This is a genomic window from Jatrophihabitans sp., from assembly GCA_036399055.1.
Classification (GTDB): Bacteria; Actinomycetota; Actinomycetes; order Mycobacteriales; family Jatrophihabitantaceae; genus Jatrophihabitans_A.
The window spans coordinates 230687-285055 of sequence record DASWNX010000040.1 but is presented as its reverse complement, the minus strand read 5'-3'; the positions used below and the strand labels follow the sequence as shown (position 1 = coordinate 285055).

Genomic DNA, 54369 nt, shown 5'->3' with positions numbered 1-54369 from the left:
CTCGTGGTCGACGGCCGGCACCGGGTCCTGCCACAGCTGCGGCTCGGCGACCCACGGGCCCAGGAAGCGGCTGACCGGGCCCATGTCGCGGTGCAGCAGCTTGTACCAGGCCTTGGCGAAGGCCAGCGCGAACTCGTCCGGGTTCTCCAGGAAACGCCGCGAGATCTTCTCGTACGTCGGGTCGAAACGCAGCGACAGGTCGGTGGTGAGCATCGTCGGCTTGTGCTTGCGGGACGGGTCGTGGGCGTCCGGGATGATCGCCTCGGCGTCCTAGGCGACCCACAGCTTGGCGCCGCCGGGGCTGGTGGTGAGCTCCCACTCGTAGGAGAAGAGGATCTCGAAGAAGCGGTTGCTCCACTCGGTCGGCCGATCGGTCCAGGTCACCTCGAGGCCGCTGGTGATCGTGTCCGGGCCCTTGCCGGTGCCGTAGGTGCTCAGCCAGCCCAGACCCTGCGTCTCCAGCGGGGCGCCCTCGGGCTCCGGGCCGACGTGGTTGTCGGCGGGTCCGGCGCCGTGGGTCTTGCCGAAGGTGTGGCCGCCGGCGATCAGGGCGACGGTCTCCTCGTCGTTCATCGCCATCCGGCCGAAGGTCTCCCGGATGAAGTGGGCCGCCGCCCGGAAGTCGCCGCTGCCGCGGGGACCCTCGGGGTTGACGTAGATCAGGCCCATCTCGGTCGCGCCGACGTCCTCGGCCATCTCGTTGTCCGAGACGTAGCGCTCGTCACCGAGCCAGGTGTCCTCCGGGCCCCAGATGATCTCCTCGGGCTCCCAGACGTCCACGCGGCCGAAACCGAAGCCGAAGGTCTTGAAGCCCATCGACTCCAGGGCGACGTTGCCGGCGAGCACGAGCAGGTCGGCCCACGAGACCTGCTGGCCGTACTTCTGCTTGACCGGCCACAGCAGCCGGCGCGCCTTGTCGAGGTTGGCGTTGTCGGGCCAGCTGTTGAGCGGGGCGAAGCGCTGCGCGCCCTGGCCGCCGCCGCCGCGGCCGTCGGCGATCCGGTAGGTGCCCGCCGCGTGCCAGGAGAGCCGGATGAACAGCGGCCCGTAGTGGCCGTAGTCGGCCGGCCACCAGTCCTGCGAGGTCGTCATGACCTCGTAGACGTCGCGCTTGAGTGCCTCGACGTCGAGGGAGGCGAACTTCTCGGCGTACTTGTAGTCCTCGCCCATCGGGTTCGACCGGGGCGAGTGCTGGTGCAGAACCTGCAGGCTCAGCTGGTTCGGCCACCAGTCCTGGTTCGTCCTCGGCCGATTCGATGCGGGCTGGGGGGACGGGATTACCGGGTTTTCACTCTCGGACACGTCGGTCGCACTCCTGTTCGCTGTCTGTTTGGCGGACTTGGTCTTGCTGTTGGGTGATTGGTCTTGCTGTTGGGTGATTGGTCTTGCTGTTGCGGGCTGGGTCTTGCTGTTGGTGATTGGTCTTGCTGTTGGTGATTGGTCTTGCTGTTGCGGGCTGGGTCTTGCTGTTGGGTGATTGGTCTTGCTGTGTTGGCGGGCTGGGTCTTGCTGGTTCTTTGGCAGGTGGTCTGACGCGGTCAGCTACCGCCGAGCGCCGCTGTCTCAGACGCCGCTGTCTCAGACGTCGCTGTCTCCGACGTCGCTGCACCCGACCCCGCGGCGACGCACTCGGGGCACAGGCCCCAGTAGACGACCTCGGCCTCGTCGATCACGAAGCCGCGGTCGTCGGAGGCAGTCAGGCAGGGAGTCTGGCCGGCGGCGCAGTCGACGTCGGCGATGACTCCGCAGGACCGGCAGACGGCGTGGTGGTGGTTGTCACCGACGCGCGCCTCGTAGCGGGCCACCGAGCCTGCCGGCTCGATGCGCCGGACCAGGCCTGCGGTGGTCAGCGCCCGGAGCACGTCGTAGACGGCCTGGTGGGAGACCTCGCCGTAGTCCTTGCGCACGTGCCCGATGATCGAGTCGGTGTCGGCGTGGGGGTGCTGGTGCACTGCGGTCAGCACCGCCACCCGAGGACGGGTGACCCGCAGATCGGCAGCGCGCAGTATGCGCTCAAGGTCCGAAACGGTAGGCATGCGCCGCAGTCTGACCCATTTTCTGGAACTGATCAAGTGCTGTCAGCCGACGGTGTGGCGATCTGCCGCTGATGCTGACCAGCAGCGTCGGCCGCTGCGAGGGTGGGACCGTCGAGCGGGTCCTTCCCGTCGGCCCGCGGCTCGTCGACCAGGCCTTCTTGGCGTTGCGAGGGCAGCCGCCAGCAGGTGAGCGCGCTGAGCGCGACCAGGGTGCCGACGGTGATGAAGGCGGTGTTCCGGGGAATCAGCGGGATCAGCAGGTTGCCCAGCAGCCCTCCGACCGCCATCGCCAGCGACATCGCCGAGACCGCCGTCGCCCGGTGAGCCGCGGTGACCCGCCCGTGCAGCACCGCCGACAGCAGCGGCCAGTTCGCGCCGTGAGCGACGTAGTAGCCGACGAAGGCGACGGCGGCGACCGGCAGCAGGTCCGGCCCGGCCAGCGCTACGAGAGAGAGGCCACCCAGGACCGCCAGCGCGGCACAGGCCGCCCGGGTCGAGCCGCGCAACAGCCGTCGCAGCGGCGTGGCAGCCAGGGCGGCCAGGGACGCGGCGGCGAAGGCCGAGGCCAGCACCGTGCCATAGACCGCCGCGCCGTCGTCGCGCCCACCGGCCAACTCGGCGAAGCGCACCGGTCCCAGCAGCTCGCAGGCCACCAACCCCGCGCCGCCGGCGGCGGTCAGCAGCAGCACCAGGCGCAGCGGGCCGTCGGTGACCGAGAGCCGGACCGCCGCCCCGACGGTCGCGGGCGTCTCGCGCGCCCCGGTGAGCAGCGCCGCACGCGCCGTGCCCTGGCGGGGTGGCCGCTGCTCGTGCAGCAGGGGCAGGACGGCGGCGATGAAGACCAGGTTGAGCGCGGCGGCGAGCAGGAACGGCACGGCGAGGTCGCCGTCGAAGACCGCCGGCAACAACCCGCCGGCGACGGCGCCCACCGCGAGCCCGCCGCCGTCGGCCGCGGAGTGCTTGGCCAGACCGGGCGCCACGTCGGCCGAGGAGTCGAGTCGGTGGACGGTGTCGACGTACCAGGCCTCGACCGGGCCCGAGTCGAGCGCGCGGCCGACGGCCAGCAGCAGCACTCCGGCGAGAAAGCCGCCGAACGAGTGGGCGCCGGCGTAGACCAGGCAGGACGCCAGGTGCAGGAGCGCGCCGGTGACGACGACCGGGCCGGCGTCCGAGGACGTCGGCCAGGCCGCCAGTGGGGAGTTCGAGGGCCAGGACCACCAGCCCGTGGACGGTGAACAGCAGGCCGACCTCGCGCAGGGACAGCCCTCGGGACAGGGCCAGCAGCACGGTGACCGGGGTCGTCAGGCCGACCGGCAGCCAGCGCAGGGCCGTCAGCCCCACCAGCCGCCGGGTGGCGGCGGCGACGGTGGCCGGCGCGCTCACGCCTGCTCTGACCGGGGAAAGGCCGCGGCGAAGAGGTTGACCTGGCGGGTGTCCGGGCCGGGCTCGCGGTGGGTCTGGGCCCAGCGGTCGAGCACGGCGTAGACCTCGTCCAGCACCTGCCGGGTCTCGGCCGGGGTGAGGCGCAGCACGTAGTCCGACAGCCCGGCGACGCCCGCCCACTCCCGGCCGTGCTCGCGCCCGCGCTCGACCCAGGACCGCAGCTCGCGGCCGAGAACCTCGATCTGCAGGCGCTGCATCTGCTCGTTGGCCTCCAGGCCTCCCGGCTGCTCGATCAGCTGATCGGGCTCCCAGTTGGTCATCAGGTGCTCGGCCTGCCACCAGCGCTCGCGACCGGTGCCGCGATCCGGCACCTCGGCGACGAAGCCGTGCTGGGCGAGCTGGCGCAGGTGGTAGCTGGTGGACCCGCTGGACTCCCCCACCTTCTCGGCGAGCCGGCTCGCGGTGGAGGGACCGTCCAGGCGCAGCAACCCGAGCAAGCGGACCCGCAGTGGGTGGGCCAGAGCACGCAGGACCTGGGGATCGCGAACGGTCACCATCTCGGGGCGGGGTGCGGGCATGGTCGGAACCTACTAATGCAAAGACTTCTTTGCAAGGAGTTCTTTGCATTGCTTCATCGCGGTGCGCCAGGGTGATCGGCTCTGGCGGTAGGAGTCTCCTAAGCTCCTGCCCGCATCCGCCGCCGACGGCATGGGTGGCCTCCAACGGCGAATAGCCTGGAACCGTGCGGACAATGTCGCAGGACCGTGGCGAACGAGATCAGTCGAAGGGTTGGCACGCATGATCGGATGCACCCGGTGGCGGGCCTCTGTCGCGCTGATCGCCCTGATCGCGTTGGCCGGCTGCGGGAGCAGCGCCGAGCCCGACGACGCTCCCGCCACCACCGCTTCGGCCACCGCCAGCAGTCCGGGCGCGGCCAGCAGTCCGGGCGCGGCCAGCAGTCCGGGCGCCGCCTCGAGCGCGACGCCCAGCACGGGCCCGTCGAGCACGACCCCGGCCAGAAGCACCCCATCCAACGCGGCGCCGTCCAGCGCGTTCCCCTCCAGGGCGCCCAATCTCGGTGCGCCGCAGGTGGTGGCACAGGACATCGAGGTGCCCTGGGGCCTGGCCTTCCTGCCCGGCGGTGACGCGCTGGTCGGCGAGCGCGACACCGGCCGGATCCTCAGGCTTGCTGCCGGCGGCGGCGCGCCCCGGCAGGTCTATGACGTGCCCGGTGTGGCGGCCTCGGGCGAGGGCGGGTTGCTCGGCCTGGCCGTCTCCCCCAGCTTTGCCAAGGACAATCTCGTCTACGCCTACTACACCGGCGAGCAGGACAACCGCGTCGTGCGCTTCCGGCTCGGCGGCGGCCAGCCCGAGGTGATCTTCGACGGCATCGCCAAGGCCGGCTTTCACAACGGCGGGCGCATCGCCTTCGGCCCGGACGGGATGCTCTACGTCGGCACCGGCGACGCCGGTGACACCCAGCGCTCCCAGGACCCGTCGAGCCCCAACGGAAAGATCCTGCGCCTGGCGCCGGACGGGACGCCGGCGCCCGGCAATCCGACCGCGGGGTCGCCGGTGTACAGCCTCGGCCACCGCAACGTCCAAGGCCTGGCCTGGGACTCGCGACGGCAGCTGTTCGCCACCGAGTTCGGGCAGAACGAGCTGGACGAGGTCAACCGCATCGAGGCCGGCCGCAACTACGGATGGCCGATCGTGGAGGGAACCGGCGACACCGACGGGGGGCGGTTCACCAACCCCCTGGTCACCTGGTCGACCGATGAGGCCTCCCCCTCAGGCATGGCCATCGCCGGCGACACCGCCTATGTCGCCGCCCTTCGCGGCGAGCGCCTGTGGAGCGTCTCGCTCACCGGAGCGGCTGCCGGGCAGTCCAAGCCCGAGCTGCAAGGACGTTACGGCCGGCTGCGGACGGTGGCGACCGCGCCGGACGGCTCGCTGTGGCTCACCACGTCCAACACCGACGGCCGGGGCGCCGTGCGCGACGGCGATGACCGCGTCCTGCGGTTCCCGCCACGCTGAGTGACCCACTTCGCGATGGCGAGCTGACTGCCTCCCCGCCGCGCTCAACGGGCTTGCGCGCTGAGCACGTCGGCAGAATCGATCAGATCACCGGTGAGTAGCTCCGCACCCGAGCACGTCGATACCCGCTCGGTCGCGCCGGGGCCGCCGAGCATCACCCGAACGCGCGAGCCAAGCTCTCGTAACTCATCGGCGACCGCATCCAGCCGCGCGGGGTCCATGGCCGAGAGCACCACCAGGTCAGTGCGCTGGGCCGCGACCGCCGAGCCGATCGCCGCGATCGGAGTGTCGGCTCCCAGGAAGCTGATCGACCAGCCCCGGCGCGCGAGCAGGAGTCCGAACATGAGCAAGCCGAGATCGTGCCGCTCGCCGGGCGGGCAGGCCAGCAGGGCGCGCGGTCCGGACTGCTGACCCCATCCGCGCGCCAACCCGGCGAGCCGACCGCGAATGATCGCCGTGGCGAAGTGCTCCTGCGCCACGCTGACCTGACCGGCGTGCCAGCCCACACCCAGCTCGCGCAACACCGGCAGCAGCACCCGTCTGATCGCGGTCTCGAGCGGCGCCGCCGCCAGCACCTCGTCCAGCACCGCTTGCGCTCGCGGCTCGACCATCGCCAACAGGGCGCTGCGCAACCGCTGACGGCTCATGCTGAGAAGACGAGACACCGCCGGGTCAAGTGGGCCACGAGCATCAGCCGGCGGGCCGGCCAGCACCGTGCGGGCCGCTTCAGCCGGTGGCGCCCCTCGCTGCACCAGCCGGAGCATCTGCCTGAGTCGTTGCTCGTCAGCTTCGGAGTAGAGCCGGTAGCCGCTCGGCGTCCGGGTCGGCTGCACCACCTGGTAACGCCGCTCCCACGCACGCAGTACGTGCTCGCTCAGGCCCACCCGCCGCGCGAGTTCGCCGATCCGGTACAGACCGACATCAGCGGGAGGAATGGGTTGCATCAAGCCAATCTAAACCTTAGACAGACCCTTGACAAGCTTAGCTTCTGAGGATTCAAATGGAGGTATCCCTAAAAGGAAACTGTGACTCAAGGAGGAACCGTGAACCGTATTGCCAGCGCGGCCGCCGTGACCGCAGCCGCTGCAGTTCTGCTCGTCGTGCCGGCCGGCCCGGCCAATGCCGCTCAGGACACCCGGTGCATGCAGGCCGGAATAGCGGCATTGAAGGACGCCGGAGCATTCAGCCAGGTCGCACGTTCGGGCCTGCCCATCGCCACCGCCGTGGCGCTGGGCGTGACCCCGCGCGCGGGCACCGACGTGTCCGCGCTGCCTGACACCCTGTCGCTGTCAGTGATACTGGCCGACCACCGAGCGGGTGACCAGAGCCTGTTCATCTACCCGTGGTGCTGATGCCCTAGCCGTCAGGCGGCGCCTACGCCGTCGGTCGCCGAGGTCCGTCACTTGAGCGGCCTCAATTCCTAGGACGTGCTCGGCGGGCTGACGTGCGACGCCCCTTGCTCACGTCGGCTGGACTTGGTCTGTGCCCGTTTGGCGTACAGCGCATGGGCATCAGCGACATACGACATCCACCGCCAGCCCGGCTGGCTGTCCACCATGTCGCGAATGATGGCCAGCCTCAGTCCCCTGCTTCGATGGGCGCGAGCACGTAGACATCAGCCAGATACCCCTAGGGGTCGCACGCTGAGGCGAAGGTATCCGCGCTGTCGACTGATTGGTCGCAGGGGCCGACAGCATCGAGGAGGTCCAGCCGCAATTCGGTTCGGTGGGTCACGGCTTAGGCATCGATCAGGACCGCCGAGGCGCGCTGACTCCCGATGTGGTTCAGGATGCGCCGCGCCCAGTCCCCACCGCGTATGAGCACGCCCGCCTCGACGTTGTCCCCGGACGCCTTCAGGCTCAAATTTGCACTAGTGAGGAAAACGGTGTGGTCATCTGCCACGGCGATCTTGGCATGGAGTGACGTCCAGCCGGTAGGGCGCTGATCACTGGGCCAGCGAAGCCGGGTGACCGCCAGGCCTGCCAGGGCGAAGGCGGGATCCTTGTTGAACTTGCCGTTGTCCTTGGGGTCCTCGGCCAGAACCGTGACCTGTACGTCTCTGGCAATGGCGCCCTTCAGCGCAGCTTTGAGCTCTGGATACATGTGGAGTGAGTAGGTCACCAGGAGCAGGGACGTCTGCGCGCTGGCGATGAGCTCCAGCAGGACGTCGTCGGTGCGACGGGCATGGACGTGGGCCGATGTCGGACCACTGAGTACGAGTTCGAGCTCCGGCTCGGTGCGTGCCAGCTCGTGGGCGTAGGCGGCTGCGGCGATCGCCGGGCCGAGTTCGCTCCCTGCAACGGCGGGGTATGCATCCCATGCCTTGAGCAGACGGCGAACGACAGCCCCGAAGTGGGCGGTGGGTACGACGGATGCTGCAGGTTCGGCGCCCGCCCGCGACGCATAAGGGGCGAGGGCCTCCGCGAGATCTCGGGCGTGCGAGGGCGTGAGCTCGCGCCCGAGCGCGGCGCAGGCCTTCAGAAGGGGGACCGGGACCGCCATGTCAGGCCGAGCCGGGGAGGCCGCCGAGGTGATGCAGCAGGTCGAGCTTCGGTTCCACGGCGTCGATCGGGACGACGAGTCGTCGGTCGAGGAAGCGGTTGCCCCGCTGGCAGCTGGTTTCCGACGCGAACAGGCACGCGTGACAGGCCGCGCCGTGCAGGGTGTCTTCGCTGTCGATCGGGGCGTGGTCGCCGCAGAGCGGATCGCTCGAGCAGCGGCGCGCGTTGCTGAAAGCCGCGTGCAGGATGCGTCCGAGTTCGTCCGGCTGCGCGAGCCGGACGAGGCCGCCGAGGGTGCCTTCGCTGTCACTCGCCGCGGTGTACAGCAAGATCCCGGCCTCGGCGCGTCCATCGCGGGTAGCGCCGTAGATCCGCTCGGTGATGCTGGCGCTGGCGTAGCCGCACTCGAGGGCGATCTCGCGGATCAGCAGGTGGCTGAGGGTGTGCAGCAGCAGGTAGCGGTCGCCGGGCCAGTAGTCGTGATGAGGCCCGTTCATCGCCCGGTTCTCCCGCCACTGCCGGTGGGCGCGGCGCAGGTTGTCCAAGTGCGGGCTCGCCTCGGCGACCGCTTCCCACCCGGCGAGGGTGTCAGGGTTGAGGTGCAGGAAGATGCCTTCGCCGCGGGTGATGGCTGCCGGAACCCAGGTGGGCTTGCCGCTCCTGACGAGCGGAGCGCGCTGGACGGAGTCTGGGTCGACCTCGCCGTACTCGGGGGCATCGATACGGGTGAAGCCGAGCAACGCCTTGGTCTCGCGGAGCCGGGTGACGGCCACGACGCGGCGCAGCAGCGGCTGCCAGCCGGCCGGGACCGCCGTGACGATGCGGGCTTCGTAGTCAGGGTCGCCCTTGGCTGCTTGGGTGGGGTCGGAGAGGGCGTGGTACTCCCGCTCGGTTAGGTCTTCGGCCTCGCCGGGCACGTCGTCGTGTCGGCGCTGGATCTCGGCCCAGACCTTGTCGAGGTCGAAGTCCTTTAGGGGCTTGAGCTCGTCGGCATATTTCACCGCGCCGTCGAGGTCAGCGCGGCTCTCAACAGACGCCAACTTGGGCCAGTGCCTGGTGACCGCCTCGTTGAGGGCGCTGCTCTGATCGGGGATGTAGAGGGCCCGGGCGACGATGCTGAACCACTGGTTGCTCGCGCCGAGCACCATCGCGCGGACCGTCTTGCCGCAGCCTGCGGCCTCGAAGGCTCCGAGGTGCGGGTTGCGGCCCCGGCAGACCGGCAGGATCTCCCTGTCCGGGTCCCTGTGGTGCTTGAGGGCGTCGGCCATCGACCGTCTCGCGTTGCAACTGCAATAGATCATGATTGCTGAACCGGCATTAAGCCCCGGATCATGGAACTGCAACTTCCCGTCGACTCCCGCAGGGCAAGGCTTTCGGCGGTGGACGTAGTCGACGTAGGGAAACTCGTCGAGATGACCGTCCTTGCAGGCTAGGACAAAACGGGCCGGCAGGGCGCTGGGCTTCACCTTGGCTTGCCGCGCCTGCGGGCAGTTCTCGTGGACGAACCGCGCCTCGTCGGGCTTGTAGGGGTTGCTGTTGCGGAACAGGAACGCCCCGGACATCCCGTCGGTCTGGACCGCGGTGAGCATGCTGCAGCGACTGCAGCGCATCCACCGCGGGAATGGCGTGACGGGCACTCCTACTCGGGCGTGGTCCCCGGTGGGCTTTTCGCCGGGAGCGCGCTCGAGGTACGGCGCCGGTCGCAACGCAGCGACCTGGCGACCGAGGACAGCGCGAACGTTGCGCAGCAGCCGGGGCTCGGTGAGGTCGGTGAGCTGGCTCTTCTCGTGGTCCCAGGCGTCGAGGCCGCGGACGATGACGCTCATGTTGGGCAGGTCGATGAGCGCGCCGACGCCGCCGGTGAACAGCAGCGCGTTGGGGCGCTCGGTGCCGACCCGGATCATCTGCCTGTCCTTGCTCACAGCGCCGCCTCTCCTTCCGGCAGCGAACCGGCGGGCACCGCGACGAGCCCGAGCTCGTCCAGCCCGTCCTTGCCAGCAAGCGACGCCTCGTCCTCCGCCTCGTCCTCATCGTCGTCGGGCTCGGCTTCTGCCGGTTCAGCAACGTTGTCCTTCGGTGGGCCGTACGCCCATGCCGGGCTTTCGGCGATCTCAGGTGCGGGGACGTTGACGATGAGGTTAATCTCCGGTTCGACTTCACGCAGGGACCAGCCGACGCTGAACAGGTCGTTGGTCCTGGTGGGGCTGGACACCAGCAGCGGTACGGCGGTGTCGCTCTGCTTGCGGTAGGTCAGGCCGGCGTTCTCGAGCTGCTTTCGCCTGGTCGCCCATGCATCGAGCAGGGACGCGGCCTGCTGTCTGGCTCGCTGGGCCACCGCCGGGTCACCGGTCACGAACCCGGCGCGGTCGGCGAGCACCTCGATGAGGGCGAGGACGTCCTTCTCAGCCTTGTGGTCGGGCACCTTGTGCGCGCCGGTCTCGGGCTCGAACTCGGGGCGGGCGTGCCGGACGAGCGCGACGAGTGCGGCGGCGAGTCCGCGGTCCATCGCCCGGTCGGCGAACGGCGTTACCGACAGCGCTTCGACCTTGGCGTAGGCGGTCTCGTGGTAGTGCGCGAAGGTCTCGAAGTGCGCGAGATCGCGTGGCCGGGCCCAGTTGTAGATCACGGTGACAAGGCCGGGGCGGTTGCTGTCACGTCCGACGCGCGAGGACGCCTGGATGTACTCGGCACTGTTCTTCGGTTGTCCCGTGACCACCATGAGCCCGAGGCGTGCGACGTCGACACCGACCTGCAGCATGCTGGTGGCCAGCAGCACGTCGATCGGCCGCCCGTCGAAGGCCCGCTTGCCGATCGCGGCCGCGTAGGCGGCCTCGGCAGCCTTCTTGTCCTTCGGGGACGTCGCGTCACGACGAGCCTTCGCGAGCGTTTGGATGTGCTGGTGCGCCGCGGTGCTGTCCAGCGCGGTGTCGAACTCGTTGCCGGCCGACGCGAGGGCCTTGCCGATGTCGGCGGAGTTGATGCGGCTGGTGAGCTCGGTGAGCATTAGCGGGGTCGGCCGGTTCGACAGGCCCCGGCGGCTCAGGCGACGGACCCGGCGGGTGATGTCGTCCTCCACCATGCGGCGCATCCCGGCGAGCTCGACTGTGGAGGAGAAGTAGTCGACGAGCGTCATGTACGGGTCGGCCGGGTTGCGCCCGATGCCGTCGTGCTTGTCGAACTCAGTCTGCGCCGCCCCGAGCAGGATCTGCGCGACCCGGATCTGCACCTGCTTGACCCGTACTCCGTGGGCGCAGATCCCGAGGTAGCGGCGGCCAGGCTTGTCCTCGGTGACGGGGATCTGCTCGGAGAAGAACGTGTCGCCGGCGTCGAACAGCGGCGGTGGGAACACCGCCGTCTTGCGGGCGAACAGCGCGTGCACCTGGCTGTCCGCGCGACGCACGGTGGCGGTGGACGCTACGACCTTGGACCGGACCTGCTTGCCGTTCACGGTCCAGCTCGCCAGCTGGTCGACGACCGTCTCGTACAGGCCGACCATCGTGCCGAGCGCACCGGAGATCAGGTGCAGCTCGTCCTGGATGATCAGGTCCGGCGGCCGAAGGGCGGTGATGTCCTTCGGGTGCGAGGTGGGCAGGCCCTTTTTGGCCGGGTGGACGCTCTTGCAGCCGACCTTGTCGGCCAGGTCCGGGTGCCGGAACCCGTGCCGCTCGCAGACGCTGCGGACCCGGCCGAACAGCAGCGCGGTCTGCCCGTTGAGCGGAAGCTGCGCGAACTTGTCGACCGTCCCGATGACCAGCGAGGGGGCGAGCCGGTAGACCTCCTCGTCGACGGTGACGACCGGCAGGCCCTCACCGAAGCCATCGCTCTGTTTCTTGCCGAACGCGCACAGCCCGTCCGGGTCGGCGCAGTAGAGCAGAATGCGGCGGCGGTCGTCGTCGCAGTCGGCGTTCTTCGCCGAGATCGGCAGCGCGCACCACGGGCAGGTGACGAGCTGCACCGGGTTGCCCTGCTGGCTGGCGCCCTGCCTGTCCTTCGCCGCCTCGACGCCTTCCTTCGCTCCCTCGTACCAGTTCGGGGACACACTCGACCCGACCCATAGGCCGATCCGGAACGGCTCGTCGCCCCACGGGTTGTTCGCGGTCTTCGAGGCGTCGCGACGCAGCTTCTCCGCCGCGCACACCAGCGCCGCCGCGCGCTGGAACTGCTGCGCGGTCAGCAGCCGCAGCGTGTACCGCATGAGCACCGCCACCCCCGCGCCGCCGTTCCGCGCGTCCTCGCCGGAACCGACGACCCCTTGCAGGCGGCGGATCGCGAACGTGAACGCGGTCAGGCCCAGGTACGCCTCGGTCTTGCCACCGCCGGTGGGGAAGAACAGCAGGTCCAGCAGCCCGGAGCCGTCATCGGACTCCGGCAGGCTGCGCTCCGGATGCGCCGGGTCGACCAGCGACGGCAGGTTCAGCAGCACGAACGCGAGCTGGAACGGCCGCCACGACCGCAGCTTCGGGTCGTCCGTCGCCGCCAGCAGCTCCCCGATCGGCTGCTCCGGGCTGGTCCGCCGGGCCGCAACCTCAGTGCGCTGCCGCTGATCGGCCATCACGAGGTTCGCGAACTGCCATGCCTGCCACGCCTGCCGGCCCCGTTCGGAGTCCTCCCCGAGCAGCGTGAGCCCCGCCTGCATCCGGCTGGCGATCGTGCGCGCCTTCGCGAGGTTCGCCTGCGCCGGCTGCTGATGCTTGGCCAGCGTCGGATCATTGGTGATCCGCGGGGCTTGCTGGTCGAGCCAGCTGCCGTAGCCGGTTGCGAGCGGCGTCAATGCAGCGAGCACGTCAGCCTGCTCTGCGGTGCCGAGCCAGCGCATATCCAGCTTCAGCCCGGCGAGCAGCGGCTGGTTGACCGGGTCGGGTGCGACAGTCTGCGCGATGTCGTACGTCGGCAGCGCCGTGCTCGACAGCCGCCACGCCCGGTCCTCACCGTCGCGCCGCTCCGCGACCGGGGCACAGTTCCGTCCGACCGCAAACTGCAACGACCCGCGATACAGCATCGTAAGGGCCGCCACCTCGGGGTCACCGATCGGACCCGCATTGCCCTCGGCGCCGATCTCGGCCGTGTCGCCGGCGACCGCGTGCGTGTCATCTGAATGCGGCAGGAACACCGCCGCCGCCCCGTCGAGCGCGCGGATGCTCAGCCGGCATTGGAACAGCTTCGCCGTGTCCCGGCGTTCGTTCGGCTCGGCTTGCCCGTTCACCAGCGACACATCCACGAACCGGCACTGCCCTACGATCCGCATCCGCGAGCGGATCACCACGCCCGCCGGAGCGCCTCGCAGCTCCGCGGGGGACTCGGCTTTCGTCAGGTCCAGCTCGACCTCGAACTGCTCCGGACGCCGTGTCCACGCCAGGTAGGTCTTGTCCTCATCGTCGGCGGTCTGCGCTCGCTCCTGCACGTACCTCCCCCACGCGCCCTCGACCAGGATTCGCTCGGTGTGGAGCGGGACCCGAAACGACAGGCCCAGCGAGGCGGGGGACATCGACCCCGCGGCCGCGGCGGCGCCGACCTCGTCGGCCCCGTTGCCGGTGCCGTCGTCCTTCGCCGTGTCGTCCGTCAGATCTGCCTGCAACGCAGACCCCCGCGGCGACAGCACCCCGAGGACGTAGCGCTCCCCCGGCGTCGCACCCTGCGGCAGCACCTCACGTTTATCGTCGGCCCACGGGCCGAGCAGGTCCTTCGCCAGCAGCCGCTCGATCTCGCCACGCACTGCCAGCGACGACTGCGGGCTGGATTTTCCTGCTGGGACTGCAGATCCACGGTTGTCAGCAGCGTCCGCCGGTGTCACGGCCACTCCGGTCACGCGTCATCCCCAAACAGCGTCGGCTCGGCACCCTTGGACTGCGACGTTTTCATCGGCTTCTTGCCGCCCTTCTTGTCGTGCAGCCCGGCAGCGACCTCGGCCGCATACCGCTCATGGTTGAGCTCGAGCAGCCGGTCCAAGAGCTCGGCCTGCACCTCAGGATGCACCGTCCACCGGACACCCTGCCGCGTCTCATAATGCGCGTGCCGCAGATCCAGGTCCGACCAGCCGTACGCCTCACACACGGCCTCGTCGATCTCGACATGGAGGTCGCGCAGATGCGCCACCGCGGAATCCTTTACCGCCGGGTCATGAACAAGGTTGTACGTCTTCGTCACCCCCAGTTGACGCCCGAGCATGAAGGACAACCGGTCATTGTGCAGCGACTCCCCGGCGGCACACATGCCAGCCGTGGGTAACGGCTGTGGGAACGTCTGGAAGACGTCAGAGGGGGTATAGCGGGGGTCATTCTTCAGTCCGACACCGCGCGTCACAACCCACCAGTAGTGGGGCGCGCTAGATATCAGCGAGAAATGGGCCAAACTACTAGAGGCGAAGACAATCGTAGAGTGCGAAAACACCTGATTTGACGGCACCAACACCGGCAACGTGGCCTTGCTCGTCTGCGGAATGGCGATAATCCGGTCGCTTTGCTCGATCTTGCTATACAGTTCCAGCGCCGGGCGCGTAAATCTCCACCAAATTTCACGCCTCGAGCGGTCTCGGTTAAAGTCTCGTTCTGGCTTCACGAGTGCGAGCACCTGTGCCATCGGCTCTAAATAGGTCTGGGCTCGCTCAAGCATCCAGTCCTGGAAGTTGATGATCCAGCGGCTGCCGCTGCTGTCGGGCCTGTTGCTGAGATCTTCGCCGTTGACGTAAGGGAAAAGCACCTCGGCATTACGAGGGTCCGCGGCGATCATCTCCCTCGCGCGCTGCTCGGTGAGCGTGAAGCCCATGCCGAGAACGTTGCTTCCCTGAAAGGCGATGCCCTGGTTCGCGACGAGGCGGTATGGGTTTCCGGTGACACGTCCGGCCGGGTCAAGGCCGGGTGTGATCGAGGCAACGGGGGTGCCGTCTACGAACGCACGCACACCGTCGCAGCGCGGTTGGTTGCTGCCCCAGACGACGCAGAACTCGAGATTCGCTCCGTCCGTCGGCCACTTCTCGCTCTTGATGGCGGCGCGGATGTCGAGGCCGGATGCGACAACCTGGTCGAGGCCGACCTGTCGGGTGTCTCCTTGGGCGAGCGTGTTGGTGCCGATGAGACCGCACTGCCCGTGGTCAGGATTGAGGACGCTGACGGCTCGGAGCAGCATGTAGGCGATGAGGTCGGCGCTCCCCCTGACTCCATGCCCAAGTGCCCGCAGGAGGTGCTCCCGGTAGGGGACGCCAAGCGCTCCGGTGAGCTTTTGTCCGCCGAGGAAAGGCGGGTTACCGACGACCGCATCGAAGCCGGTGCGTCCTTCGCTGAAGACCTCTGGGAACGCGAGTGGAAAGTGGGCTGGACGGTGCTGGCCATCGCCGACTTCGCGCTGCAGGCGCGCCGTGGTCCGCGCGCGAAGCGCTTCATCGTCGGGGTCGTCACCGGTGCTAACAGCGCTGACCAGGGACGCCAGCGTCAAGTAGTCGCTGTCCTTGCCGCCGGCGAGGCTTGCGGCAGTCAACCCGTCCGCGACCAGGGCAAGCCGCGCGGTGACCTCACGCGCGCGCCGGAGGAGCCGCTGCTTAGTCTCGGCGTCGCGGCTGTCCCGATCACCGGTCTGAGTGATTTGGGCGCGCAATTCCGCCGCGACTTTGAGGTCGCGTTCGACGCCGGAGGTGAACAGGTCGAGCGTGTCCTTATGGAGCTTGCGGCCCTGCTTCGGGTCGAAGTGCAGATCGATGAGTTGCTGGGCACTGGTGATGCCGAGCAGACTATCGCCGACGACGAGGTGGTCGTCGAGAAAGCTGAACGGGCGGTTGCGGTCGAGGCTGGTGAGCCAGAGAGAAAGCTTCGCCATCTCGATGGCCATCGGGTTGATATCGACGCCATAGATGCAGTGAGCGATGACATTGCGCCGCGCGTTGAGCTCGTCCTGCTCGGCCTGCGCGAGCTCGCGCAGGCCGAGGACCGCTGAGGTTTCGCCCCCCGCCGGGGCTGGGGTCTCGGGGTCGACGGCCGAAGTCGTCGCAGCGGCGGCGTGGTAGCGGTGGGACTCTAGGAGCCGGTCGGCGAGGTAGCGGGTGGCCGCGACCAGGAACGCGCCGGACCCGGCGGCGATGTCGCAGATCTTGAGGCCGAGGATCTGCTCCGGGGTCTTGAGCACCCAGGCGCTCTTGTCCTCGGTGTCGAGCGGACCGGGTGAGTAGACGATCGCTTCGAGGGTCGTCTCGACGACCTGCTCGGCGAGGAACCGGGGTGTGTAGACGGCGCCGGTGTTCGCTCGGGCGGCGCTGTCGGTGAGGTAGAGGCTGCCGGGCGGGTACACCACGGGCAGGTCACGCGGGTCCAGCCGCAGCAGCTTGGCGAACGGCAGCACCCGCGCGGTGATCTCGTCGTCGTTGACGCAGGCTTCGCGGACCAGCCGCTCGTATCGGGGCTTGTCGCCTCCCTGGAGCGGGGTGAGGGCTTTGAGGATGCTGGCCTTGCTGCGGTTGGCCTTGGTGGTCTTGATCTGCTCGACCAGCCAGGTCGCGAACGCGTCGTCGCTGATCGCGCGCTTGGCTTCGAGGTCGGCGAGCAGCAGCTCGGGGCCGTTCTTGCGCGGGTCCTTGTCGCTGACGGCGATGCTGAGGACCCAGTCGGTGGCGGTGAGCGCGTCCTGGTCGAGCAGGCCCTCGTAGACGTAGCCGATCTGCTCGACGTCGAGGCTGCGGTAGGACACCTGCCGGCGTTCCTTCGCGAACTGCAGCGTCTGCAACGAGTCGAGCGCCTTCAGCAGCGTCCGGTCGTCGACGGCGGGAACGGTGCCGCTGCCCAGAGGCGCGTCGGCGTCGGGGCGGCCTTCGAGCCAGGGAAACCGGTCCGGGTCGAACAGGCTGCCGCCGTAGGCGGGCAGGATCAGCTGCTCGTGCCGGGCGCCGCGGTGCACGCCGCGGAACAGTGAGAGCAGGCGGTACCAGCCGGTGGCGGTGCGTTCCAGGGCATCTTCGCCGTGGTCGGTGGCCCGGTCACGGAGGCTGTCGGCGAGGGTGTTGACGGCGTACGCGCTGGCGTAGGTGTCGTCGTCAAGCGGGAGCAGCCCGCGCTCCTCGGCGTACAGCAGGAACACCAGCCGCATGAGGACGGTCACCGCGGCCTGGTAGACCTCGGCAGGGCCGACGCCGGCGGGCAGCAGTCGGGTGCCGTGCTCGGCCTGGTGATGGGCGTCCAGGCGGCCGATGCTGGCGACGAGCATCTCCACGACGGCCTGGGACTGCTCGGCGAGCCGTTCGGTGACCTCTTCCTGCCGGTTGAGGCTCTGTGACAGCAGCCCCGGGAGGGTCTCGGCGTCGGGGACGCCGTAGAAGCGGGTGCGGGTCAGCAGCGCGACGAACGCCCGGAGCGTCTGGTGTTCCTCGAGCCAGCCGTGGCGGGTCCAGTCCGCGGTGCTGAGGGTGCTGGTCTCGTCCTTGCCGTCCTTCTTCGACAGGGTGACGAGGGTCCAGGTGTCGCCGTTGGTGACCAGCCCGAGGGAGACCTTGCGGGCGCGCAGCGCGTGGGCGAGCCGGTCGGCGGGCCCGGCGGTCCAGGTGCCGGATCCGGCGGCGGCCCGGCCGGTGGTGGGGGTCTTCGGCGGCAGGATCATGCCGAGCAGCAGAGGTCTGTTGGTGAGACTCCCGTCGGTGTCTTGGCCGCGGAGCGCGAAGTGAATGTCAACGGTCTGGCGGTGCTCGGGGACCTGCACGTTGTAGGCGGCGGCGTCAGGGCCGGTGACGAGGTTGGTTCGCCAGTCGAGCAAGCCGGTCAGGACATGAGCGATGAAGGCGTCGCGGGTGCCGGGGTTGGCGTCGTACAAAGTGCTCGCAGTGCGCAGCGCGTCCAGCTGTGGCTGCGCGAGGGCGGGCAGGCCGTCGGGCCAGGTGTCGGTGATGACGGGTGCGGCGAGGAACGGGCCGTCGACGTCGAGGATCTGCAGCCAGTCGGTGCTGCTTGGCCGGCGGCCGCGCCGGGGCTTGGAGAAGGCGCTCATCGGTCCGGTCCCGCGGGGACGAGGTGCACGACCGCGGCCGGGAAGGTGAAGAACTCGACCTTGGAGTAGCGCTCGGCGATGCGGGCGAGCTCCTCCTCGCGCTCCTTGGGAAGACGGTCCAGGCGTTCCTGCCAGGCGGCGCGGTCGGCGGTGAGCTGTTGTCGCTCATCAGGTTCGAGGTCGGCGAAGCTGAGCTGCTGCGGGCTGCTCTGCACTGCGATCGCGTTCGTCAGGGCGGTCTCGAAGGCGTCGAGCAGCGCGACCGTGCGGGTCTCCTCCTCCTTCCGCCGGCGTCCGAGGGCGCGTCCGAGGCTGTCCTGGCGCTCCCGGGCGCGCGCGTCGATCGCGGCCTGCAGGTTGCTGCTCACCTTCGACCACGCCGCCACGAGCGCGCTGCGGGCACTGTCGGAGGCCGCGGCGGGGTGAGCGTCCGGGCCGAGAGCCGCGTCGAGGGTCTTGGCGAGGTCACCGACACCCAGTCGGTTGAAGGACCCGCCGCGCAGGGTGCCGCCTGCGGGAACGAGCTCCTCGTGCAGCCGCTTGCCGTCGGCGCCGATGAGCACGAGGCGGCTGTAGGCGGCCAGAACCTCGTCTTGGACGGCCGGGTCGTGGACGCGGATGCTGGCGACCCGGGCCAGGGTGCTCTTGTCGGTGCCCCAGACCTCGGCTCGCAGCAGGCGGGTCGCCATCGCGACGAGCGGGTGGTTCAGGTGCGCGAGCACCACGTCCTGGCGCTTGGCGGCGTAGGCAGGGTCGAACGAGATCGGGCGCTGCCCGAAGTCGGGGTCGTTGAGGTCGACGATCGTGCGTGCCCAGGAGCCGGTGAGGGTTCCGACCTGGAACACGGTGGTGCCGTCGCGCTGCTCAGGTATCAGGTCGGGCTGGCGGCCAAGGGCGAGACCGGTGCGGACGACACGCTCGATGTCGTGCGGGGAGCAGTGCAGCTCGCGGCGGCTGTCATCGAGCGTCGCCGCGAGGCGCTCGGTCTCCTCACGCAGCTGCCGTTCGACCTTCAGGGCGGGGTCGGCCTTGGCTTTGGCAAGCGTTCGGTCGATGTCGAATTCCCGGGCGGGGCGGCCGAGCATCTGGCGCTCGACGGCGTCGCTGATGACCGGGTTGACACTGCCGAGGTCTTCGCGGGCAGTCGCGATCTTGCGGGCGATGATCGTGAGGAACTGCAGATCCCCCTGCAAGCTGTGCTTGCTCGCCGTCTGCCAGTCACTGCCGGCGAAGTGGTAGACGAGCGGAATCTTCGTCTGGCCGTAGCGGTCGATCCGGCCGGCGCGCTGCTCAAGCCGGTTCGGGTTGAACGGCAGGTCGTAGTTGACGAGCCGGTGGCAGTGGTTCTGCAGGTCGACACCCTCACTGGCGGTGTCGGTGGCGAGGATGATGCGGAGCTTGTGCTGGGCGGGGTCGCGCTGGAACGCGCGCATGATCGGCGCGCGCTGGTCGTCGTCCATCCCGCCGTAAAGGAGCGCGACGCGACCTTCCTCGGCTAGGCCGTGCCTCTCCAGCAGCTCGAGCAGCCAGCGCTGGGTGTCGCGGTACTCGGTGAAGACGACGACGCGCTCGTCGTTCCAGGTCCCGTCTGGCTGGCAGGTCGCGCGCAGGAAGTCGAGCAGGGCAGTGGCCTTGGCGTCAGTCTCGTGGCCGTGCTGTTCGGCCCAGGCACAGAGCTGCTCGAGGAGCTCCGCCTCTTCGGCTTCGGTCTTGCCGACGGCGCGCTGCGCCTTGGCTAGCACGGTCTGCTCGGCCTCATCCACGGCGTCGTCGGTGAAATCACCGTCGAACAGCTGGGCGCGATCCTCGTCGAGGCCGTGGGCGTAGGCCGAGTCGTACTCGACGTCGAACTCGACGCTGGGCCACTGCAGGTCGATGCGCAGGCTGTTGTCTCGCATCGCCAGGATCGTGCGGCTGAACGCGGCCGGGCTGCTGAAGTAGCGCTTCTTCAGCAGCAGGCCCAGCAGGTCTATCCCGGCCTTCTTCGCCTTTGCCCGGGCGGCGGCGGCCTTCGCGGAGCGGCTGCGGGTGTACTCGGCAAGGAGCTCCTGGACCTGCAGCTCAACCGGCGAGTAGGTGACGGTGATGTCCTTGGCCTCGCGGGCCGGGTAGCGCGGTGTTCCGTCATCATTCGTGATCTCGGTCTTGAGGCGGCGGATCAGAATCTGCTTGAGCGCGGCCGGGTCGGGGATGACGCCGCGGGCAAACCGCTGCGGGTCGAGCATCGCGAGCAGCGCGGTCCACGACTCGACGTACCCGTTGTGCGGGGTCGCCGACATGAACAGCCGATGCTCGGCCTGGTCTGCCAGGCGCCTGACCGTGCGGGTCTGCTGGCTGTCGACGGCGTACTTGCCCTTGCCGGGAGGCGCCACGTGATGGGCCTCGTCGACGATGAGCAGGTCCAGCGGTCGGGTGCGCCTCGGGCCCGCCTGGGACAGGACTTCGTCGAGCAGCCTGCCGGCCTTCGGGCCGCGGAGCCAGGCCAGGCTGACAATGGTGAGCGGGTAGACCTTGAACGGGTTGGCGTGCAGGCCGCGGTCACGGCGGACCTGGCTGAGGGTCTCGCTGTTGACGATCGCGAAGTCCAGGCCGAAGCGGTCGAGCATCTCGCCGTGCCACTTGTCCGTCAGGTGCGCCGGGCAGACGACCATCACCCGGCGGATCCGGCTTCGGAGCAGGAGCTCCTGCACCACCAGCCCCGCCTCGATCGTCTTACCCAGACCGACGTCATCGGCGACGAGCAGGTTCACGCGCGGCAGGCTCAGGGCTCGGATGGCCGGCTCGAGCTGGTAGTCCTCGACCGCGATTCCGGCGCGGAACGGGGCTTGCAAAACTGTGGCCTCGGCGCTGGTGACCGCACCCCAGCGGAGCGCGTCGAGGAAAGCGCCGAGCTGAGCGGGGTCGTCGAAGCGCCCCTCGCGAACGTCAGGGAGGGTGGCGCGGTTGAGGACCTTACGGCCGGACTCGAGCTCCCACAGGACGCGGAGTTCCTCACCCAGGCCGTCATCCTCGACGCTGCTCAGGCTCACGAACGTCGTGCCCTCACCAATGCTGGCCGCGGTCACGTCGTACGGGAGCGCGCTGGGCTGGACATCGGTCACGACCCAGTTACGTCCACGGACGGCAACCAGCTGACCGTTGTCGGGAAGGTCGGACACCGGCTGAAAATGCGTGTTAATCGCCACTTAGTGGAGGCTAACCTCTGAAGTCAATATTCGCGTGTAATCGGTACGTCTGGCTGCTATACGGGGCGAGCCTAGCCAGATGTAAGGATCGAGAACGGCCATATAGCGTTTGGCTTGCTGTCGCCTCGTCATGCACCCGGGCACGGGAGAACGCAGGTGTCGTGGCTTTCTACACCTTCCGACCGAAGCCGATGATTACAGAGCCTGTAGTTGGGGCCTGTAGATGGTGGGCGATACTGGGATTGAACCAGTGACCTCTTCCGTGTCAGGGAAGCGCTCTCCCACTGAGCTAATCGCCCGTACTCGACCACACGCGGTGAACCGCGAGCAGTCGGCTACGAGGTGGAGACGGGATTTGAACCCGTGTACACGGCTTTGCAGGCCGTTGCCTCGCCTCTCGGCCACTCCACCAGGGAACCGGGGTAAACCGGCCTGGGGAACGCCTATGGCGTCCACCGAGCGGACGACGGGATTCGAACCCGCGACCCCAACCTTGGCAAGGTTGTGCGCTACCAGCTGCGCTACGTCCGCATGGTGTCGACCCGATGTTCGACCTCTGACGACGACTTAGTCACCTGAGGCTGCCAGCACCGGCACCGTGCGAAACTTTAGCCGATGGCTCTTGGCCGCTCCAAACCGGGGCCGCGACCGTCAACCCGTGACCGTCAAGCCGGCCCGGACGCCTCGCCGACCAGACTCGCCCAGGCGGCGTCGACCTGGGCGGTGAGCTCGGCGACCGAGCCGGAGTTGTCCAGCACCACGTCAGCCACCGCCCGGCGCTGCTCATCACTGGCCTGCGCCGCGATCCGGGCCCGCGCAGTCTCGGCGTCCAGCCCGCGCCCGGCCAGCCTGCTCAGCCGCAGCTGTAGCGGCGCCTCGACGACGATCACCTTGTCGAAGCCGGCCGCCAGCTTGTTCTCCACCAGCAGCGGAATGTCCTGCACGACCGCGGCCGCCCCACTGGCGCCCGCCTCCACGCTGAGCGCCTCGCTGCGGGCGCGGATCAACGGGTGCGTGATCGCGTTGAGGTCGGCCAGCGCCGCCGGGTCGCTGAACACCAGCTGGCCGAGCCGGGGCCGGTCCAGGCTGCCGTCCGGGGCGAGCACGCCCTCCCCGAACCGCTCCACCACCCGCGCCAACCCGGGGCTGCCCACCGCGACCACGTCGCGGGCAACCTGGTCGGAGTCGATCACCACCGCGCCCAGCTGCGCCAGCCGGGCCGCGACGGTGCTCTTGCCGCTGCCGATCCCGCCGGTCAGCCCGATCCTGAGCACGCCCGCCTCAGCCCGTGCCACTCGGCGACGCGCTGGCCGCCGGGCCGACGCCGGTGTAGCCGGCGGTCGCGTCCAGCACCGCCTTGGCCAGCGAAGCCAGCTCCGCGGTCGAGCCGGGGGTCAGCAGTTTCGGCGTGACGGTCACCGCGACCGTCCTGGGCCCGTCGGCCACCACCAGCGTCGGCAGGCCGTACCCGCTCAGCATGGTGCCCCGAGCCGAGCCGACCCGGGCCGGCCGGTCCCCCGCGCCGTTCAACCGGTAGTTCTCGACAGTGGCCTGCACCCGCCGGGCGGCCTGGGCCGCCGACTCGTACAGGCTGACCCCGATCTCGACCTGCGGCTGCGGCGCCGGCTTGCCCTTCACCGGAGCGCTCAGGCCGTAGCGGCAGTTGAGGTAGGTCAGCCGGCCGATGTCGGGCTCGGCCACGCCCAGCACGAAGGCAGTCCGCCCGATCACGGTGCGGCGCAGCGCGATGTTGACCGCGCCGACGGACAGCAGGTCCTCACACCGGCCGCCGAGCGACGGCTCGCCCTTCGCGGTCGCCGTCGCGGAGGGCCGCGCGGCAGACGTGGACGCTGAGGACGGCGCGCTCGTCGACGCCGACGCGCTGGTCGAGGAGGCGTCGCCGCCGGTCCCGGGCGCCTTGGCCTGGGTGCAGCCGCCGAGCAGCAGCACGCCCGCGAGGACGGCCAGCGCGCCACGGGCGCGGTGAGCGCTGCCGGCTCGGGAAACGCCGCGGGCAGAGTGAGCGCTGCCGGCACGGTCAATGCCGCCGGCAGGGGGTGCGGATCTGCTTGCCACGCCACCACGGTAGCCGCCGGACAGCACCAAGCCCGGGAGGCGAACCTCCCGGGCTTGGTGTGCGGTGCTGGTGCGCCGGCGCTCTGCCTGCTCAGCCGGGCGCCGGCGGATCAGAGTGAGCTCAGCGGCCGGCCAGCTTCTCGCGCAGCGCCGCCAGGGCCTCGTCCGATGCCAGCGTTCCGCTGGTCTCGGCCGGAGCCTCGGAGGAGTACGAGGTCGCGTCGCCGGTCTCGCTGGCGGCGTCGGCGTCGGCCTTCTGAGCGCCTTCGAGCTGCTTCTTGTGCGCCTCGAACCGCTCGCGGGCGGCGGCGTAACGCTTCTCCCACGCCTCGCGCTGGTCCTCGTAGCCCGGCAGCCACTCCTGGGTCTCGGAGTCGAAGCCCTCGGGGTAGATGTACTCGCCCTTCTCGTTGTACTGGGCCTCCATGCCGTACTGCGACGGGTCGAAGTTCTCCTCGGCCAGGGCGCCCTCGTTGGCCTGCTTGAGCGACAGCGAGATACGACGCCGCTCCAGGTCGATGTCGATGACCTTCACCAGGAGCTCGTCGCCGACGTTGACGACCTGCTCGGGGATCTCGACGTGGCGCTCGGCCAGCTCGGAGATGTGCACCAGGCCCTCGATGCCGTCCTGCACCCGCACGAACGCGCCGAACGGAACCAGCTTGGTGACCTTGCCGGGCACGACCTGGCCGATGGCGTGGGTGCGCGCGAACTGCCGCCACGGGTCTTCCTGGGTCGCCTTGAGCGACAGCGAGACCCGCTCGCGGTCGAGGTCGATGTCGAGCACCTCGACGGTGACCTCCTGGCCCACCTCGACCACCTCGGACGGGTGGTCGATGTGCTTCCAGGACAGCTCGGACACGTGCACCAGGCCGTCCACGCCGCCGAGGTCGACGAACGCGCCGAAGTTGACGATCGAGGACACCACGCCGGTGCGCACCTGGCCCTTGGCCAGCTTGTTGAGGAAGTCGCTGCGGACCTCGGACTGGGTCTGCTCCAGCCAGGCGCGGCGCGAGAGCACCACGTTGTTGCGGTTCTTGTCCAGCTCGATGATCTTGGCCTCGAGGACCTTGCCCACGTAGGGCTGCAGGTCCCGGACGCGGCGCATCTCGACCAGCGACGCGGGCAGGAAGCCGCGCAGGCCGATGTCGATGATCAGGCCACCCTTGACGACCTCGATGACGGTGCCCTCGACGACCTCGTCGTTGTCCTTCTTCTGCTCGATCGTGCCCCAGGCGCGCTCGTACTGCGCGCGCTTCTTGGACAGGATCAGCCGGCCTTCCTTGTCCTCTTTCTGCAGGACCAGGGCCTCGATCTCATCGCCCACGGAAACGACCTCGGACGGGTCGACGTCGTGCTTGATGGACAGCTCACGGGACGGGATGACGCCTTCGGTCTTGTAACCGATGTCGAGCAGGACCTCGTCGCGGTCGACCTTGACGATGGTGCCTTCGACGATGTCTCCGTCGTTGAAGTACTTGATGGTGAGATCGATTGCCGCCATGAAGTCTTCGGCGGAGCCGATGTCGTTCACTGCAACCTGCGGGGTGGTGCGAGTCGGATCGATTGTGGACGTCATGTAGTGGGGTGGTCCTGACAGTTTCTAGACGGGTGCGGGAGAGTCCGTTTCGAGCAGTCCCTCACCGGCTTTTCACCGCTGGTGAGAGGTGGACGAGTGACCTACTCCATGTCGAGGCCACAGACCAGTTCCGCAGGCGCTAAGCCTACTCCAGAGCCCTGTCCACCCGGAAATCCGCCGACTGGCGTCCGTGGCGCCGCTTTGCCTTAGATTTCCTGGCATGGGCACTTCGGATCAACGCCATGGGCACTGAGACAGAGTTGGGCACGGTCGGCGTCGCCCGGCGGGCCGTCGACGTCGCCGAGTCGGCCAGGGCCAACCGGCGGTGGTGGGACGCCGACGCCGACGACTACCACGCCGAGCACGGCGCCTTTCTGGGCGACTCGGACTTCGTCTGGGGGCCGGAGGGGCTGCGCGAGGAGCAGGCCAGGCTGCTCGGCCCGGCCGGCTCGCTGGCCGGCCGCAGCGTCCTGGAGGTGGGCGCCGGCTCGGCGATGTGCTCGCGCTGGCTGGTCGGCCAGGGGGCGCGTCCGGTGGCCTTCGACGTCTCGGCCGGGATGCTGCGCCACGCCGTCGAAGCTGCGGCCCGCACCGGCACGCCGGTGCCGCTGGTGCAGGCCGACGCCCAGCGCATGCCGTTCCTGGCGGACTCGTTCGACCTGGCGTTCAGCGCGTTCGGCGCGATCCCGTTCGTGGCGGACTCGGCCGCGGTGATGGCCGAGGCAGCCCGGGTGCTGCGTCCCGGCGGGCGGTGGGTGTTCGCCGTCAGCCACCCGATCCGGTGGGCGTTCCCCGACTCCCCCGGACCGGACGGGCTGACCGCGACGATGTCCTATTTCGACCGCAGCCCGTACGTGGAGTTCGACGCCGCCGGGCAGGCGACCTACGTCGAGCAGCACCGGACGCTGGGCGACCGGGTGCGCGAACTGGTCGCCGCCGGCTTTCGGCTGCTGGACCTGATCGAGCCGGAGTGGCCTGAGGACCAAACGCAGGAGTGGGGTCAGTGGTCGGCTCTGCGGGGCCGGTTGCTGCCCGGCACCGCGATCTTCGTCACCGAGCTCGGCGACTGAGCCGGCTCGGCGACCTCCCCTCAGCTGAGCCCTACAGCCGGCCGGCCGGTTCCGGCTGGTTGCCGGTCGGCTCGTGCGCGCCAGGCTTGGCCGGGCGCCGGTACAGCAGGAACGCGCCGGCCAGGGCCAGCAGCCCCACCACCAGCAGGATCAGCGGCAGGGTCGTGTCCAGCAGCTTGAGCTTGGACAACCCGTCCTTGGCCAGCTTGGACTGGTGCTTGATGGTGGCGTCGGTGAACGCGAGATCGGCCTCGAACACCAAGGTCCCGGTCTCGGTGGTGCGCACCTGGTGCTGCGTGCCGTTGACGATGGCGCCGGTCCTGGGCTCCACCCAGACCACGCGGGTGTCGGAGTACAGGCCGGGGACGCCCTTGGCGACCTCGAGCGGGATCTTGTCGATGACCGCCTCGTACTTGTAGGTCTGCATGCCCTCGACCTTGTCGGTGCCGATGAAGCGGGCCTCCGCGGGCGTCCTGGAGTTCACGTCGAAGAACTTGTAGGTGGTCTTCTGGGCGTGGAAGGGCCACTTGTAGGTCAGGCCCTCGTGCTTGACGGGCGTGCCGTCGATGTTCTCGCCGTACTTGGGGTCGTTGACCGCCAGGCCCGTCTCGCGGTCGGCCGGGGCCCGGTCGACGATCACCCGCACGATCCGGGGGTCCTTCGGGCCGTCACCGCAGTTGGGCGGGTTGTCGATCACCTTGACGATGCACAGCGTCACCTGGTTCACCGCCACCTTGGAGTCCGACGCCGCGGAATCGGCCACCACCTGGCGGGTGGCCATGAGGTCGACGTCCTCGAGCTTTCCGGCTGAGACGTTGTAGACCTTGGCCGGACCGGCTGCGACCTGCTGCGGCACCTTGAGGTCCAGCGGAGCCTTCTCGACCCGCGAGGGGGCGTAGAAGCGCAGCAGTCCCGCGAGCACCAAGCTAAAGATGCCGAGGCCGATCAGAACGGCAGTGAGGATCTTGCGCACAGCTCATGTCCCCTTACGGTGGGCCAACGATTGGCCGACGCTACCAGCGAGTAGGGCGAGTCCGTAGCATCTGCTCGAAACAATCGCGCAACGTCAGCGGGCCCGCGCTGCCGGGGCCGGTCGGCATAGCATTCAGCGGCAAGGTTATCCGGTGGCCTTGGCATATCTCCAGCGGCAGAAGGAGCCCATGAGCGCGACGGCTCTACTCCACACGGCGCGCGGTGCCGCGCCGTCGCGCTCGATCGGTTATCCGGCGGCCATCGGCCTGATCGCGCTCGTCCAGGCCGGCTGGTTCGGCTACCTCGCCAGCCGTGGCTGGTTCTACGGCGACGACCTGAGTTACCTGGGCGCCGCTACCGGCCAGAGCCTGAACTGGACCTACCTGTCGGCGCCGGTGAACGACCACTTCGTTCCCGGCCTGCGGCTGCTGTTCTGGCTGATGAGCCACACGACGGGGCTGAACTACGACATCACGATCATCGTCCGGATGGCTCTGCAAGCGGTGGCGACCGTCCTGCTGTACCGGCTGCTGGCGCTGCTGGCCGGTCGCCGTCCGGGCGTGCTGCTGCTGACCGGCTGGTACGCGTTCGGCACCCTGCTGCTGCCCGGCTCGCTCTGGCTGACCACCGCCGTCGACCTGCTGTGCTCGCAGCTGCTGGTGATCCTGGCTATCGACCTGCACGTCCGCTACACCGTGACCGGACGGATCCGGCTGGCGGTAGGAAGCGCGCTCGCCCTGCTCGGCGCCCTGTCGTTCTGGGAGCTGTCCGGGATCACCGCACTGCTGCTGCCGATCCTGTCCGTGGGATTCCTGCACTCCGGCACTGTCGGGCAACGCCTGCGCGCCTGCCTGCGGCGCTGGCCGGGCTGGCTGGTCCTGACCGCCGCCCTGGCCGGGTGGCTGGGGTACTTCGTGGCAGGCCCGTACGGCGGAGCCGCTCACCGGCTCGCCTTCGGCTCAGCCCTGCACGTCCTGCGGACGGGCTGGCTGGACGCGCTTGGCCCGGCCGTGCTGGGTGGTCCCTGGCGGTGGTTCTACCGGGGCGAGGTGTACTTCCCGATCGCCGATCCGCCGTTGGCCGCGGTGCTGCTCGGGCAGGCCTGCATCCTGGCCGCCGTGCTGATGGCCTGGCGTCGGTCCGGAGCGCGCAGCCTGCTGGCCTGGTCGCTGCCCGTGCTGACCTTCCTCATCAGCACCCTGGTGGTGGCCCTGGGCCGGTTCCAGGTGTTCGGCGACCTGACGCCCCGCTCGTTCAACTACGCCTTTCCGGTTGCGGTGCCCCTCGCGGTGGCAGCGGCGTTGGCGTTGCTGCCGAGCACTCCGGCGGAGGTGGCGGCCCGGGCCGCCGACCGCGGTCAGGACGGCCTCCCCTCCGCGGCGGACGGCCTCCCCTCCGCGGCGTCGGCGCCGCGGAGGGCCCGGATCGCCCTTGCCGCGCTCGCAACGCTGTTCCTGGTGTCCAGCGGGCTTTCCGGCGCCACCTTCAGCCATCGCTGGGCGCAGAACCCGTCGGAGGCCTACGTCGACAGGCTGACCAGCTCGGTACGCGCCGCCGGGCCCGAGGTGAACCTGTGGGACAGCCGGGTGCCGCCCGCGGTGCTGGCTTTCTTCTCCGAGCACAACCACATCTCGGACCTGCTGCGGCTGGCCCAGCTGCCCGCGAAGTTCCAGGACCCGCAGACCCCGCCGATGCTGGTGAAGGACGACGGCAGCCTGGCGCCGGCCGCCCTGTTCCCGGTCGCCACCCAGATCGGGTCGGTGAAGGGCTCCTGCACCCGGCTGGTGCAGGGCCAGGGCAGCTGGACCATCCCGCTGTCGAAGAGGCTCGGCGCCAACGAGTACTTCGTCCAGGTCAGCTACGCGCAGCCGAAAGCATCGGTGCTCTACCTCGCTATCCGCGACCAGACCAGCAAGATCGTCGAACCCGGCGGGGGCCAGCGCCGGGAACTGCCCCACCAGTTGGCCAACCTCTACCTGCGGCTGCCCATGACGACGGCGGAATCGTTGGTGGTGCGCAGCGAGGGCCTGGACACCAACGTCTGCATCGGCGCCATAGTGGTGGGCGTGCCGTACGCGCTGGGAGGGAAATGACCGCCACCACCACCGCCGACTCCAGCATCCCCGCGGCGGATCCGGCCCGGCACTTCGACGCGCTGGACGGCATGCGGGCCATCGCCAGCTACGCGGTCATCTTCACCCATGTCGGTTTCCAGTCGGGCCGGTCCTTCGGAACCGGCCCGCCAGCGCCCTGGCTGTCGCGGCTGGACACCGCGGTGCCGATCTTTTTGATGTTGTCGGGGTTCCTGCTCTACCGGCCCTTCGTGGCGCGGGCCTTCCGCGGGTTGCCGGCGCCGCGGACCGCGGGGTTCTACTGGCGGCGGGCGCTGCGCGTGCTGCCGGCCTTCTGGGTCACGGCCGTTCTCACGCTGGGCCTGCTGAGCACCCAGCGCGCGAGACTGGGCGACTGGCTCTCTTACCTCACCCTGACCCAGATCTACAACGGTCACGACGTCGACCCGTCGCTGACCCACATCTGGACCCTGGCCGCCGAGGTGTCGCTGTACGCGGCGCTTCCGCTGCTGGCGCTGTCGCTGCGTGGCCGCCGGAGCCCCGAGCAACTCCTGCGCAGCCAGTGCCTGCTGATCGGCGCGCTGCTCGTGGCCAGCGTCGCTTGGCAAGTCATCGTGTACCGGGTGGGCTTTCTGGGCTTCGTCGCGACCAAGTGGCTGCCCGGTGTCATCGACTGGTTCGCCCTCGGCATGCTGCTTGCCACGCTGTCGGCCGCGCCGGCCGGCTGCACCGCCCTGCGCAGGACCCGGGAGGTGCTGAGCCAGTGGGCCGGAGCTCCCGAGCTGTGCTGGATGCTGGCCATCCTGCTGTACTGGTTCATGACCCTGCCGCTGGCAGGCCCCCTTGACCTGGCGGTGCCCACCGCGGGTGAGCACCTGGCCAAGAACCTGCTGCAGGCCGCTGTGGTGTTCTTCCTGCTGCTGCCGCTGACCCTGGGCGACGGCGGGGTGATCGGGCAGGTGCTGAGCAGCCGGGCGCCGCGGTTCCTCGGCCAAATCTCCTACGGCGTCTACCTGTGGCACCTACCGGTGCTGGTGTTCCTGCACCGGGCGCTGGACATCCCGATCTGGCAGGGTCATTTCTGGAAGCTCTTGGTGCTCACCGCCGGTGTCTCATCGGTGCTGGCAACACTGTCCTGGTACCTGCTGGAGCGGCCGCTGCTACGCAGGTTCTCCCGGCCGACCTGGCGCAACGTGGGCGAGCCGAACACCGCCAAGCAGATGCCGATCACGCAGAGCGCCTGAACCCCGGCCGAGCCGGCCAGCGGCTGCGGGCCGCCACTCGGCCGGATCGCCTCGGCGCAGCCTGCCAGCAGGATCAGCGCCGCCGGAGACCAGGCAGGCAGGCCGCCCCGCCAGCGTTGAGGCAGCCACCACCCCGCCACCCGCCGCTCCGCCAGCCATCCCAGACCGATCGCCGCCGCTACCGCCAGGCCGACGAATCCGGCCAGCACGAACGACGCCGTCAGGCACAGCGGCGCCACCCAGCGCGGCGACATCGTCCGCTCCCCCACGGGCGGCGCGGCCGAGGGCCGGCGGGCGGCGCCGACCAGCGCCAGCAGCCCCACCACGGCCAGTAGCCCGAGCAGCAGGCCGGCCCGGAAAGCGGTCTGCGGGGCATAGCGCAGCGACACCTCCCCGCTGACGCCGGCCGGCAGCCGCCAGGCCTGCTGCCAGCCGTCCACCTGGACCGCCGCGAGCCGGCGGCCGTTCAGGCTGGCCTGCCAGCCGGCGTTGAAGTTCTCCCGGACCACCAGCATCGCGGGGGCCGTGGTCTGGACCCGGACCGTCCGGCTGGTGGCCTGCCAGCTCAGCGGTGTGGCGGTCCCGGCCGGCGCGGCGCCGGCCAGCTCCAGCCCGGGCCGCCGCAGGGTCAGGGTGAGCGGGGTGGCCGACGGGCTCGCGACTAAGCGGAGCCGGTGCGGACCTGCCCCCAGCGTGGTCGGCGCCTGATCACAGGTGCGTGCTCTCACGGGCTCACCCTTCAGCAGCTGCTCGCGGGTGGCCTCGGCCCGCATCGGCAACGGGATGCCGTCGACGGCCACGGCCAGTCCGGACGAGCAGCTGAACTCGACCGGTTCGGTCAAGGCCCGGTTGGCCTTGCCGTTGACGGCCACCTCGGTGATGCCCGCCGGCAGCAGCCGGGGCGCGCCGAAGCGGGTGCTGGTGGTGGAACGCAGCTCCGCGCTCAGCACCGTGATCGTCAGGGTGCGGGTGAGCACCGGCGCCGGCAGTCTCAGCAGGCCGTCGGCAGGCACCTCGAGGGTCCAGCTGCGCCCGCCCGCGGCCACCGCGACCTGCCGCGGCAGGGCCAGCGGGGTGTCCCGGTCGAGCTGGAGCCGCAGTGTGGACACCGCCCGCCGGCTCTTGAAGTCCAGCGTCAGCGACGGCGTCTCATCGCCGGCGGTGGACACCCAACTGGTTGCCGGGTCGCCGTCCACCGCCGCGCCGGGACGCTGCCGCGGATCGGCGTCATCGACCGAGGACGCCGTCGCGGCGATGGCGGCGCCGGCGTCCAACAGGGCGTCCAATGCCGCGCCGGGCCGGGGCTTCACGGTGGCCGCGATGGCGTAGCGCTGGCCGGCCGGCATGGTGAAGGTCCGGTCGAGCACGCCGTCGCTCTCTCCAGTGCTGGCGAACGTCGCGTCGCAGGCGGCCCGATCGGCCACCGTCAGGCAGGTGGACCGGCCGCCGAGCTCGGTGGCGAAGCTCAGCGCGTCCGGCGCCAGCCGGCTTATCGGCACCATCAGCGTCCGGGTAGGGGTGATGCCGGCGATGGTGAACGTGGAGATGCCGACCGAGCTGGTTCCGGGCGAGGCATCCAGCACGGTGAGGCGCAGCTGCCGGGTCGGGCCAGGCGGCAACGCCAGCTGCTGTGGAAACGGGCCGGGTGAGACGTCGGAGTCCCGCGTTCCCGAGTCGGTGGACACCCGCACCCGGTTCGGGTAGCCGCCGAGGTTGGCGGCGAAGGCCACCTCGACCGTGGGCTGGGACGTCGGCGCCGCCAGCATCACCGCGAGCCACTCGCCCTTGACGCTGGCCAGCGAGCCGCTGCGCCAGGACGTCGCGGGGTCGCCGTCCAGCGCCGCCCACGGCCCGTAGCCGGCCCCGCGGTTGACCAGCGCGCCGGCGTCCGCCCCGGACGAGGACGCCTGGACGTCTGTCACACCACCGCCGTAGCCGACCGTGGAGAGCACCCCCGGCGACGGTGGCAGGTAATCCTGAGCCGCTCGGGACTGCCGGTACGGCTGGTCGGCGGTCAGGGTCGCTGAGGTGCCGCCGGGCTGGCCGAACGTCGCCTCCCGGCGCCTGATGCCGTCGGTGACCACGGTGACGCCCTCGGCGCCGGCAGCGTCGGAACCGAACAGCACCGGGGCCTGGGCGCCGATTCCGGCCTCGACCAGCGCGCCGAGCGAATCGGCCGATCCGGTGGCGAGCACCGTGCTGGAGGCGGGCAGCAGGCCCACCACGCCGGACCATCCCGGCGCCTGGTAGATCTCGATCGCCGGCCGGATGACGGTGGCGCCGACATCGACCAGCCGGTTGCGGTCCGGGGCGAACTCCGGGGGCCTGCCGAACGAGGTCACCGCCGAGAAGCCCGGCGTGGCCCGCAGCGTCGCATGCACGAAGGCCAGGTTGGTCGCCGCGGACGCCGCGGTGTTCAGGTCGTTGCGCACCACCACGTACCGGATGCCGGCGCGGGCCAGCAACGGCGCCAGCGCGTCATCGCGATGGCCCGATGCCATCCGCAGCGTAAGGTCGTCCAGCAGCCGGATGTAGGCCGCCGAGGTCAGCGGGATGCCGTCGCGGACCGTCCACGGCGCGGTGGCCACCGGCTGCAGCGCGTCGTCGACGGTGGCCCCCCAGACATAGGTCGGCCGGGACGCGCCGGGAACCACCAGCGACCGGCCGTCGCCGGAATGACTGCCCAGCCAGTCGCCGGCCTGTCGCCACCAGTCGGCGTGGGTCACCGACCGCGGTTGCGGAATCAGGCTGGTGGCCACCGCCGGAGCCGCCGCCAGGGCGCCGATGGTGACGGCCAGCGCCGCCGCCATCAGCCGCGGCCGCAGCTGCAGGGTCGCGCCGCGCCAACGCGGTCGCCAGAGCGCCGGCAACCGCAGCCGGCTGAGCGACCATCCCAGGCCCAGGGCCAGCGGCAGCCGGATCAGCGGGTCGAACTTGTGGACGTTGCGAAAGGCGTTGAGCGGGCCGTCCAGCCAGGTCCGCAGCCATCCGCCGGCCGGCGGCCCGACCGGCGCCAGGTACCCCATGGTGACCAGCGCCAGGCCGAGCAGCAGGCAACTGAGGGCGAACAGCCGGTTCGACTTGTCGCGCCGGCCCAACCCGACCAGCCCCATCGCTGCCACTGCGGTGGTGGCCAGCACCACGGCGGGGACCGCGACCAGGATCCAGCCACCCGGCCAGATCCCGGGGCCGAGGTAGGCCTGCCAGTGATCGGCTCCGCGCAGCGACGCGATCAGGCTGGTGATCCCGGTGGTGACGTTGCTGGGCTCGATGAAGTCCAGGAAGGGTGGGCTGTACCTGCCGAGCAGCAGCAGCGGCAGCACCCACCAGGCGCTGGCCAGGATCACCGCCAGGCTGAACCACAGCATCAGCTCCCGGCGCCGGCGGCCAGCCCGGCGGGTGAGCAGCCACAGCGCGGGCGCGGGCAGCACCGCCAGGGTCGCCGCGGCGTTGACGCCACCGGCGAACAGCAGGGCCAGCCCGGCGAGCGCGCCGGCCTGCCGGGTGGAACCGCGCTCGGCGCCGATCACCAGCGGGATCATGATCCACGGCAGGACCGCCATCGGCATCAGCTCGGAGGAGATCGAGCCCAGCTCGCTGAGCATCCTCGGCGCCAGGGCGTAGCTCAGGCCGGCGGCGACCTTCGGCCAGAACCCGGTGACGCCCAGCAGCCTGGCCAGCCGCACCATGCCCAGGAAGGCCACGACCACCAACGCCGATTCCCAGCCGCGTTGCACCACCCAGGCCGGCAGGCCCGCCAGCTTGCCCAGCACGAAGAACGGCCCCATCGGAAACAGGTAGCCGTAGGCCTGATTCTGCAGCTGGCCGGCGGCCCCCAGCGGATCCCAGAGCGTCATGGACCTTCGCAGGAACCGCACCGGATCGACTACCAGGTCCAGCTTGGTGTCCGGAGCCGTCCGGCCGGCGCTTTGGGAGAACACCAGCAGGACCAGCCCGATACAGAGGGTGATCAGGCGCAATCGTTGCACCGCCATCGGTGGCGGCGGCCTATGGTCGGGCTCGGCTGACGCCGCGCCCATCCCGACCTGCGTCGCGGTCGTCGTCATCGTTTACGCAGCACCATCGCGAGATTCCAGAGCGCCACTTCTCGAAGGACCGGAACCCGGACCAGCCAGCATGCCCACCACGGATGATACCGAGGGAAAGCGGCCACCAGCTCGGCGTCCGGGTGGCTGCGAGCCCAGGCCAGCGCCTGGCTGACCCGATAGTCGAACAGCGACTGCCCGAACACGTTCTTCGGCTGCCGGCCGGTCTTGCGGACGTAGCGCCGCCGGGCATAGCCGCCGCCGAGGAAGTGCCAGGGCGCCGTCTCATGCCCGCCCCATGGCGAGAACCAGGGCGTGAAGGACAGGAACACCGTGCCACCGGACTTGGTGACCCGCAGCAGCTCGTCAGCCATCACCCACGGTTGCCGGAGGTGTTCGACCACATTGGAGCTGTAGGCCACGTCGACCGACTGCGAGCGAATCGGTAACGCCTCACCGGAGGCGCACAGCCCGACGATCTCGGCGGGCAGGTCAGTGCTCACGTCGAGCTCCACGCCGATATAGCTGGCCCCGGCCTGCTGGAAGGCCCGCCCGAAGTAACCCGGTCCGCCGCCGACATCGAGCACCAGCGCCCCGGGCAGCGCGACCCATTCAGCCAGCTGCTGGACCGCGTCGGCAGCCAGGGCCGAATAGAAGTCCGCCGGCCGGGTCTGTTCGACCAGGAACAGCCGGAACAGCCGGATCGAGCGGCGCAGGGTTGCCTGGCGACCACTGCGGGGGTGTGCGCGCACCGGCGAACCGTACCCGCCTCACCAGGCCCGCACGAACCCGAGGCGGCGGCTGGCGGCGTCAGGGCTCTGCCCGCGCGCCCTCACTGCCGTTCAACCCCGGCTGCCACGGCCGCGGGCAGCGCCGAGCCCGCGCCGGAATGGAGCTTCGGCGCGGGCTCGGGGTGCCCTTGAGGGTGGAGTCGGGATTGGAAGGGACTACCGGGACTGGGCCGCGAAGGCGTCGAGCCGCCCGCCGGTCACGGTCTTGCCGGACATCGAGGCGGTCGGGACGGCGCTGCTGAGCAGGGCGTTCTTGATCGCGGCGGCCGTCGCCCCGGGATGGGTCGAGGCGTAGAGCGCGGCTGCTCCGGTGACGTGCGGGGTGGCCATCGAGGTGCCGTCGTAGGAGGAGTAGCCGTTGTAGGCGGTGGTCGACCAGATCGCCGAGCCCGGCGCGCCGATGTCGACGCTGGTCGGGCCGTAGTTGGAGAAGCCGGAGCGGGCGCCGGTGCTGGTGATGGCGGCGACCGAGATCACGTTGGCGTGCGGGTAGGAGGCCGGGTAGCTGGGAGTGGTGTCGTTGTTGTCCCCCACGCCGTCGGTGCCGCCGTTGCCGGCTGCCGCGACGAACAGGATGTTGGCGCTGTTGGCCCGGCCGATCGCGTCGCCGAGAGCCTGGGAGTACCCGCCGCCGCCCCAGGAGTTGTTGGTCGCGACGATGTTCACGCCGCGGGCCTTCAGGCCGTTGAAGTAGTCGATCGCCTTGATCGCGTTGGCGGTGGTGCCGCCGGCCGCGCCGAGGAACTTGCCGCTGATCAGCCGGACGTTCCAGTTGACCCCGACCACGCCGGCGCCGTTGTTGGCCTTGGCGCCAATGGTGCCGGACACGTGGGTGCCGTGGTCGTCGGAGAAGCCGAGGGTGGTGCCGTCGTAGACGCTGTTGTTGTTGCCGTCGAAGTCCCAGCCGTTGACGTCATCGACGTAGCCGTTGCGGTCGTCATCGACGCCGTTGGCGGTCTCCAGCGGGTTGCCCACCTGACCGGCCAGGTCCGGGTGGTTGAACTGGATGCCCTCGTCGATGATGCCGACGTAGACGCTGGAGGAGCCAGTGGTGCCCGCGGCCCAGGCCGCGGCGGCGTTGCTGCCGTAGGCGTTGGCCGGACTCGTGCCGGGGCCGTACATGCCCCACAGGCTGCCGTTGGTGTAGTAGGGGTCGGTGCTGGTCGCGGCGTGGGTGTAGACCCAGTTCGGCTCGGCGTAGGCGACCGCCGGGTCGGCCTTCAGCGCCTGGATGGCGCGGGCGCGGTCGGCGCCGGCGGGCAACCGCAGCAATTCGACCTCGGCGCGGGAACCAGCGCCTGGCACCACGCGCTCAGCCAGCCGGGCAGCGGCCCGGTCACGAGCCCGGGCCCGGTCGGTGGCGGCCGCGCCGCTGACGTAGCCGACCAGCACCTCATTGGCGACCGAGGACGGTCCCGCCGGGGCGGGAGCCGGAGTGGGCGGCGCAGCCGAGGCCGACGACATGGCCACGGCTGGAACACTCAAAGCGACAGCGCACACTGCCACCGTCGCGACACGAAATATAGACGGGCGCATCAGATCTCCTTTAAATAACAACCAGGAATCGCAATTTTAATGCCGCTCCCAGCAATTCGCATCTCCTGATTGAATTTAGACGATTTCACTTGACCCAGGCCACACTTAAGCAAATTCATCGTTATATAACCTTTATATGCGCTGGACATGCCCCACCCTGAGTCGTTGACCGCTGACCGGCTTACTGGACGGCGCCGAGCTCTGGCGAAGGCGTCGTGAGCGGCAGGGAGTTGGGCTACCCTCCAGTAACTGTTCAAAGCGGTCGGGGAGCAATGGATTCGTCAGCCACGCCACGGCGCATCACCTTTCTGGTGTGGCGCGACACGGCGCATCCCGATGGCGGCGGCTCGGAGGTCTACGTCGAGCACATGGCGCGCTGGCTCGCCGGACGCGGCCACGACGTCACGATCTTCTGCGCCGCGCACGCCAACGCCCCTGGCGACGAGGTCCGCGACGGAGTCCGGTTCCACCGCCGAGGCGGCTGGCTCAGCGTCTACCCCCGCGGCCTGGCCTACCTGCTCAGCCGCGCCGGCCGCCGCGCTGACATCGTCATCGACGTCCACAACGGCATCCCGTTCGCCGCGCCCCTGGTCCGCCGCCGCGGGGTGCACGTGCTGGTCCACCACGTGCACCGCGAGCAGTGGCAGATCATCTATCCCGGCGTCGGAGGCCGGATCGGCTGGTGGGTGGAGTCCTGGCTCGCGCCCCGGCTCTACCGCCGGCGCCCCTACATCACGGTGTCGGAGTCCAGCAGGCACGACCTGACCGGACTGGGCGTCGACCCGGAGCGGATCTCGGTGGTCTGCAACGGGATCGACGTCCCGCACCCCTCCCGGCTGCAACCGCGCTCGAGCACCCCGCGGATCTGCGTCCTGGGACGGCTGGTGCCGCACAAGCAGTTCGAGCACGCGCTGGAGCTGATGGCCCGGCTGCGGGTGAGCATGCCGCAGTTGCGGCTGGACGTGATCGGGTCGGGCTGGTGGTCGGCCGAGCTGGCCGCCGCGGCCGAGGAACTCGGCGTCAGCGAGCTGGTCACCTTTCACGGCCACGTCAGCGACACCGAGCGCGATGCGCTGCTCGACGCCAGCTGGCTCATGCTGGTGCCCTCGATCAAGGAGGGCTGGGGCATCGCGATCATGGAGGCCGCTGCCCGGTCGGTGCCCGCCCTTGCCTACTCCTTCGCCGGCGGGGTGACCGAGTCGATCGTCGACGGCGAGACCGGCGTCCTGGTGGACGACCTGGACGAGCTGGTCAGCCAGTGCCGGGCGCTGCTGGAGGACACCGAGGCCCGGCTGGCGATGGCCAAGAAGGCACGTGAGCGGGCTCAGCGCTTTGACTGGCAGAGCTCAGGCGAGGCCTTCGAGCGGCTGCTGACCCAGCGCTGACTCAGCGCTGAGGATCAGCGGTTGCCGTACGGGATCACCGCGACGGTGTCGACGGGGTTGTCCTTCGGGGCGGCGGTCGTGGACGACACCACACCCCAAACGGCCGTTCCAGCGAGCACCGTTCCGATGACGCCGGCGACGACGGCCGAGATGAGCTTGCCCACTAGGAATCCTCCGAGCTAGATGTTACTGAAGAGTGTAACAACCTCCGCCCGGCAAATCCGGACTTAACGCTGATAGCCACGGCAAGGACCGCGGCGCACACCAGATCCAACCACAGCACCAGCCGGCGCCGCGCGGACTGGTCCGGAGCCGCCCTCACCTGGCCGGGAACCCGGTAGAGCTCGACCGCGTCACCGGTGAGCATCGGCTGCAGCCGGCTCAGGTCCGGAACCGGCGGACCGGGCGTGTCAGCCTCGCGCACCACCCAGCCGATCCCCTGCCCGGCCAGGCCGCTGGCCAGCGCGGCCGCGGTGGGCCCGGACTCCAGCAGCCCGGCCAGCCGGCGGGCGGCAGGGTCCTCACCGCCCAGAACCTCACCCGAGACGACCAGCCGGTCATCGACCACCGTCTCGGCAGGCAGCCAGCGCGGCGCCGGGTCCAGCACGGTCCGCCCCGGCGCCCAGCCGAAGCTGCGGTACGAGCCGAACGGCAGCACCAGCACCGCCGAGGACGACCCGCGCACCTGATCGGCGACCTGCTGCCACCGCTGCGGGTAGCGCACCGGGGTGAGCGGCGCCTTGAGGGTGGCCATGGCGTCGGGCAGCAGCACCAGCGGCAGCGCCAGGGCGGCCAGGACCAGCGGCCAGCCCGGCGCCCGGCCCGCGAGCCGGTCGGTGAGCCGCTGCACCGCGGCGCCGGCGCTGAGCACCGCCAGCAGGACGAAGGGCATCAGCCACTTCTGCCCGTCGCGCAGCAACCCGGCGCCGGGCAGCTCGCGCACCGCCCACCGCAGCGCCGCGGCCAGCCCCGGCAGCGTGCCGGCTACCGCCAGCGCCAGGCCGGCCAGTCCCAGCAGCGCCAGTCGCCGCCACAGCCGCTGACCCACGGCGGCTCGCAGCGCGGGCAGGCCGAACAGCAGCGCGGCCAGCACCGCCACGGTGCTCAGGTGACCGAGCAGGCCTGCCCGGCTGGCAGGGGTGGCCTCAGAGCTCCAGATGCCGCCCAGGCCGAGCAGGCTCGCCCAGGCGCCGCCCGGGCGCTCGGAGCGAGCCGCGAAGGCCGCGACTCCTCTCGGGTCGCTGGTGGCGCCAGCCGCCGAGGTGAGCGCGGGCGCCAACCAGGGCAGCTGCACCAGCACCGCGACGGCCAGCACCGGCGCCAGCCGCTTCACCTGCCGGGAGCCGGCCACCACGACGGCGACCCCGGCCCCGATCAGCGCGCCGGTGGGAGTGATCGCGCAGACCGCCAGCCAGCAGACCAGGGTCGACGTTGGCTGCAGCCAACCGCTTCCCCGCTCGGTTGCAGCCCACCCCTTCCTCGGCGAAGGGGACCCGCCCGGCGCCGACGGCTCGGCGCTGAACCGGCTGGCCGCCAGGACCACCCAGGGCAGCGCCCCGTAGGCCCACAGCAGCGCCCACTGCCCCAGCGCCAGTCGCTCGATGACGAACGGATTCCAGACCGCGAAGCCGGCCACCGTGAGCAGGCCGGGCAGCGAGCTCACCCGCGACAGCCGGGCACAACCCCAACCGGCCATCAGCAACGGCGCCAGCAGCGCGAGCCGGCCGAGCACCGCGCCGTCGACCAACCGGCTGGCCAGAGCCACCACGGCATCCAACGGCACGGCCCGCGGCGCCACCGACCCCAGGCCGAAGGACTGCTCGGTGAGCGGTTGGCGCGGCGTGAACACCATGTCGTGGCCCAGCCCGTAGCCGGGCAGCCGTTGGGGCCACAGCAGCGCGACGCTCAGCCCGAGCACCCAGCAGTCGGCCAGCAGCGCCGATCGGTTTCGGGGGCGCACCTGCGCTCCTCTCGCCGTCCGGGTCGTTAGGCTCAATCCCAAGCTGACGCGCCGCGGTGTGCGGGCCGCGGCCAGACTCTAACCGTTACCTCAGAGAGGTTGGGCGACCTTGGTCAAGGGGGCACTGCCGTTCCGGCCGCGGCCGGGCCTCCCATCGCCCGTCGGCGCCGACCCCGAGTCGCCGCGGACCGCCGTCGCCGAGCCGCGACAGGCAAGTCTCACCCAGGCCGCGCCGGTCGGTCGCGGCCTGCTCTGGGTGACGGCGGCCGGCTGGCTGGGCAACGTGCTCAGCTACCTGCTGCTGCTGGCGGCCGCCCGCCGGCTGGGCGTCGCCGACTACGCCGAGCTGGTCACCTTGCTCAACCTGTTGCTGATCGGCTCGGTGCCCGCGTTCGCCTTGCAGGCGGTCGCCGCCCGGCGGGTGGCCACCGGCTCGGCTGAGGGGCTGCTCGAAGCAGGCGTGGTGATCGGGCTGGCCGCGACGTTGCTCATCGCCGCGCTGTCGCCGGCGCTGGTGGCCTTTCTGCACCTGCCCGGGCTGACCGGTCCCCTGCTGGTGGCGCTGTCGATGCCGGGCACCGCCCTGCAGGGGCTGTGCCAGGGGGTCTGGCAGGGCGAGCAGCGGCTGATGGGGCTGGCGGTGGCGACCTTCGCCGGCACCGCCGGGCGCTCCGGCGCCGGCCTGCTCGGGCTGTTCCTCGGCGGCACCAGCACCACAGCGCTCACCTGCCTGGCGATCGGGCTGAGCGTGCCGGCCGCCGGCTGCGTCCTGGCGCTGCCGGAGCTGCGCCACCGCAGCCGGCGGGCGCTGCTGTCACTGCTGACCGAGGCCGGACATGCCTCGCACGCCTACGGGGTGTTCCTGCTGCTCAGCGTCAGCGACGTGCTGCTGGCCCGGCATGTGCTCAGCACCTCGGCCGCCGCGGTCTACGCGGCCGGCTCGGTGCTGACCAAGGCCAGCCTGTGGTTGCCGCAGTCAGTGGCCAACGTGCTGTTCGCCACGCTCACCGACGCCGAGCGCCACCATCGGGTCTTCGCCCGGGCTGTCGCCGGGATCGCCGGCTTGGGGCTGGCGATCGTGGCCGGCAGCTGGCTGCTCAGCGGCCTGGTCACCAACGTGGTCGGCGGCGGTCGCTACCCCCAGCTACGCGAGGACGCCTGGCTGTTCGCGATGCTCGGCGGCTGCCTGGCCGTCCTGCAGTTCACCCTGGTCGCCGGCCTCGCGGTCCGCAACATGGCGGTCACAGCGCTGATCTGGGCCAGCGTGGCCGGTGAGGCGGCGCTGGTGCTGAGCCTGGGCCCGCAGCCGTCGGTGCGACTGGTGGTCGGGCTGATGGCCGGGCTGAACCTGCTGACCGCGGCTGCTGCGGTGCTGTTGCGCCTGGCGCCCGGCTACCGCGCGCGTGGCGTCGGCAGCCGGGCCGCGGCTCAGCTGGACTCGTCGCCGGGCCACTGACCCGGAGCGAAGGCCGGGTCGATCCCCTCGCCGATCAGACTCGCCACACCGGCCGGGACGGGATAGGCGGAGCGGCGCACCCACCCGTCCAGGACGTTGACCAGGCCCAACCGCTGACCGTCTGAGAACCTGCAGTGGCCCGCCCCGTAGGGCGCCTTGGCGGTCTCGGAGTAGGTCTTCGGCGGCGCGATGTAGAGCTGCACCAGCTTGTCCGAGCGCTTGGCCTCACGGACCCGGGCCTCGAAGACCGTCTCGTTCTGCACCAGCACCAGCGGATCCTGCTCGGTGTGCATGGTGAGCGTGGGGACGGTGAGCTTGCCGGTGGGGTCACCGAGCTTCTCGAAGGCCGACCTGGCGGTGGCGTCCGCGCTCACCCGCGGCGCTGCGGCCAACTGCTGCTGCAACGCCTCGACCTTGCCGCCGACGGTGCCGATCAGGCTGGTCTCGGCCTCGTCGATCCGGCTGGGGTAATCGGCGTCGGAGTTGCCCGAGGGGTTGCCGCCGACCCGCTGCTCCAGCTCGTAGCGGCCGCTGGTGCCGAAGGCCAGCGCGGTCAGCAACGCCTCGACCCGGGCCTTGACCTGGGAGGGCAGGTCGTGACCGTCGTAGGTGGCCGTGGCCGTCGGGGCGTCCACCAGCGAGCCGATGAACATCACCTTGGCGGTGCCGCCGCCGGCCACGTCCGCGGCGGCCTTCTGGACGGCCGCCGAGGCGTGCTCCCAGTTGGCGGTGGCATCCTGCTGGTCGGTGTAGCCGGTCAGCTTCAGCTGCGGGTCGATCAGCGCCTTGACCGCGAAGGCGACGTCCAGCGCGGTGTCGAAGTTGCGGGTCGGCCCGCCCAGCACGCCGCACATCGGCGCGGCCCCGTCCACCCAGTCCGGGTGCGCCTCGGCCAGCAGTTGGCTGACCAGCCCGCCGAGGGAGTCGCCCCACACATAGGTCCGCTTCGGAGTGCCGACCAGCTTCACGAAATGGGCGCGCAGGTCCACGCCTGCCTTGACCCCGTCGGCGGTCGCCCAGCCATTGGACTTGTAGGACGAGCCGGCCAGGGCGTAACCGGCCTCGAGCAGGCTGGCGCTCAACGGGTCGGAGCCGGTGCCGTCGCTGTCGGTCGAGCTCACCTGCGCGTCGGTGTCGACCGGGTCGAAGCTGGGTGGGGCGGGCGCGGCGAACCGGTAGCCGTGGGAGTACAGCAGCAGGGTGCCGTTCCAGCTCGACGGCAGCTTGATGGCGTACTTGGCGCCGTCGAGTTCGCCGGTGCACTCCGAGGCGCAGTCGGTCATCTTGACGTTGGTCTCGGTCGAGCGGACCTCCTGCTGCCGGTCCGACAGCGGGGTCGAGGCCTGGCCGCAGGCGGACAGCAGCAGCGCTAGGGCGGCGCCGGCGGCTGCGACCGGAACGCCTCGGGTGACATGGGGTGCGGGCATGCCGAATATCCAACACCACCTCCCGCGCCGGCGACCCGCGCGCCGCCGACACGTGGCTACATCGTGATCTGGTCTGGTCTGGGCGTACTGTCCAGCGGTGCCCGCAGAACAGCAGTCCCCCACTCCAGCACACCCTGACTTCGAGACGGTGTACGGCCAGGCCCGCGATATCGGCGGCTGGCTTACCCAGGCCCAGGCCCGCGCGTTGTGGGACGAGGCGCGCGCAGTGCCCGACGGCGGGCTGATCGTCGAGATCGGCAGCCACCAGGGCCGCTCCACGGTGGTGCTGGCCGCCGCCGCGCCGCGGGCCCGGGTGGTCGCGATCGACCCGTTCGTCGACGGCGCGATGTTCGGCGGCCTGGCGACCCGGGACCGGTTCCACGCGAACCTGGCACGAGCCGGCGTGGTCGGCCAGGTCGAGTTGCGCCAGGCCAAGAGCACTCAGCTGCGGCCGTCCTGGACCGAGCCGATCGACTTTCTCTACATCGACGGCAAGCACGACTACTGGACGCTGTCGGATGACCTGCTGTGGACCAGGTTCCTGCCCGACGGCGCCCGGGTCTGCATTCACGACGCCTACTCCTCGATCGGCGTCACGCTCGGGCTGTTGCGACACGTGCTGCCCAGCCGGCGACTGCGCTACCTGGACCGGACCGGCTCGCTCGCGCGCTTCGAGGTCGCGCCGGTCTCACGCGCCGATCGGCTCCGGATCCTGGCGGAGCTGCCGTGGTGGCTGCGCAACGTCGGCGTCAAGGTGCTGCTGCGACTGCGGCTGTACCCGCTGGCCCGGCTGGTCGGGCACCACGACCGGGCCGACCCGTACTAGCCGGCGCCTGGTGCGCCTCAGCGCGCCGGTGCGTCCCGGTGCGCCTCGGCGTCCCGATGCGTCCCGGTGCGCCTCAGTGCGCCGGTGCGCCTCAGTGCGCCGCGGCGTCCCAGTTCGGGCCGACGCCGACGCTGACGTCGAGCTCCACCGTGAGCTCGACCGCGGCGGCCATCTCGCGCCGCACCAGCTCCTCGACCCGCTCACGCTCGCCGGTCGCGATCTCGAGGACCAACTCGTCGTGCACCTGCAGCAGCAGCCGCGAGGTGAGCCCGGCCGAGCGCAGCGAGCGCTGCACCCCCAGCATCGCCACCTTGATGATGTCGGCGGCGCTGCCCTGGATCGGGGCGTTGAGCGCCATCCGCTCGGCCATCTCACGGCGTTGCCGGTTGTCGGAGTTCAGATCGGGCAGGTACCGCCGGCGACCCATGATGGTCTCGGTGTAACCGGTCCGGCGGGCCTCGTCGACCACCGAGTACAGGTAGTCCCGGACGCCGCCGAACCGCGCGAAGTAGGCCTCCATCTGGCCCTTGGCCTCGTCCGGGGTGATCTTGAGCTGTTGGGCCAGGCCGTAGGCCGACAGCCCGTAGGCCAGGCCGTAGCTCATCGCCTTCACCCGGCGGCGCAGGTCGGCGTCGACCGCCTCCGGTGGCACGTCGAAGGCGCGGGCGGCCACGAAGGTGTGCAGGTCCTCACCGGAGGTGAAGGCCTCGATCAGTCCCGCGTCCTCGGACAGGTGCGCCATGATCCGCATCTCGATCTGGCTGTAGTCAGCCGTCATCAGCGACTCGAACGCCCCGGGCGGTCGGCTGGCCACGATGAACGCCTGCCGGATCCGGCGCCCCTCGGCGGTGCGCACCGGGATGTTCTGCAGGTTCGGGTCGACGCTGGAGAGCCGGCCCGTCGCGGCGATGGTCTGGTTGAAAGTGGTGTGCACCCGGCCCAGCTCGTCCACCATCGGCAGCAGCGAGTCGATGACCGACTTCAATCGGGTGACCTCGCGGTGGCGCAGCAACAACGGCAGCAGCGGGTGGTCACTGGCCTCGGCCAGCCAGGCCAGGGCGTCGGCGTCGGTGGTGTAGCCGGTCTTGGTGCGCTTGGTCTTGGGCAGGCTCAACTCGTCGAACAGGATCTGCTGCAACTGCTTGGGCGAGCCGAGGTTGAACCGGCGGCCGACGATCGAATGCGCCTCGGTCTCGACGTCGAGCACCGCCGCGCCCAATTCAGACTGCAGGTCGGTCAGGTGGTCGGTGTCCACCGCGATCCCGGTGGCCTCGATGTCAGCCAGCACGAAGGTCAGCGGCAACTCCAGGTCGGTGAGCAGGGCGGTGCCGCCACGGCCGGCGAGCTCGGCGTCGAGGGCGTCGGCCAGGTCGCGGATCGCCGAGGCGCGGACCGCTTCGGCCTGGGCCCGGGCGTTGTCGGACTCCTCCAGGCCGCCGTCGAGGGTGAGCTGGCCGGTGGCCGGGCCGGCCTCGTCGCGCAACTCGCGCTTGAGGTAGCGCAAGGCCAGGTCGGCCAGGTCGAACGCGCGTTGGCCGGGCTGAACCAGGTAAGCGGCCAACTGGGTGTCGGAGGTGACTCCGGCCAGCTTCCAGCCCTGCGCGGCCAGCGCCAGCACCGGGCCCTTGATGTCATGACAGGCCTTGGCGATGTCCGGATCGCCCAGCCAGCCGGCCAGCGCCTTGTCATCGGCCGCCGTGAGCTCAGCGACCTCGATCCAGCCGGCGGCGCCGTCGGCGCCGGCCAGCGTCACCGAGTTCAGGACGCCGGAGCCGCGGCCCCAGGTCCCGCCGAAGGACACCCCCACCCGGCGACCGTCGACGGCGTGCTCGGCCAGGAACGTGGCCACCTCGTCGGGACCCAGCCGCAGCACGTCGACGTCGAAGCCCTCGGAGGCTTCGGGCTCAGGAGCTGCCAGGGTGGCGAACAGCCGCTCACGCAGCACCCGGAACTCCAGGTTGTCGAACAGCTGGTGCACCTCGTCGCGGTCCCACTGCTGGCGGCTGAGCTCGCTGACCCCGAGGTCGAGGTCGAGGTCGCGCACCAGCTTGGTCAGCTGGGCGTTGCGCAGCACCGAGCCGAGGTTCTCGCGCAGCGCGTCGCCCACCTTGCCCTTGACCTCGTCGACCCGTTGGACCAACTGCTCCAGCGAGCCGTACTCCCGGATCCACTTGGCGGCGGTCTTCTCACCCACTCCGGCGATGCCGGGCAGGTTGTCGCTGGGGTCACCACGCAGGGCGGCGAAGTCGGGGTACTGCTCCGGGCTCAGGTCGTACTTGGCCTGCACCTCCCCCGGCGTGAACCGGGTGAGCTCGGAGACGCCCTTCTTCGGGTACAGCACCGTGACCTGGGAGTTGACCAGCTGCAGCGCGTCGCGGTCGCCGGTGCAGATCAGCACCTGCATGCCGTGCTCGGCCGCCTCGCGGGTGAGGGTGGCGATCACGTCGTCGGCCTCGTAGCCGGGCAGCGACAGCATCGGGATGCGCAGCGCCGCCAGCACCTCCTGGATCAGCGAGACCTGCCCCTGGAAGGGCTGGGGGGTGCTGGAGCGGTTGGCCTTGTACTCGGGGTAGGAGTCGCTGCGAAAGGTCTGCCGGCTGACGTCGAAGGCGACCGCGAGATGGCTCGGCTGCTCGTCACGCAGCAGGTTGATCAGCATCGAGGTGAAGCCGAACACCGCGTTGGTGGGCTGGCCCGCCTTGGTGGAGAAGTTCTCGACCGGCAGCGCGTAGAAGGCTCGGTAGGCGATCGAGTGGCCGTCGATGAGGAGCAGTCTGGGCGCGGAGTCTTCGGCTGTCACGCTCGCTGAGTCTAGGCCCACCGTCGCCACAGTCCTGTCCGGCTCAGGTCGAGCTTGCCAGCCCCTCCTGATGGGCCGGGCGGATGGCGCAGGTCAGCCGGGCGGTGCAGGTCCGGCGGCCCGACTCATCCGAGATCACGATCTCGAACGACGACAGCGTGCGCCCGACGTGGATCGGGGTGCAGACGGCGGTGACGACGCCCTGGGTGGCCGAGCGGTTGTGGCTGCAGCTGAGCTCGATGCCGACGGCGATGTGGTCCGGTCCGGCCAGCAGGGCCGCCGAGTACGAGCCGACGGTCTCGGCCAGCACCGCCGAGGCGCCCCCGTGCAACAGCCCGTACGGCTGCCGGTTGCCGGCCACCGGCATGGTCGCCACCAGGTGGTGGGGGTTGGTGTCCACGATCTCGATGCCCAGCCGCTCGGCCAGCTGTTCGCCGGTCCCTTCCCAGCGCTTGTGAATGTTCTCCAGAATCGCCTGCTGCGCGGGTGTGATCATGCCCCTCTGCCTACCACACGACCGGGCATGACCCCGCGCACGGTGCGCCGGCGGCGCAACGCCACCCGGTCCATGGTGTCGGCGATGCCCAGGCTGCGGCGCAGCGCGGCCACCGAGGCGATCCGGCGGACCACCAGCGGAGCGAAGCCCAGCCGGGCCAGGTAGCGGTTGGCGTCGCGGGAGCCGGCCTGCACCCCGACGACCACATGGGTGATCTCACGGTCTTCGGCATGCCTGACCGCCCCGGTCAGCAGCGCCCGCCCGGCGCCGCGCCTGCGAAACGGCGGAGCGACCAGCAGGTGAGAGATGTAGAGCGTGGTGGTGGGGACCAGCACGCCGATGTGCTCCTCGAGCAGCACCGCGAACCCGACGAGCTGCTCGCTGGCCTCGTCCACCGCCACCAGCACCAGCCGGTCCAGGTCCGACAGCAACGAGCGAAACCGGTCGGCCACGGAGCTCGGGTCACCCTTGCGGCCCCGCCGCCCGACGTGCTCGGTGACGCCGTTCTCGACGGTGAGGGAGATGAGATCGTTGACGTCGGAGAGCACGGCTGGCCTGACCCGCAGGTTGCCTCTCGACACATCCGCTCCCGATTTCGAGTTGATCCCGACGCTGGGCAGGTGAGGCCGACATACGGCCAACCCGAACGCACCCTAGCGCGCGGGCGACCGGTCCGACAGGGCATTGAGAGGTATTGCGCTGCTAGGAGACTGCCCGTCACCACCTGCGTCACCGAGGGTGACCAGCACCCGATTCGGCAGCGCAGGCGGCGACTCTAGAAGGCGGTGACTCTAGAAGGCGGCACCTCTCTAGAAGGCGGTGACGCTAGGAGGCGGTGACGATCTCCTCACCCAGGTAGGCGGCCCGCACCCGGTCATCAGCCAGCAGTTCGCGGCCGGTGCCGCTGAGCACCAACTCGCCGGTCTCCAGGACGTAGCCCCGGTTGGCCAGCCCCAACGCCTGGGCGGCGTTCTGCTCGACGATGAGGACGGTCACCCCGCTGGTGTTGATCTCACGGACGATGTCGAAGATCTGCTTGACGATCAACGGGGCCAGGCCCATCGACGGCTCGTCCAGCAACAGCAGCCGGGGCTTGCCCATCAGCGCGCGCCCGATCGCCAGCATCTGCTGCTCGCCGCCGGACAACGTGCCGGCGGGCTGCTTGATGCGCTCGCGCAGCCGCGGAAAGAGCTCCAGGACATGCTCGAACACCTGCGTGTCCGGCCGCTTGAACCGGAAGGCGCCCATCTCCAGGTTCTCGTGCACCGTCATGCGCGGAAACACCCGACGGCCTTCGGGAACGTGGCAGATGCCCATGCTGATCAGCTTGTGGGCCGGAATGCCGTCGATCCGCTCACCGTCGAACCTGATCTGCCCGAGGGAGGGGCTGAGCATGCCGGACACCGTCTTCTGAGTGGTGGTCTTGCCCGCGCCGTTGGCGCCGAGCAGGGCCACCACCTCACCCTCGTTGACCTCGAAGCTGATCCCTTTCAGAGCCCTGATCGCGCCGTAGCGGACCTCGATGTCATCGACCTGCAGCAGCGCCTCGCTCACGTCGGCAGTCCCCCTCTGTGGTGTTCGTGCTCGTGCTCGTGGTCGTGCTGGTGCTCGTGGTCGTGCTCGTCTGAGGCTTCCTGCGGCGCCTGGCCGACCAGTTCGTCCAGCGAGGTCGCGGTGTCGATCCGGTGCAGTTCGGGCTGGGTCAGGTCCATCTCGGAGACCTCGTCGGCCGGGGTGCCGAGATAGGCAGCGACCACCTCCGGGTCGCGCTGGATCTGCTCCGGAGTCCCCTCGGCGATCTTCTGGCCGAAGTTGAGCACGATGATCCGGTGCGCGATCGACATCACCAGCTTCATGTCGTGCTCGATCAGCAGCACGCTGACGCCGTCCTCGACGTTGATGCTCTGGATCAGGGTCGCCAGCTCGCGCTTCTCGGCCGGGTTGGTGCCGGCGGCCGGCTCGTCCAGCAGGATCACCCCGGGCTGGGTTCCCAGCGCCCGGGCGATCTCGAGCCGGCGCTGCTCGCCGTAGGCCAGCGAGCCGGCGATGTCGTTGGCCCGCCGTTCCAGGCCGACCCGGCGCAGCAGGATGTAGGCGGCCTCGGTGCTCTCCCGCTCCTCCCGGCGCTGGCGCGGTAGCCCCAGCATCGCCGAGATCGGCCCGGACTTCTGGCGCGTCTCGATGCCGACCTTGACGTTCTCCAGTGCCGTCAGCGCCGGGAACAGCCGGATGTTCTGAAACGTCCGGGCCACCCCCAGCCGGTTCACCAGATGGGTCTTGAGGCCGATCACGCTGGTCGCGGAGTCCCCGGCCCGGGCCCGCACCTCGATGCTGCCCTCCTGCGGTGTGTAGACACCGGTCAGGGAGTTGAACAGCGAGGTCTTGCCCGCGCCGTTCGGCCCGATCACCGCCAGGATCTCACCGCGGTGCATCTGCAGCGAGATGTCGTTGAGGCTGGTCACCCCGCCGAAGCGCAAGGTGACGTTGCGGACGTCGAAGATCACGTCCGAACCGGCGGTGGGCAGCTCGGAGGAGGTGGCCGAGTCGTTCATCGTCGTGGTCATCTGGCTGCCCCCTCGCGGACCGGAACGTCCTTGGCTTCTCGCTCGCTCGATCTCTCATGCAGCCCGGACAGCTCGACCGCTCGACGGCGGGCCGGCAGCACGCCGCCGGGACGGAAGATCATCATCAGCAGCACCACGGCGCCGATCCACATCTGCCGGTCTGCCGCGGGCACCTGGTCCTTGAGGAACTCCGGCAGCCAGGTCAGCAACGCCGCGCCGGCGATCGCGCCGGGCAGCGAGCCCATGCCGCCGAACACCACGTAGGCGACCACCAGGATCGAGTTGTTCAGCAGGAAGTTGTCCGGGGTGAAGAACCCGACCTGGCTGGCGAAGAACACCCCGGCGATTCCCGAGGTCGACGCGCCGATGGCGAAGGCCAGCAGCTTGACCCGGAAGGTGTTGATGCCGGTCGCCTGGGCGGCCACCTCGTCCTCGCGGATCGCGGCCCAGGAGCGCCCGATCCGGGAGTGCTCCAGCCGGCGGAAGGCCAGCAGCAGCACCACCACGAACACCAGCAGCAGGTACCAGTACTGCAGCTGGTTCAGGCCCCAGGTGATCGACACCGGGCCGAAGTCGATGACCGGGTGCGGCACCTGGGTGGTCGGACCCTGGCTGCCGTTGGTGACCCGGTCGCCGTTGACCGCCACGATCCGGATGATCTCACCGAAGCCGAGGGTCACGATCGCCAGGTAGTCACCGCGCAGCCGCAGGGTCGGAGCCCCCAGGGCAAGACCGGCCAGCAGGCAGATCACCACCGCGAACGGGATGGCCAGCAGCGGGCTCATGTTGAGCCAGGACGGCGGCTTGACCGGCAGCGACCCCACCAGGTAGGCGGTGGTGTAGGAGCCGATGGCGTAGAAGGCGATGAATCCCAGGTCGAGCAGGCCGGCCCAGCCGACCACCACATTCAGGCCGATCGCCAGCAGCACGTAGATGCCGATCTGGGAGACCAGCACCGACTGCCAGAAGCCGTTGGCAGTCGGCGGGTAGAACAGCGCGAGCGCGACCGCGATCATGACGCCGCTGCGCACCGCGCCGGGCGCGGTCAGCAACGCTGAGCTCGCCGAACGCCCGGAGCTGACGGCGTCCGGGTCGACCTCGGCCGTCCGCTCGGCGTGCCGAGGGGCGGTCGCGGCGATGTAACCGCCGGCGCCGATCAGGAACAGCGCCGCGCAGGTGCCCCAGCCGCCCGCGCCGAGGTTCTGCCAGGGGCCGGTCGCCCCGTCCACCTCGTCCTTGGCTGCCAGGGAGCTGATGCGGTACAGGGTCAGGACGGTGAGCGCCACGCCTGCCCAGCCCACCGCGAGGCCGGCCCAGCCCAGTGGCCGGATCCGCAGGTAGGAGGCCGCGCCGCTGAGCGCCAGGCTGGTCGCGAACAGCGCCCAGCCGAGCCAGAGCAGGTACTGCGAGGCGATCGGGGCCAGGCCCGAGTTGCGGAACAGGCTGCTGGTGTCGATGAGGGTGGCGTTGTAGTTCTCCGGTGAGAACCAGGCCGAGGTGCTCATCGAGATGAGTCCGAGCACGGCGCCGATGAGCACCAGCGGCAGTCCGGGGCGCCAGCCGAGCACGCGGTTCAGCGCACCCCGGGTGTTGGCGACCTGGGCACGCGACATGGCCGTCACCAGGCCCGCCGTCATGAGCACCAGGTAGCCGACGATGCAGACGTAGACGCCCAGCGAGTGGTCAGCGCCACCGGCCCGTTCGATCACCGCGCTGTGAGAGAGGTAGGCGATTGCGGCGGCGATGACGCTGAGCGCCGCCGCGGCCCAGCCGAAGTTGCGCAGGCCGGTCACGATCGCGGCGCCGATCAGCAGCGCGATCACCACCAGTTGCGCCCAGGCCAACCCGCCGAAGAACGCCGAGGCCAGCGGTGCGAGGCCGTTGGTGTTCGCGACCACTTCGGCCACCGTGGCGAACTTGGCGTCGTCGATCTGGTCGGCCCAGTGCATCAGCGTCTGGGACGCGATCACCGTCAGCAGGCCCGCGGTCAGCGGCCAGACGCCGGGCCGGGTGAGGAACGGGACCACCTTCGGCCAGAAGCTGATCGCCAGGAACAGCAGCACCCCGAGCGCCAGGAACACCAACACCCGAGGCGTGAAGAGGCCCTTCTTGATGGCGAACCAGAAGTTGCCGAAGCTGCCTTCCTGCGGGCCCCACATCAGTGACAGCACCAGCGCGCCGGCCAGGCAGGCGCCCAGCCTGCCGAGCATGTCCATGGGCCGGGTCACGCCGGCGGGGCGGGTCATGCCGCACGCCCCAGACGTTCGCCGAGAATGCCGGTCGGACGGAACATGAGCACCAGTACGAGCACCACGAATGCCACGACGTCAGTCCATTTCGTATCGATGTTGACCACGGGGACCAGGTTCTCGACGATACCCAGCAACAGGCCGCCGATCATCGCGCCGCGGATGTTGCCGATTCCGCCCAGCACCGCCGCCGCGAAGGCCTTGACGCCGGGAATGAAGCCCATCGTGTTGCCGAAGCTGAAGTTGAGCCCGAACAGGAAGCCGGCGGCGCCGCCGAGCAGGCCGCCGATGACGAAGGTCCGCGAGATGGTCTTGTCGATGTCGATGCCCATCAGCGCAGCGGTCGGGGCGTCCTCGGAGATCGCCCGGATGCTGCGACCGAGCTTGGTCAGCGTGACCAGCCGGTCGAGGAAGATCATCATGGCCACCGCCGAGGCGACGATGACGATCTGCAGGACCCGGACCTCGGCGCCGAACGGCTTGAAGATCACCGCGTTCTGGTCGAAGAACTCCGGGAAGCTGTTGGAGGTCAGCCGGCCGAACAGCTTGCCGAAAAGCTGGGAGAGGAAGAACGAGGCGCCGATCGCGCTGATCAGGAACGCCAGCTTGGGCGCCCCTCGCTTTCTCAACGGCCGGTAGGCCACCCGCTCCAGAGCCCAAGCGATGACGGCGGCCAGCAGGGCGCCCGAGACCATCCCCGCGAGCAGCACCAGGGGCACCGCCCAGGACGGAGTCGCCTTGCCGTCGCCCACGAGCAGATGCACGATCGCATAACTGCCGAAGGCGCCTGACATGAACACCTCGCTGTGCGCGAAGTTGATCAGTTGCAGCACTCCGTACACGAGGGTGTAGCCCAGCGCGATCAAGGCGTACATCGATCCCCGGGTCAGCCCGAGGATCAGGTAGTTCATGAAGTCGGTCACGCTTCATACCTTCCGGCAGGACGACTGATGGTTATGCGGACTCACAGATGAGGGGCGCGCCATCCGGCTAAGCCGAGATTCCCGCGCCCCTCATCCGGGGTCACTGCTTTACAGAGCTAGCCCGGGTTAGGCCTGGTCCTGCATCTTGCCCAGCATCACGATCTTGCCGTCCTTCTGGGTGTAGAGGTTCACCGTCGCGTTGGCGACCTCTCCGTTGTCCGCGAACTTGAGCTGGGTGGTGATGCCGGGGATGTCGAGCTTGTCGATCTCCTCGACAACGGACTTACGGGTCGGGTTGCCGTTGGTGGTCTTCACGGCCGCCTTGAGCGCCGCGATCAGCGCGTTGGTGGCGTCGTAGGACTCCGGCGAGTAGGTCGAGGGCGGGGTGTTGAACATCTTCTCGTACGCCTCGGCGAACGCCTTGGACTCAGGTGCGGTGGTGGCGTCCTGGCAGCCGCAGGCGAAGTACCAGCCGTTGCCGGCAGCGCCGGCGCCGCTGGTGAACACCGAGGACTTGCCACCGTTGCCGGTCATCTTCAGGCCCTTGTAGCCGGAGGCGGCCAGCGCCTTGGCGAACAGCGCCGACTGCGCGTCGTAGCCGCCGTAGAAGAGCGCCTCAGCCTTGGACTGGGTCACCCGCTGGGCGATGGCGCCGTAGTCCTGGGTGTTGGCAGCCACACCCTGGTTCGTGATCTTCACGCCCTTTTCGGTCAGGGTCTTGCGCACGACGTCGGCCACACCCTTGCCGTAGGTGCTGGTGTCATCGACGACGAAGACGGTCTTGAACTTCTTGGCCAGCCACTCGGCGAGCTGAGTGCCCTCGACGCCATCGGTCGGGACGACCCGGTGGAAGGTGGTGAAGCCGGAGGAGGTCAGGGTGGCGTTGGTGGCCGAACCGCTGATCAGGCCCATGTTGGCCGCGGCGTAGGTCTTGCCGGTGGCCGAGGTCGGTCCGGAGAACGCCGGGCCGACGACACCGAGGATGTCGGCGTCCTGCAGCAACTTCGCGGCGGCGGCCGGCGCCTTGTCGGCGGTGCCGACGTCATCGGACTCGACCATCACGAGCTTGAAGCCGAGGTCGCCCTTGTCGTTGGCCTCCTTGACGGCCAGCCGGGAGCCGTTGGCCTCGTTGATGCCGAGCTGCTGGTTGTCACCGGACAGCGGGCCCTGCCAGCCGATCTTGTAGGTCTTAGAGGCGTTGCCCCCGGGGTTGTTGCCCGTGCTACCGCCAGGGAGGCCGGGGCCCTCGTTGTCGTCACTGCTGTTGGAGCAGGCACTGAGTGCCATGACTCCCGCTACGCCGATGGCAGCGATTTTCGCCAGGGAACTAGTCCGCACTGACGTCTCCTCCTCATGCTCGTGCCTCGAATAGGCCGTGATGGTGCTTCGCGTGGACGTTACGAACCCGGTGCTGGAAATATTTACCGTGTCAGGTTCGTTGTCGGTGCACGCTAGCCTGAGTTCCGCCGCAGATGGATGGCATCTGTATTAACTGTTGTAGGTCGTAACCAAATCGCGTCCCGCGGGTTTCTACATTTAACAGAACTCCGGACATACTCCACGGGCCCGGTGACTGACCGACTACTCTGTGATTTCGCCAGAGCATTCTCAGCCGTGCCCCGTCTCTGCCAACACCACCTCGGCGACGGTTCGCATAGAGGTGCGCTTGTCCATCGCGGCCCGCTGGATCCAGCGAAAGGCCTCCGGCTCGGACAGCCGGTGCTCGGCCATCAGGACGCCCTTGGCGCGCTCGATCAGCTTGCGGGCCTCCAGCCGGTCCTGCAGCCCCGAGACCTCA

Annotated in this window: 37 protein-coding genes, 3 tRNA genes and 1 pseudogene (1 of these 41 running past the window's edge); 8 read left to right on the top strand and 33 right to left on the bottom strand. The window is 69.9% G+C overall.

Annotated elements, in window-relative coordinates; genetic code table 11:
• The 5 genes from VGB75_19100 to VGB75_19080 all read right to left on the bottom strand — a co-directional run.
• On the bottom strand, positions 1-213 hold a 213-nt coding region (locus VGB75_19100), incomplete at its 3' end, for a hypothetical protein (protein HEY0169157.1).
• A 57-nt stretch (positions 214-270) separates the two neighbouring features.
• Positions 271-1302: a peroxidase family protein gene (locus VGB75_19095; protein HEY0169156.1), complete on the bottom strand. Its 1032-nt coding sequence runs from the start codon at positions 1300-1302 to the stop codon at positions 271-273.
• A gap of 236 nt (positions 1303-1538) precedes the next feature.
• Positions 1539-2036, bottom strand: a complete 498-nt coding sequence (locus VGB75_19090; GenBank protein HEY0169155.1) for a Fur family transcriptional regulator — start codon at positions 2034-2036, stop codon at positions 1539-1541.
• Between the two features lie 32 nt (positions 2037-2068).
• Entirely contained in the window at positions 2069-3229 is a 1161-nt protein-coding gene (locus VGB75_19085; protein HEY0169154.1) for an MFS transporter, read from the bottom strand.
• Between the two features lie 186 nt (positions 3230-3415).
• Entirely contained in the window at positions 3416-3997 is a 582-nt protein-coding gene (locus tag VGB75_19080; GenBank protein ID HEY0169153.1) for a helix-turn-helix domain-containing protein, read from the bottom strand.
• Between the two features lie 220 nt (positions 3998-4217).
• On the opposite strand from VGB75_19080, the gene VGB75_19075 reads away from it, so the two are divergent.
• Positions 4218-5456: a PQQ-dependent sugar dehydrogenase gene (locus VGB75_19075; GenBank protein HEY0169152.1), complete on the top strand. Its 1239-nt coding sequence runs from the start codon at positions 4218-4220 to the stop codon at positions 5454-5456.
• 44 nt (positions 5457-5500) lie between these two features.
• On the opposite strand, the gene VGB75_19070 is transcribed toward VGB75_19075, so the two are convergent.
• Positions 5501-6400, bottom strand: a complete 900-nt coding sequence (locus VGB75_19070; GenBank protein ID HEY0169151.1) for a MerR family transcriptional regulator — start codon at positions 6398-6400, stop codon at positions 5501-5503.
• Positions 6401-6499: 99 nt separating this feature from the next.
• On the opposite strand from VGB75_19070, the gene VGB75_19065 reads away from it, so the two are divergent.
• Positions 6500-6808 (top strand): hypothetical protein, encoded by a 309-nt coding sequence (locus tag VGB75_19065; protein HEY0169150.1) that lies wholly within the window; start codon positions 6500-6502, stop codon positions 6806-6808.
• A gap of 385 nt (positions 6809-7193) precedes the next feature.
• Here the strand turns inward: VGB75_19065 and drmC are convergent, their stop codons facing one another.
• From drmC to rpsA, 11 genes are all read right to left on the bottom strand, one after another.
• Positions 7194-7958: a DISARM system phospholipase D-like protein DrmC gene (drmC, locus tag VGB75_19060; protein HEY0169149.1), complete on the bottom strand. Its 765-nt coding sequence runs from the start codon at positions 7956-7958 to the stop codon at positions 7194-7196.
• A 1-nt stretch (position 7959) separates the two neighbouring features.
• Positions 7960-9861, bottom strand: a complete 1902-nt coding sequence (locus VGB75_19055) for a DUF1998 domain-containing protein (protein ID HEY0169148.1) — start codon at positions 9859-9861, stop codon at positions 7960-7962.
• A 14-nt stretch (positions 9862-9875) separates the two neighbouring features.
• Positions 9876-13670 (bottom strand): DISARM system helicase DrmA, encoded by a 3795-nt coding sequence (gene drmA, locus VGB75_19050; protein ID HEY0169147.1) that lies wholly within the window; start codon positions 13668-13670, stop codon positions 9876-9878.
• An 89-nt stretch (positions 13671-13759) separates the two neighbouring features.
• The gene (locus tag VGB75_19045) at positions 13760-17914 is read right to left on the bottom strand and encodes a type IIL restriction-modification enzyme MmeI (GenBank protein HEY0169146.1); all 4155 of its coding nucleotides are present in this window, start codon (positions 17912-17914) and stop codon (positions 13760-13762) included.
• Positions 17911-21099: a DISARM system SNF2-like helicase DrmD gene (gene drmD, locus VGB75_19040; protein HEY0169145.1), complete on the bottom strand. Its 3189-nt coding sequence runs from the start codon at positions 21097-21099 to the stop codon at positions 17911-17913. The genes VGB75_19045 and drmD overlap by 4 nt, the downstream gene beginning before the upstream one ends.
• 224 nt (positions 21100-21323) lie before the next feature.
• Positions 21324-21398 (bottom strand) — tRNA-Val (locus tag VGB75_19035).
• Between the two features lie 41 nt (positions 21399-21439).
• Positions 21440-21510: transfer RNA gene (locus tag VGB75_19030), tRNA-Cys, on the bottom strand.
• A gap of 47 nt (positions 21511-21557) precedes the next feature.
• A tRNA-Gly gene (locus tag VGB75_19025) sits at positions 21558-21630 on the bottom strand.
• A 134-nt stretch (positions 21631-21764) separates the two neighbouring features.
• Positions 21765-22394 (bottom strand): dephospho-CoA kinase, encoded by a 630-nt coding sequence (coaE, locus tag VGB75_19020; protein HEY0169144.1) that lies wholly within the window; start codon positions 22392-22394, stop codon positions 21765-21767.
• Positions 22381-23175 (bottom strand): hypothetical protein, encoded by a 795-nt coding sequence (locus VGB75_19015; GenBank protein HEY0169143.1) that lies wholly within the window; start codon positions 23173-23175, stop codon positions 22381-22383. Before VGB75_19015 ends, coaE begins: the two co-directional genes overlap by 14 nt.
• 121 nt (positions 23176-23296) lie before the next feature.
• Positions 23297-24754 carry a 30S ribosomal protein S1 gene (gene rpsA / locus VGB75_19010; protein ID HEY0169142.1) on the bottom strand — a complete coding sequence of 486 codons (1458 nt, stop codon included), beginning with the start codon at positions 24752-24754 and terminating at the stop codon, positions 23297-23299.
• Positions 24755-24996: 242 nt separating this feature from the next.
• Here rpsA and VGB75_19005 point away from each other — a divergent pair, with 242 nt between their 5' ends.
• Positions 24997-25824 carry a class I SAM-dependent methyltransferase gene (locus VGB75_19005; protein ID HEY0169141.1) on the top strand — a complete coding sequence of 276 codons (828 nt, stop codon included), beginning with the start codon at positions 24997-24999 and terminating at the stop codon, positions 25822-25824.
• A 31-nt stretch (positions 25825-25855) separates the two neighbouring features.
• Here VGB75_19005 and VGB75_19000 read toward each other — a convergent pair whose 3' ends face one another.
• Positions 25856-26797 (bottom strand): DUF3068 domain-containing protein, encoded by a 942-nt coding sequence (locus VGB75_19000; protein ID HEY0169140.1) that lies wholly within the window; start codon positions 26795-26797, stop codon positions 25856-25858.
• Positions 26798-26984: 187 nt separating this feature from the next.
• Between VGB75_19000 and VGB75_18995 the strand changes: the two genes are divergently transcribed.
• Both VGB75_18995 and VGB75_18990 read left to right on the top strand, forming a co-directional pair.
• Positions 26985-28889: a hypothetical protein gene (locus VGB75_18995; GenBank protein HEY0169139.1), complete on the top strand. Its 1905-nt coding sequence runs from the start codon at positions 26985-26987 to the stop codon at positions 28887-28889.
• Positions 28886-29938, top strand: a pseudogene (locus tag VGB75_18990) (acyltransferase). The gene VGB75_18995 and the pseudogene VGB75_18990 overlap by 4 nt, the downstream one beginning before the upstream one ends.
• Before the next feature lie 5 nt (positions 29939-29943).
• On the opposite strand, the gene VGB75_18985 reads toward VGB75_18990, so the two are convergent.
• From VGB75_18985 to VGB75_18975, 3 genes are all read right to left on the bottom strand, one after another.
• Entirely contained in the window at positions 29944-34179 is a 4236-nt protein-coding gene (locus tag VGB75_18985; protein ID HEY0169138.1) for an alpha-(1->3)-arabinofuranosyltransferase family protein, read from the bottom strand.
• A complete protein-coding gene (locus VGB75_18980; protein ID HEY0169137.1) occupies positions 34176-34910 on the bottom strand; it encodes a class I SAM-dependent methyltransferase in 735 nt (244 codons plus the stop codon). Before VGB75_18980 ends, VGB75_18985 begins: the two co-directional genes overlap by 4 nt.
• A gap of 195 nt (positions 34911-35105) precedes the next feature.
• Positions 35106-36413 (bottom strand): S8 family peptidase, encoded by a 1308-nt coding sequence (locus VGB75_18975; protein HEY0169136.1) that lies wholly within the window; start codon positions 36411-36413, stop codon positions 35106-35108.
• A gap of 344 nt (positions 36414-36757) precedes the next feature.
• On the opposite strand from VGB75_18975, the gene VGB75_18970 reads away from it, so the two are divergent.
• Positions 36758-37870, top strand: a complete 1113-nt coding sequence (locus VGB75_18970) for a glycosyltransferase family 4 protein (GenBank protein HEY0169135.1) — start codon at positions 36758-36760, stop codon at positions 37868-37870.
• 14 nt (positions 37871-37884) lie between these two features.
• Here the strand turns inward: VGB75_18970 and VGB75_18965 are convergent, their stop codons facing one another.
• Both VGB75_18965 and VGB75_18960 read right to left on the bottom strand, forming a co-directional pair.
• Positions 37885-38034, bottom strand: a complete 150-nt coding sequence (locus VGB75_18965) for a DUF2613 family protein (GenBank protein HEY0169134.1) — start codon at positions 38032-38034, stop codon at positions 37885-37887.
• On the bottom strand, positions 38034-39830 hold the full coding sequence (locus VGB75_18960) for a hypothetical protein (protein ID HEY0169133.1): 1797 nt from the start codon (positions 39828-39830) through the stop codon (positions 38034-38036). Before VGB75_18960 ends, VGB75_18965 begins: the two co-directional genes overlap by 1 nt.
• A 109-nt stretch (positions 39831-39939) precedes the next feature.
• On the opposite strand from VGB75_18960, the gene VGB75_18955 reads away from it, so the two are divergent.
• Positions 39940-41286: a hypothetical protein gene (locus VGB75_18955; protein HEY0169132.1), complete on the top strand. Its 1347-nt coding sequence runs from the start codon at positions 39940-39942 to the stop codon at positions 41284-41286.
• Here VGB75_18955 and VGB75_18950 read toward each other — a convergent pair.
• Entirely contained in the window at positions 41259-42713 is a 1455-nt protein-coding gene (locus VGB75_18950; GenBank protein ID HEY0169131.1) for a hypothetical protein, read from the bottom strand. The genes VGB75_18955 and VGB75_18950 overlap by 28 nt on opposite strands.
• Positions 42714-42810: 97 nt before the next feature.
• On the opposite strand from VGB75_18950, the gene VGB75_18945 reads away from it, so the two are divergent.
• The gene (locus tag VGB75_18945) at positions 42811-43539 is read left to right on the top strand and encodes a class I SAM-dependent methyltransferase (protein ID HEY0169130.1); all 729 of its coding nucleotides are present in this window, start codon (positions 42811-42813) and stop codon (positions 43537-43539) included.
• Between the two features lie 91 nt (positions 43540-43630).
• Here VGB75_18945 and polA read toward each other — a convergent pair whose 3' ends face one another.
• From polA to VGB75_18900, 9 genes are all read right to left on the bottom strand, one after another.
• Complete coding sequence (polA, locus tag VGB75_18940) at positions 43631-46339, bottom strand: DNA polymerase I (protein HEY0169129.1); 2709 nt, start codon at positions 46337-46339, stop codon at positions 43631-43633.
• 43 nt (positions 46340-46382) lie between these two features.
• On the bottom strand, positions 46383-46835 hold the full coding sequence (locus VGB75_18935) for a hotdog fold thioesterase (GenBank protein HEY0169128.1): 453 nt from the start codon (positions 46833-46835) through the stop codon (positions 46383-46385).
• Positions 46832-47416: a GNAT family N-acetyltransferase gene (locus tag VGB75_18930; GenBank protein ID HEY0169127.1), complete on the bottom strand. Its 585-nt coding sequence runs from the start codon at positions 47414-47416 to the stop codon at positions 46832-46834. Before VGB75_18930 ends, VGB75_18935 begins: the two co-directional genes overlap by 4 nt.
• A gap of 244 nt (positions 47417-47660) precedes the next feature.
• Positions 47661-48377 (bottom strand): ABC transporter ATP-binding protein, encoded by a 717-nt coding sequence (locus VGB75_18925; GenBank protein ID HEY0169126.1) that lies wholly within the window; start codon positions 48375-48377, stop codon positions 47661-47663.
• Between the two features lie 8 nt (positions 48378-48385).
• Complete coding sequence (locus VGB75_18920; GenBank protein ID HEY0169125.1) at positions 48386-49399, bottom strand: ABC transporter ATP-binding protein; 1014 nt, start codon at positions 49397-49399, stop codon at positions 48386-48388.
• Positions 49396-51645 carry a branched-chain amino acid ABC transporter permease gene (locus VGB75_18915; protein HEY0169124.1) on the bottom strand — a complete coding sequence of 750 codons (2250 nt, stop codon included), beginning with the start codon at positions 51643-51645 and terminating at the stop codon, positions 49396-49398. Before VGB75_18915 ends, VGB75_18920 begins: the two co-directional genes overlap by 4 nt.
• On the bottom strand, positions 51642-52571 hold the full coding sequence (locus tag VGB75_18910; protein ID HEY0169123.1) for a branched-chain amino acid ABC transporter permease: 930 nt from the start codon (positions 52569-52571) through the stop codon (positions 51642-51644). The genes VGB75_18915 and VGB75_18910 overlap by 4 nt, the downstream gene beginning before the upstream one ends.
• A gap of 126 nt (positions 52572-52697) precedes the next feature.
• Positions 52698-53858: a branched-chain amino acid ABC transporter substrate-binding protein gene (locus tag VGB75_18905; GenBank protein ID HEY0169122.1), complete on the bottom strand. Its 1161-nt coding sequence runs from the start codon at positions 53856-53858 to the stop codon at positions 52698-52700.
• A 321-nt stretch (positions 53859-54179) separates the two neighbouring features.
• A protein-coding gene (locus tag VGB75_18900) for a response regulator (protein ID HEY0169121.1) crosses the window boundary here: on the bottom strand, positions 54180-54369 show its final stretch. 419 nt of this gene lie beyond the right edge of the window; the window shows 190 of its 609 coding nt (coding positions 420-609); its start codon lies beyond the right edge, outside the window; its stop codon occupies positions 54180-54182.

Excerpts from the sequence above, each read along its gene's own strand:
- rpsA (HEY0169142.1), bottom strand. The coding sequence starts at position 24,754 with ATGACGTCCACAATCGATCCGACTCGCACCACCCCGCAGGTTGCAGTG.
- VGB75_19005 (HEY0169141.1), top strand. The coding sequence starts at position 24,997 with ATGGGCACTGAGACAGAGTTGGGCACGGTCGGCGTCGCCCGGCGGGCC.
- drmC (HEY0169149.1), bottom strand. The coding sequence starts at position 7,958 with ATGGCGGTCCCGGTCCCCCTTCTGAAGGCCTGCGCCGCGCTCGGGCGC.
- VGB75_19080 (HEY0169153.1), bottom strand. The coding sequence starts at position 3,997 with ATGCCCGCACCCCGCCCCGAGATGGTGACCGTTCGCGATCCCCAGGTC.
- VGB75_18920 (HEY0169125.1), bottom strand. The coding sequence starts at position 49,399 with ATGACCACGACGATGAACGACTCGGCCACCTCCTCCGAGCTGCCCACC.
- VGB75_18915 (HEY0169124.1), bottom strand. The coding sequence starts at position 51,645 with ATGACCCGCCCCGCCGGCGTGACCCGGCCCATGGACATGCTCGGCAGG.
- VGB75_19070 (HEY0169151.1), bottom strand. The coding sequence starts at position 6,400 with ATGCAACCCATTCCTCCCGCTGATGTCGGTCTGTACCGGATCGGCGAA.
- VGB75_18950 (HEY0169131.1), bottom strand. The coding sequence starts at position 42,713 with ATGCCCGCACCCCATGTCACCCGAGGCGTTCCGGTCGCAGCCGCCGGC.
- VGB75_18905 (HEY0169122.1), bottom strand. The coding sequence starts at position 53,858 with ATGGCACTCAGTGCCTGCTCCAACAGCAGTGACGACAACGAGGGCCCC.
- VGB75_19045 (HEY0169146.1), bottom strand. The coding sequence starts at position 17,914 with ATGAGCGCCTTCTCCAAGCCCCGGCGCGGCCGCCGGCCAAGCAGCACC.
- VGB75_18935 (HEY0169128.1), bottom strand. The coding sequence starts at position 46,835 with ATGATCACACCCGCGCAGCAGGCGATTCTGGAGAACATTCACAAGCGC.
- VGB75_19090 (HEY0169155.1), bottom strand. The coding sequence starts at position 2,036 with ATGCCTACCGTTTCGGACCTTGAGCGCATACTGCGCGCTGCCGATCTG.
- VGB75_18970 (HEY0169135.1), top strand. The coding sequence starts at position 36,758 with ATGGATTCGTCAGCCACGCCACGGCGCATCACCTTTCTGGTGTGGCGC.
- VGB75_18975 (HEY0169136.1), bottom strand. The coding sequence starts at position 36,413 with ATGTCGTCGGCCTCGGCTGCGCCGCCCACTCCGGCTCCCGCCCCGGCG.
- VGB75_18995 (HEY0169139.1), top strand. The coding sequence starts at position 26,985 with ATGAGCGCGACGGCTCTACTCCACACGGCGCGCGGTGCCGCGCCGTCG.
- VGB75_19055 (HEY0169148.1), bottom strand. The coding sequence starts at position 9,861 with ATGATCCGGGTCGGCACCGAGCGCCCCAACGCGCTGCTGTTCACCGGC.
- VGB75_19075 (HEY0169152.1), top strand. The coding sequence starts at position 4,218 with ATGATCGGATGCACCCGGTGGCGGGCCTCTGTCGCGCTGATCGCCCTG.
- VGB75_18985 (HEY0169138.1), bottom strand. The coding sequence starts at position 34,179 with ATGACGACGACCGCGACGCAGGTCGGGATGGGCGCGGCGTCAGCCGAG.